Genomic DNA, 41011 nt, shown 5'->3' on the forward strand with positions numbered 1-41011 from the left:
TGAGCACATCGATCACCCGACCCAGGCCCAGGTAGTCACCGTTGAGGGTGATGATGAAGTCTTCCTCGATCCGTTGCCGCGCACGGCTGGTGAGCAGGCGGCTGACCTGTTGCAGGGATTGGCTCAACTCCACGGCCAGGAAGTCATCGCTCATCAAGCGACTGATGGGTTTGCGTGCGAACAGGTCGGTGGCGAACGGCTTGAGCAGCGCATCCGACAGCGAATGCCGATGCACGATGCCGACCGGGTGACCGCGCCCATCCAGCACGGCCAGGGAGTTGAGGTTGGCCTGACGGCGGAAGGATTCGAGCACCAGGGCGGTGGCGGTGTCCTGATCCACCGCCGGTTGTTCGTTGAGCAAGGCGCTGAGGTCGCTGCCTTCTTCGCTGAGGGCGATGTGGGTGTGGTCCTGCTTGGGCAACATCAGGCGCGCTTCCCGGGGCGGTTGCTCCTGGGGGCGGCAAAGCAGGTAGCCCTGGACCAGGTCAACGCCCATTTCCGTCAACACCGCCAACTCCTCCGGTAGCTCGATACCTTCGGCAATCACCTGGGCACGGGATGCCTTGGCGATTTGCAGGATAGAACCGACGAACTCGCGCTTGAGCGCATCCTGATGGATGCCGTCGATAAAGTGCCGGTCGATTTTCACGTAGTCCGGGCGCAGCTCCGACCACAGACGCAGGCTGGAATACCCGGCGCCCAAGTCATCCAGGGCGATGGCAAACCCCATGTCGCGATAATGATGCAGCGCGGTTTGCAGCAGGTCGAAGTCGTCGGTGGGCGTTTGCTCGGTGAGTTCGATCACCACCTGGCTCGGCGGGATGCCAAAGTCGCGCAACAACTGCAAGGTGCGGCCCGGTTGATGCGCCGTCTCCATCAAGGACTCCGGCGAGATATTCAGGAACAGCTTGCCCGGCAGTTTTTGCTCGCTGAAGCGTCGGCAGGCGCTTTCGCGGCAGGCCATTTCCAGTTCGCTGAGGCGCCCGGCATGGCTGGCCACGCTGAACAGGGCGACGGGGGAGTGCAGGGGGCTGTTGGACGGGCCACGGCTGAGCGCTTCGTAGCCCAGGATACGCCGTTCGGACAGGCAAATGATCGGTTGGAACAGGCTGTGTAAACTGCCTTGAGCCAGGATTGAGCCCAATGCATTCAGCTGTTCGGTCATGGTCATGGCGATCTCGATCGAAAAAAAAGGACCGCAGGCTTAACGCCAGCGGTCCCTTCATTTCACGACAGAATGATGTCTATATGATGACACTCTGGGGAGCGTTCACATTAAATTGCCATCATTTACTGCTTGGCCACCTGCTTGCTGATTTTCAGGTAGTCCAGCAGCACCCGACCAGTCTCGGACAGGTAGGCGTCGTCTTCCGGTTTGGTTTTTTCCGGCTCGGCCGGCAGCGCATCTTCATCTTCTTTCTTAAGCTCCTTGAGCGGGTCTTCGCCTTTGGCCTTGCGGCGGGCGTTTTCCAGCACAAGTTGCTGATTTTCGATGCTGGTGTGCTGCGCACGGCGATCGACTTCGTTGAGGCTGACGGTTTTTTCTTCCATCAGCTTCTTGGCCAGCGCAAGCTTGTCGCGGATAAACACAAACTCGGCATCCTTGGCGGAGCGGGTCTCGTGGTCAGCCTTCAACTGCGTCAGGTACGGCTTGAACGGGTCCGAAGCCGGCTTGATCGCAGGGCGGATGGTGTCCCACTGCATTGCCTCAGGCAGCGCGCTTTCGCCGATTTCCTTGGTGTCGATGATCGACGGGAAATCCACGTCCGGCAATACGCCCTGGTGCTGGGTGCTCTGCCCGGAAACCCGGTAGAACTTGGCAATGGTCAGCTTCAGTTCGCCATGGTTGAGCGGCTGAATGGTCTGCACGGTGCCTTTACCGAAGGTCTGGCCGCCGACGATCAGCGCGCGGTGGTAGTCCTGCATGGCGCCGGCGAAAATCTCCGAAGCCGAGGCCGAGAGGCGGTTGACCAGCAACGCCATTGGGCCTTTGTAGAACGCGCCCGGGTTCTCGTCTTCCAGCACGTCGACACGGCCGTCCGCGTTGCGAACCAGCACGGTCGGGCCTTTGTCGATAAACAGGCTGGTCAGCTCGGTGGCTTCCTGCAGGGAACCGCCGCCGTTGTTGCGCAGGTCGATGACCACACCGTCGACTTTCTCTTTCTGCAGTTCGGTGAGGATCTTCTTCACGTCACGGGTGGTGGACTTGTAGTCCGGGTCACCGGCGCGGAACGCTTTGAAGTCCAGGTAGAACGCAGGAATCACCACGACGCCCAGTTTGTAGTCCTTGCCATCCTGCTTGAGGTTGAGGACTTGCTTCTGCACGGCCTGGTCTTCGAGTTTCACCGCTTCACGGGTGATGGACACGATCTTGCTGGTCTGGTCGTTCGGCGCGTTGGTGTGCGGAATCACTTCCAGGCGCACCACGCTGCCTTTCGGCCCACGGATCAGCTTGACCACTTCGTCCAGGCGCCAGCCGACCACGTCGACCATCTCTTTGTCGCCCTGGGCGACGCCGATGATCTTGTCGGCCGGTGCGACCTGCTTGGTCTTGTCGGCCGGACCTGCCGGCACCAGACGCACGATCTTGACCTGGTCATTGTCGCTTTGCAGGACGGCACCGATGCCTTCCAGCGACAGACTCATGTTGATATCAAAATTTTCGGCGTTATCTGGCGACAGATAATTGGTGTGCGGGTCGTAGGACATCGCGAAGGTGTTGATGTAGGCCTGGAAGATATCTTCGGCACGGGTCTGGTCCAGACGTGCCAGCTGATTCTTGTAGCGCTTGGTCAACAGCTCTTGAATGGCCTTGGGCTCTTTGCCGGCGATCTTCAGGCGCAGCACTTCGTCCTTGACGCGTTTGCGCCACAGGTCGTCGAGGGCGGCGGTGCTGGTCAGCCAGGGCGCGTCCTTGCGATCCACCAGAAGGGTTTCCTTCTGGGTGAAGTCGAGCTTGTCGACGCCTTTGTTCAGCTCACCCAAGGCGAAGTCCAGACGCGCTTTGACGCGATCCAGGTAGCGCTTGTAGATGGTGAACGCAGGCTGCAGGTCGCCGCTCTTGAGGAAGTCGTCGAACTGGGTCTTCCACTTGTCGAACTCAGCGATATCGCTGGCCAGGAAGTAGCTGCGCGACGGGTCCAGCAGCTTGAGGTAGCTGTCGTAGATGATCACCGAGCGCGCGTCGTCCAGCGGCGGCTTGCTGTAGTGATGACGCTTGAGCAACTCGACGACGTTAAGGCTGGCAATCACCTCATCGCGATCAGGCTGAAGATTGTCCCAGCTATTGGCTGCGAACGTATTGGTCGACATCGACGCAAAGCCGAGACCAATGAAAAAAGCGAGGGCGGTACTGGGGAACAAATGCTTCATGCTGATTCGACGCGGGGGCAATTGATAACGCATATTAGGCCGTCTTTGAGGGAGCCGGTTCCATATGATCCGGTCGCATAATGCAAAAAGCCCGGCGCTACAGCTACGGGCTCAGTCCAGACTCACTATGGAGGCACTGTGAAAGCATTGCAAGGCGTTGAAGGTCATGTGGAGTGGATGGAAGAACCCAGTCCTACTTGCGATGTAGGCCAAGTTCGCATTCGGGTGGCGGCAGCGGGCCTTAATCGCGCCGATTTATTACAACGTGCGGGGCTCTATCCGCCACCTCCTGGCGCCAGCCAAGTGCTGGGCCTGGAGTGTTCCGGGGTCATCAGCGAAGTGGGCGCGGGGTCTTCCTGGCAAGTCGGCGACCGCGTTTGCGCGCTGCTGGCCGGGGGCGGCATGGCCGAAGAAGTGGTGGTGGATGCCCGTCATGTGCTGCCGGTGCCGGAAGGTTTGTCGTTGACCGAAGCGGCGGCGTTGCCCGAGGTGTACAGCACTGCGTGGCTGAATCTGTTCCAGTTGGCGGGCCTCAAGCCCGGTGAAAAAGTCTTGCTGCATGCCGGCGCCAGCGGCGTGGGTTCGGCGGCGATCCAGCTGTGCAAGGCATTCGGCAGCCCGTGCTGGGTCAGCGTCGGCTCGGCAGAACGCCTGGCTTACTGCGAAGCACTCGGTGCCCAGGGCGGCGTGGTGCGTACCGATGGCCTTGAAGGGCTGCGCGATTTCGGGCCGTTCGACGTGATCCTCGACCCGGTCGGCGGCAATTATGCAGCGATGGATCTGAAGCTGCTGGCCCTCGATGGGCGCTGGGTGTTGATCGGCTTGATGGGCGGCCGTGATGCGCAACTGGACCTGGCGCAGGTGCTGGGCAAGCGTATCCAACTGCTGGGTTCGACCCTGCGCAGCCGCAGCGATCAGTTCAAGGCCGACCTGTTCAGCGACTTGAGCCAGCATGTGTGGCCGCTGTTTGTTGAGGGGCGCTTGAGCCCGCAACTGGCCAAAACCTTCCCGATCAAGGATGCCGAGGCGGCGTTTGCGGAGCTTGCGACCAACCGGATTTCCGGCAAGTTGGTGTTGGTGATAGACGAGACCCTGGCCTGATCTCAAGTTGAAATACAGCCACTGTGGGAGCTGGCTTGCCTGCGATAGCGGTGTATCAATGAAGAATGTTTCATCTGATGCACCGCTATCGCAGGCAAGCCAGCTCCCACAGTGGATTGGGTTTTCAATTCAAACGTTCAAACCCAATGGTGAATCGGCCAGCCAGCCTTTTCAGCATGCTCGCGCAGCACAGGGTCCGGGTTCACCACCTGCGGATGGTCCACTTTCAGCAACAACGGCAAGTCATTGCGCGAATCCGAGTAAAAATACGCGCCTTCAAGGCTTTCACCTTCCTGCTCCAGCCATGCCAGCAACCGCGTGATCTTGCCTTCACGATAAGTCAGTACCCCCACGGTCTTGCCGCTGTACACGCCATGACTGATCTCCAGATCAATCCCCAGCACTTCATCAATTCCGATACGTGCCGCAATGGGCGTGACCAGGTGCGTGCCCGAAGCCGAGATCACCAGGATCCGGTCACCCTTCGCGCGGTGACGGGCGATGGTCTTGGTGGCGTCGCTGTAGATCAGCGGCTCGATAACGTCCTCCACCCACGGTTCGACCAAGTGTTCGATCTCTTCCGGCGTGCGCCCGATCATCGGCTCCAGGCTGAAGTCCATGAAGTCTTCCATGGCCAGCTCGCCGCGGCTGTAGGCGGCCATGAGTTCGTCGTTCTGGCGCATGAACGACTCCGGGTCGACCCAGCCCAGGCGGCCCATCTGTTCGCTCCACAAGGTGGCGCAGTCGCCGTGGATCAAGGTGTCGTCCAGATCAAAAATTACCAATGCCATCGGTCACGCTCTCTCAAATCAATCGTTGTGTCAGGCTACTTCACACAACGCACTGGGGTCGATGGAAAGTGCCAGGCGCTGGCCATCCGGGTGCAGGTCGTCGGCCGAGCGGTTGAGCACGTCCACCACCAATTCCACGCCACGCGCTTCGATGCGATAGCGGATCACGTTGCCCAACAAACTGTGGCTGCGTACCAGCGCGTCGAGCTCACCGCTGCGGCTCAGCTCGATGGCTTCCGGGCGAATCGCGATGCGCCCGCTGATAGGCCGTTGCAGCAACTGGCTGGCCTTGTCGGCGTCGAGCAGGTTGTAGTTGCCGATAAAACCGGCGGCAAATACATCCACGGGCGCAGTGTAAAGGGTCTCGGCATCGCCGCTTTGTACGATCTTGCCCTGGTTCATGAGGAAAATGCGGTCTGACATGGTCAGCGCTTCTTCCTGGTCATGGGTCACGAAAATCGTGGTCAGGCCCAGCTCACGCTGGATCTGGCGGATCTGCTCGCGCAGGTGCTTGCGAATCCGTGCATCCAGCGCCGACAGCGGTTCATCCAGCAACAACAGGCGTGGGCGCGTCACCAGCGAGCGGGCGAGGGCCACACGCTGGCACTGGCCGCCGGACATCTGGTGCGGGTAGCGGCCGGCGAGGTCTTTGAGTTCCACCAGTTGCAGCACTTCCTGCACGCGCTTGTGGCTGTCGTCGGCGTTGACCTTTTGCATGCGCAGGCCGAAGGCGACGTTCTGTTCCACGGTCATGTTGGGGAACAGTGCGTAGCTCTGGAACACCATGCCGATGTGCCGTTTCTGCGGGCTCAAGGGCACGATGTCCTGGCCATCCAGCAGGATTTTGCCGCTGTCCACCGAGGTCAACCCGGCGATGCAACGCAGCAGTGTCGACTTGCCGCAACCCGACGGGCCGAGCAGGGTGACGAATTCACCCTTGGCGATTTCGCAGTTGATATCACTGAATACCGGCGTGCCGGTGTAGGCTTTTTGCAGGTGTTGGACGCTGACGAAGCTCATTGGCTTTTGTCCTTGTTCAAGATATTGGCGGCCCAGGTCAGCACCAGCACAAAGAAGAAATAGGAGATGACGATGGCACTGGTGAAGTGGCCGCTCGTGTTGCGCATGTTGTTCAGGTACACCTGCAGGGTTTCGTAGCGGGTGCCCACCAGGATGTTGGCGAACACGAACTCACCGAACAGGAACGAGAACGACAGCAGCAGCGCCACCATCAGGCCTTTGCGCAGGTTTGGCAGCACGACAAAAATTGCGGCCTGCCAGGTGCTGGCGCCCAGCAGCTGCGAGGCGTCCATCAGGTCGCGCAGGTTGATCGCTTGCAGGTTGTTGGTGATCGCGCGGTACATGAACGGCAAGGCCACGGTGAAGTAGCAGCCGATCAGGATCCACGGCGTGCCCACCATCGCAAATGGCCCGGAGCCGTAGAGTTGCAACAAGCCCACCGATGACACCACCGGCGGCACCGCGAAGGGCAGCAGGATCAGGATATTCATCAGCGCGTCGAGCTTGGGAAAGTGGTAATGCACCACGAACAGCAGCGGCAGAATCAGCACCACCGACAACACCAGCGCACCCACGCACACCAACAGCGACTGACCGAAGGCGGCCAGAAAGCGCGGGTCACTCCACAACTGCACGTACCACTTCAGGGTAAACCCGGCGGGCAGGATTGTGGCCGACCAGCTGCTGGCAATGGAGTAGACAAAGGTGCCCACCAGCGGCAACACCAGGATCGCAAATAACAGGTACACCACTACCCGATGGTAGACGGAGGCCGAGCCGGCTTCAGCGCGAGACATGGTAGCTCCTCTTGAGCAGCAGTTGATGGACGACGGTGACCACCGTCATCAGTGCCACCAGCACCACGGCCAGGGCGCTGGCCATGTTCGGGTCCAGGGAGATGTCGCCGGAAACCATTGCCGCGATACGAATGGGCAGCACGTTGAAGTTGCCGGTGGTCAATGCATACACCGTGGCATAGGCACCGAGGGCGTTGGCCAGCAGGATCACGAAAGTGCCCAGCAGGGCCGGAGTGAGCACCGGCAGGCCGATGTGCCGCCAGAACTGCCAACTGCTGGCGCCGAGCAGCGAGGCCGATTCTCGCCAGTCTTCGCGCAAGGCATCGAAGGCCGGGTAGAGCAGCAGCACGCCCAGTGGAATCTGGAAGTAGGTGTACAGAATGATCAGGCCAGTCTTGGAGTACAGGTTGAAGTCCTGAATGATCCCCGCCTGCTTGAGCATGATCGTGATGCTGCCGTTAAAGCCCAGCAAAATGATGAAGGCGAAGGCCAGGGGCACGCCGGCAAAGTTGCTGGTCATGTTGGCGAAGGCCGTCACGAAGTTACGCAGTGGGCCATCCACGCGGCGCAACGAGTAGCTGCCGAGCACCGAGATGATGATTCCGAACACGCTGGAGTAGAAACTGATCTCCAGGCTGTACTGGATGGCTTGCAGGTAGAACTTCGAACTGAAGATTTTGGTGAAGTTGGCCAGGCCCCAGCCGAACTCCTCCGACTGCAGGCTGTTGATCATCACCCACAGCAGCGGGGCGATTTCAAACACGATAAAGAACAGCGCAAACGGCACCAGGCACAGGATCGCCAGCCATTTGCCACGGGTTATGGCGCTCACTTCAGCAGCTCCCGGCATACAGGTTTGTCGTGGGGCACGCCGAGCAGTTCGCAGACGGTGCCGCACAGGTCGGTTTGCTTCGGGATGGCGCCTGGGTCAAAGGTGAAGGCCGAGCCCATTACGAACAACGGCACTTCGCGTTCTTCCGGCAGCACACCGTTATGGGAACGGTCGTTGTTCATGCCGTGGTCGGCGGTCACCAGCACCTGGTAGCCGGCGTTGAGCCAGCCTTGCAGGTAGTCGGCGAGGATGATATCGGCCGAGCGCGCGCTGTTGCGGTATTGCGCAGTGTCCAGGCCGTGCTTGTGGCCGGCGTCGTCGATGTTCATCGGGTGTACCACCAGAAAGTTCGGCGTGTGCTTGAGCCGCAGGCTTTCGGCATCGGCGAACAGGTGTGAGTCGGGGTAGTGGTCATTCCAGTAGAAATGCCCGTGCTGGATCGCCAGGGCCTGGTCGTCGGTATGACGATCACGCGCGGCTTCAAAGGGCGTGCGGTTATACAACTCGCTGACCCAGTGGTAAGCCGCCGCCGCGGTGGTGAGACCCGCATCGGTGGCGTAATGGAAAATGCTGCGCTGGTTGGACAGACGCGAGACATGGTTGTGGACAATGCCGCTGTCGATCGGGGGCACGCCGGTGAGGATGCATTCATACAACGGCCGGGACAGGGCCGGCAGTTCACATTCCAGTTTGTAAAGCGCTGCGCGTCCTGCGCCGATGTAGGCCTGGAGATGCCCCATGGCATGTCGGGCAACCTCGTAGTTCAGGCCGTCGAGCACCACAAGGATGACGTTGTGCTTCATAGGGGGAGACGCTCCGCGACGATAGGCTTGACTCAATTGCACTTGAGGAACGGGGTCAAAACTGTGGGAGCGGGTTTGTGTGGGAGCTGGCTTGCCTGCGATAGCATCACCTCGGTTCCCATCACAAACCGAGTCGTCTGCATCGCAGGCAAGCCAGCTCCCACACTGACCGCTTTCACAGCTCTGGGTCTAAATAAGACCCGGGAGCCTTACTGCATATTGATGATGACTTCTTCCTGCCACTTCTGCGGCAGTGCCTTGGAGGTTTTCTCCCACGCGTCGGCATCTTTGATCGGCGTGACCTTCTTGTACTGCTCGTTCGGCAGCAGCTTGGCCTGTACATCAGCCGGCAAGGTCAGGTGCTCGGCACGGATCGGACGTGCGTTGCCGCGTGCCAGGTTGGTCTGGCCGGCGTCGCTGAAGATGTATTCGCGGGTCAGCTTGGCGGCGTTCGGGTGCTTGGCGTATTTGTTGATGATGGTGGTGTAGCCGGAAATCACCGAGCCGTCCGACGGGATCAGCACCACGTAGTCATCCGGGTTAGCCATCTTGGCTTTGTAGCTCAGGCCGTTGAAGTCCCAGACCACGCCCACTTCGACTTCGCCTTTTTCCATGGTGGCGATGGTCGGGTTCGCCAGCGACAGGCGACCTTGCTTGGCGATCTCGGCAAACATCAGCAGCGCAGGCTGGATGTTTTTCTCGTCGCCACCGTTGGCCAGGGCGGCAGCCAGCACGCCATTGGCGGCTTGGGCGGCGGTGCTCACATCACCAATAGAGACTTTGTATTTGCCGGTTTTCAGGTCAGCCCAGCTTTTTGGGGCTTCAGAGCCGTGCAGCAGTTTTTTGTTGACGATAAAGGCGATGGTGCCGGTGTAGGCCAGGGCCCAGTTGCCGTCTTTATCTTTGGCCCAATCCGGCACTTGTGCCCAAGTGGTCGGTTTGTACGGCTGTGCCACGCCCTGTTTCACCGCAATCGGGCCGAAGGCGGCGCCGACGTCACCGATATCGGCGCTGGCGTTGTCTTTTTCGGCGGCGAACTTGGCGATTTCCTGGGCCGAGCTCATGTCGGTGTCGATGTGCTTGAGGCCATAGGTCTTGGCCAGGTCGTCCCAGGTGCCTTTCCAGTTGGCCCAGTCGTCGGGCATGCCGACGCTGTTGACCGCGCCTTCCGATTTCGCGGCGGCTTCGAGCGTTTTTAGATCGGTATCAGCAGCCATGGCGGCGGTGCACATGGCAATGGTCGAGCCTAACAGTGATGCCAGGAAAAGCTGTTTCATCCGAAGCTCCTTTGGGCGTTTTCAACGCTGCGTTTTTACGAACGATTGCGATGGTGTTGGTCTAGGTCAGCAATACCTGAGCCAATTTAGGCTCGGCGGATGACAGTTTCATGTCGATGTCGTTTTTAAAGCGTTTATGTCGCTGACTTCAGACTCAGCGTAGACCATGCCCAAGTGCCCGCAGACCCTGGACTTGGCCGATGTATTGCAGGGTGTGGAGTGAAGCGGCGGCAAGCACTGTCATCTGTCGGTCATCTGTAATGCCTAGGCTGGCAGGTAACGGCAGACGCCCGAATGCAGCACGGTTTATGCACCTGAACGGTGCTGGTCTAGTCCAGATAGGTAACGTTGATGCGTGATGAGGCAATCAAGGCGGTGACATCCATCGGCCTGGCACTGCAAGAGCAGATCGCCCACGGGCTGTTGCCGCCTGCGAGTAAATTGCCTGCCGAGCGCAAACTCAGCGAGTTGTTTGGTACCACCCGCATTACGGTGCGGGAAGCCTTGTTACAACTGGAGGCCCAGGGCCAGATCTATCGCGAGGAGCGACGTGGCTGGTTCGTCTCGCCACCGCGCCTGGCTTATAACCTGATGCAGCGCAGCCACTTTCACGCGATGGTCAGTGAACAAGGGCGCGTAGCCTCGACCGAAGTGATTTCGGCGCGGCTGCAACCGGCGTCGGCGGCGGTGTGTGCGTGGTTGCAGTTGCCGGCGTTGTCGAGTGTGATCCAGATTTGCCGGGGCCGGCGAATCGATGGGCGCTTGGTGCTGTATGTGGAGCATTACCTGAACCCGCAGTATTTCCCCGGGATTCTGGCGTGCGACCTGAACCAGTCGATGACCGAGTTGTATGCCCGCAAGTACGACCTGCATTACGGCCGCGTGCGTTTCGAGATTGTGCCAACCTCACTGCCGGTGGAGGCCGCCGCCGCATTGCGTGTGTCGGTGGGCAGCCCCGGCTTGCGGATCGCCCGGGTCAACTATGACCAGCATGAGCGCCTGATCGACTGCGACCTGGAGTTCTGGCGCCATGATGCGATTCATGTGGGTGTGGATGTGGTTTGACTGGCAGATATTCAATAGATGCACCACATTCAGGGCATCAGTGCCTTGATCACCTGATCCACATTGCCTTCCAGCTCCGCCACCGGGTCCGGCCCGTCGACATTCAACACCAACAGTTGCGCACCGCCTGCCGTCACCGCTGCTTTAACGGCCTCACTCGGTTGGCGGTGATGCAGCACCACGGCCACGTCGTTGCTCTTCAAGTCGGCAGTGAGTGTGTGCAAGGCCTCAGGCGTCCACTGCGCATCCGGCCGGGCATCGGTGCTGAGCACTTCCAGGTTCAGGCTGCTGACCAGATACGCAAAGTGATCACTCAAGCTGACCACACTCAGGTTGTCTGCCTTGGCCAGGCGCGCTTCGCTGTCGGCGCTGAGCTTGAGCAGGCGCTGTTTGAGCGCTGCGAGGTTGGCGTCGATCCTGGGTTTGGCCGTGGGCGCCAGGCGGCTCAGGTCGACCGCCATCACATCGGCCATGCGCCCCATGTTGTTGCTCGACTGCCATGGCTGGCTGTTCAGGCCGTCGGCGCTGCCCGGTTGCACGGCGATACCCGGCAAGCCGCCGTCCACCGGGCGCGCGGCGTCCACTTCGACGATTCGGATATTGCTGCGCCGCGCCACCGGGTAGAGCGGGTCATCCGCCCACAGCGAGCGCAGGCCGATGGCGGCGTCGGCGTCCTGGGCCAAACTGCCCAAGGCCGGCGCACCCCGGCTGGTGAAGTAGGACACCTGCCGCGAACCCGGCAGGTTGGCCGGTGCTGCGCGCTCAAGCTGTACATCGGTGCCTTTGAGCAGCACCTCGGCCAGGCCGTAGGTGATGGGCAGCGAGGCCAGCACTTTCACCGGTTTGGCGGCGTGAACCGCAGGTTTTGCAGCTTCAGCGGCCATCAACGGCGCGGTGAATAAACAGGCAATGGCCAAAGCCAGCGGATGAAAAACAGGGCGCATTATCCAAGATTCCCTTTGAGGCTGGGCACGGTGCCGCGCGCGATGGCGGCAAAGGCAAAGGCGATACCGGCCACCAGAATGATCGCGGCACCGGACGGGATGGGCAGGTCGAAGATGATCGGCAGCAGAATACCGCACAGCGTGCTGAGCGTGGCGATCACCACCGAGACCCAGAAAAACCCCTTGAGCGACTGGCTCAACAGGCGCGCTGCCGCCGCCGGAATCACCAGCAGGGCGCCGACCAAAATAGCGCCGATCACCTTGACTGCCGCCACGGTGATCAAGGTCACCAGGATCACGAACAGGTAATCCAGGGTTTTGACGGCCACGCCACGCACAGCGGCCAATTGCGGGTTGAAGCTGGCCAGCATGATGCGGTTGTACAGCGGCAGCGCCAGGGCCATCACCAGTGAGCCGACGACCGCCAACACCAGCAGGTCATTGCCGTTCACCGTCAGCACCGAGCCGAACAATACGTTTTCCAGAATGTGCACGTTGATCTTGCCCGCCAGAATCAACAGCAGGCTCGCGCCCAACGCCAGCGACACCGAGAGGAACACACCGATCAGGGTGTCTGGCGCCAAACCGGTGCGGTTACGCAGGTAATTGAGCAGGATGCCGAACAACAGGCAGTAGCCGAACAGGCTGCCGTAAGGCCCGGTATAGGGTTCGCCGAGCAGGATGCCCACGGCCACGCCGGTCAACGCGGCGTGCCCGACGGCTTCAGAGAAGAACGCAAAGCGCTTGACCACCACCAGCGTGCCCAGGCCGCCCAGCACCGGGCCGATCAGCAAGCCGGCGAGCAAGGCGTTGACCACAAACCCATAGGCCAGCGCTTCCGGCAGGTAGCCGGATGAAGCCCAGCCCTGGACCATCAAACGAAAGGCTTCATAACTCATCACGCCGGGCTCCGAGGGTGAGTGGAAAAGAGGGTCAACAGGCGGTCCGGGGTCAGCGCCTCTTTCGGCGTGGCGTCGAACAGCACGCGGCGGTTCAGGCCGGTAACGCGATCGGCCAGGCGGCCCACGGCCTCCAGGTCATGCTCGATCCACAGCACGGTGATCCCGGCCAGGCGCCAGTCGTTAAGCAGCCGCTCGAACACCTGGATACCGGCCTCATCGAGTGCCGACATCGGCTCATCCAGTACCAGCAGCTGTGGCGCCGGGATCAGCCCTTGGGCCAACAGCACGCGCTGACGCTCACCGCCGGACAACGCGCCCATGCGGCGCTTGCGTTTGTCCTGCATGCCAACCCGTTCCAGCGCTTCGCCAATCGCGGCGGCGTAATGCCGGGACAGGCCCAGAAATGCCGGGCGCCGCTGGCACATGGCGGCCATGAAGTCGTCGACGGTCATCGGCAGGCCCCGATCGAATTCCAGCGCCTGGGGCACATAGCCGACCGTGCCTGGCGTAGTCGGCCAGTGCAGGCGCAACTGGCCCTGGTGCGGAGTCTGCCCCAGCAAGGTCTTGATCAGCGAGCTTTTGCCGCCGCCGTTCGGGCCGACCAGGGCGTGGATGCTGCCTGGTTCGACCTGGAAGCTCACCGCGTCGAGAATCACCGTGCGGCCCAAGGTCAGGGAAACGTTGTCGAACTCAAGGGTCGGGCCAATGCTGGCCACCTTCAATTGCTGCGCTGCCGTCATGTCCCCGACTCCTGAATCGCCCGCACCACGGTGTTGAGGTTGCCGGTCATTTCCACTTCGTATTTCTCTGGCGTGTAGTCGCCGTAGGAAATATGCGACAACGGGTACAGCTTCACCCCGGATTCACGCTGGATGGTCTCGACGTAGGTGGACGGGAAATCCATCTCCGAGAAGATCACCTTCACATCCAGTGCGCGCAGTTCATCGATGGTCTTTTTCAACTGGCTGGGGCTGGGCTCGATGCCATGGGCGGGCTCGACCACGGCGGTGACTTCCAGGCCGAATTCGCGCAGCAGGTAGTCGTAGGCCGCGTGCACGGTAGCGACGCGCAGGTCGGGGTTCGGTGCGCTGGTTAGTTTTGCCAGCGCATCGGCGCGCATCTGGCGCAGGCGCTTGCCGTAGGCGCGGGCGTTTTGGGTGTAGGCCTTGGCATTGTCCGGGTCGAGCTTGCCCAGTTCGCGGGCAATATTATTGACCTGGGCAATCGACGCACTGATCGACAGGAAGGTGTGCGGGTTGACCACCTTGCCCGCACCGCGCGCGGCGTTACCGGTGGCGGCCAGCAGCGGCACGTTGGCGTTGGCTTCGATCACCGGGATGTCCGGGTGCTCGCTGGTGGCGATCATGCGGTCGGCAAAATCATCATGGCCGACGCCATTGAGCACGATCACGTCCAGGGTGCCGATGCGCTTGATGTCTTCGGCGCGCGGTTCGTAGGCGTGGGGGTTGAAGCCGGCCGGAATCAGCGGCACCACCTCGGCCTTGTCGCCGACGATATTGGCCACGTAGCTGTAATACGGGTGCAGGGTGATGCCGATGCGCAGGCGCTTGGCCGCCTCGGCACTGGCGAGCGGGGCGAGCATCAGGCTGAACAGGCCAACCAGCAACAGGCGTAACAGGGGCGATGAGATAGACATGGGCACTCGGTCTTCCGGTTCAGTGACGGTGCTGGCGGGTCACGCCGGCATCGAATTGCGTGACCACCTGGCGCCAGCCGGCGGCGATCAGCGCCGCGTCGGTGAGGTCGGCAGGGGCGGCGAGGTTGGCCTGGCGGTTGAGCCACACATCCGGCTCGGCGCCTTGCACACGCATCAGCACCGAGCCGCTGGTGCTCGGCGCCTGGCTCAAACCCAGGTAGGCCGCAGGCTCAAGCAACTGCCAGCGATGGTCGCCACGGCTGACCGAACTGGCGTCCTGGGCAAACGGTGCGAAGCCTTCTTCGGCCAGTTGCGCGGGCGTCGGCAGGGCGTTCTGCTCCTGCTGCAACAGCTGGATTTCATCCAGGGTTACGCGCAGGTCGGCGTAGATGCCCTGCTCGGCAGCGCTCAGGTCGCGGCGCGCGTCCAACTGGTGGCTGGGCACGGCGGCGACCTCCTGGGTTTCACCGTGCAGCGCCACCACGGTGCCAGCCACCGTGAGGATGATCAGGCACAGCAGCAACACGTAGAGGGTTTCATGGCCGGCCCCGGCGGGGCGTACAACCTGTGTGGTGCTCATTGGGGCTGGATATCCGCTTGGTCGATTTCCACCACGTGGCCGGGGCCTGCATCAAACAGCACATAGAACTCGGCCGAAGGCTTTTTGAAGGTCAGGGTCGAGTCCTGGCCAAGCTTGCCCGGCAGCAGGATGGTTTCGTCATAGCCGATCACATCCAGGGTCACGCCCGGCGCGCCGCTGCCGTCGGAAAAACCGCCGGTGCACTGGATCTGCTCGCCGGGGATTTCCTTGCATTCGCACATCGGGTTGTGGGCCAGGGCGACGCTGCTGAAGCCGGCGCAGAGCAGTAAAACGGCGCGAGTCGTGCGCATTAACGTCATGGTTTAACTCCTTGCTTGTTCAGCCAGGCAATGGTGGCAGGCGAGGCCTGGCTCAGCGGGATGGAACCCTGGTGCATGGAGCCGTCCCAGCCTTCCATGGTCACCCACACTTCGGCATCCACGGGTGTGCGTTCCGGCACCGGCAGCACCGCGCCCATGCGGTACGGCGTGCCGAAGAAAATCACCCCGGCCGCGCGCAGGCTGCGCGGTTTGCCGATACGCAGGTAAGTGGCCTTGACCTGCTCGGCGCAGGTGCCGCACAGGGCGGCGTTGAAAAATTTCATCGGGCCGGCCGGGTCCGGGCGCGGGCCTTCGTTGCGAAATTCTGCCAGGGTCAGGCTCCACGGCCCCACCTGCACTTCGCCGGCCACCCGCTCGCCAATGCCGCTGTCACCGCGAAACAACGCGGCGTCGGCAAAGTATTTGGGCATGAACCCCAGGGGCACCAGCAATAGCAGGACATTGATGTGGAAGCGCCACTTGAGCCAAAAGGCCCGCAGTGGCGAAGGCGGTGTGTTGGTCGCAGCTTTGCTCATCAGTTGGCCTCCGAGGTTTCAGCCTGCCTGGCCGTGGCGGCGGCCGGTGCGCGTTGCGTCTTGGCCTCGCGCTTGAAGGCGTTGAGGGTGGCCAGCGCGGTGCGTTTGGTCCAGATCAGCAGACCGCTCAACACCATCATGCTCATGATCAGGCCGAAGAACGCCCAGATCAGCTTGACCCACAGGCCGCCAAAGTCGCCGGTGTGCAGGGGTCGCATGGATTCGGTGACGAACTCCAGTGTCGAGCGGTCGGACAGCAGGTGCGACACGGCAATTTCACCGTCGTACGGGTTGAGCTGCGCCGTCTGGAACATCAACGGGTACCAGCCGCGCCCGCCGATCTGCAGGTGGCTGTAGGCGTTGCTGGGCAGGAACACAAAACTGGCCTCAAGCCCTGGGATGCGCTGCGTGGCGATCTCGATGGCCCGATCGATCGGGATCATCGGTGCCGGTACGCCCGGTGCCGACACAGGCACTTTCTCCCGGGCGATCACCGGCACGATGGGCTCACTGGAGATGGAAATCTGGTTGTCACCCAGGATTGCCCGGATCAGGAACCAGATGCCGGTGATGGATATCACCGCGATAAACCAGATCGACCAGATACCGCTCAAACGGTGGAAGTCGCCCCAGAAGATCCGCGCGCCATGGCGGATGCGCAGCGTCGGGCGCAGAAACCCCTTCCAGAACCGCTTGTACACCACCAGCCCGGTGACCAGCGATGCCAGCAGCGGTATGCCAAGTGCCGACACCAGGTACCAGCCCCAGCTGTAGCCATTGGTAAACGGCACCAGCCACCAACCGTGCAACGCACGGGTAAATTGCTGGAAGTTGAAGGCCGGGCTGATGCCCTGGATCACACCGGTATACGGGTTGACGTAGACCTCCACCGAGCGCCCGTCGGGGTAACTGAGGTCGACACTCAGCGCGAAGTGCGACTCGTCCGGGCGGACGATCGACTGCACGATCGCCTGGGGTTCGTTGCGCTTGATGGCGCCGATGACCTGGTCGTAACTCAGCCGTTCGGCCTCGTCCGACGGCTTGCTGGCGCGGATGTCCGGGTTGGCCAGCCAGACGATTTCCTGGCTGACCACCGCCAGGGTGCCGGTGACGCAGACGATCAGTACAAAAAACCAGATGGGCAACGCCAGCCAGCTATGAACCAGAAACCAGAGTTTTGAGCGTGACTTCTTTGACATGTGGATGCGGGTCTTGATCGGAGGAGGGCGAAGGAGGCCCGGAAAAGGCCGGTCGTAGCTTTTGCTGACGCGACGGGCTGTATCTAAGTTAAGACGGATGAGAATGAGAAATCCCTAAGCGGGATATGAAAGAAAATGTTTCAGCGTTGCCGGATTGAACACGAAACATGTTCCAAGCCATCACCCAGGTGCCATTGATGGGGCCGGGGGGCTGCGTAGGATGGGGTCATACCGTTGAGCGAGCGCTTATAAAAGTGAGTCCACAAAAAATGACTGCCAGAACCCTCTACGACAAACACATCGACTCCCACACGGTGTGCGCCCTGGATGACCAGGGCCATGTGCTGCTTTATATAGACCGCCAGGTGATCAACGAATACACCAGCCCCCAGGCCTTCAGCGGCCTGCGCGAGGCCAAGCGTGGGGTATGGCGCCCCGGCACCGCGCTGGCGGTGGTCGACCACGTAAACCCCACTACGCCCACGCGCATTGCCGCAATGCCCGACGCAGGCGGCGCGCGGCAAGTCTCGTACCTGGCAGAAAATTGCCAGGATTTCGGCATCGAGCTGCTGGATATCCTCGACAAACGCCAAGGCATCGAGCACGTGATTGCCCCGGAGCAGGGCTTTATCCTGCCGGGCATGGTGATCGCCGCCGGCGACAGCCACACCACCACCTACGGTGCCCTCGGCGCCTTCGGCTTTGGCATCGGCACCTCGGAAATCGAGCACCTGCTGGCCTCGCAGACCCTGGTGTACAAACGCCTGAAAAGCATGCGCGTGACGGTTGACGGCACCCTGGGCAACGGCCTGACTTCCAAGGACGTGATCATGGCGCTGATCGGCAAGATCGGCGCGTCCGGCGCCACCGGTTATGCCATCGAGTTTTGCGGCGCCACCATCGATGCGCTGAGCGTCGAAGCGCGCATGACCATCTGCAATATGGCGGTGGAAGCCGGCGCGCGTGGCGCGTTTATGGCGCCCGACGAAAAAGTCTTCGCCTACCTCAAAGGCAAGCCGCGTGCGCCCAAGGGCGAGCTGTGGGAACAAGCCCTGGTGCAATGGCGCACGTTGCACACCGACGCCGATGCGCTGTTCGACCAGGAAGTGCAGCTGGACGCCAGCACCCTGGAACCCATGGTCACCTGGGGCACCAGCCCCGACCAGGCTGCGCCCATCGGCGCCCGCGTGCCGGACCCGCAAGACGTCAGCGACCTGATCCTGCGCCAGGACATGCGCCGCGCCCTCAACTACATGGGCCTGGAAGCCGGCATGCCACTCAGTGAAATCGTGATCAGCCACGCGTTTATCGGCTCGTGCACCAACGCGCGCATCGAAGACCTGCGCGACGCCGCCAGTGTGGTGCGCGGCAAGCACGTGGCCGAGCATGTGCGGGCGATGATCGTGCCGGGTTCCACCGAGGTGCGTGACCAGGCCGAAGCCGAAGGGCTGGCGGCGATCTTTATCGACGCCGGGTTCGAATGGCGCCAGTCGGGCTGCTCGATGTGCCTGGCGATGAACGATGACGTGCTGGCCCCCGGCGACCGCTGCGCGTCCAGCACCAACCGCAACTTTGAAGGCCGCCAGGGCGCCGGGGCGCGCACCCACTTGATGAGCCCGGCGATGGTCGCCGCTGCGGCCATCACCGGCCGCCTTACCGATATCCGTCACTTTGGAGACCGCCCATGAGCCTGCAACCATTCACCCAGGTCACCGGCCAGGCCGCGCCGATGCTGGCGGCAAATATCGACACTGACGTGATCATGCCCAAGCAGTTTCTTAAAGGCATCGACCGCGCCGGCCTCGACCGTGGGCTGTTCTTCGACTTGCGTTTTTTGCCCAACGGCGCGCCCAACCCCGAATTCGTGTTGAACCAGCCAGCCTGGCAAGGCGCAAGTTTTATGGTGGTGGGGCCCAACTTCGGCTGTGGTTCCAGCCGTGAACACGCGGTGTGGGGCTTGAAGCAGATGGGCATTCGCGCGCTGATCGGCAGCAGCTTTGCCGGGATTTTCTATGACAACTGCCAGCGCAACGGGGTGTTGTTGATTACCTTGGACGAGGCCGTGCTGCACACACTCGGGCAGACGGTCAGCCAGCCTGCGCAGGCGCAGATCAGCGTGGACCTTGAGGCACAGCAGATTCGCTTGGCCGATGGCCAGGTGATCCCGTTCCAGATCGACACTTTGCGCAAGACCGCGTTATTGCTCGGCATGGATGCGATTGGCAGCACCTTGCAGCGCAGTGAGCAGATCAAAGCGTTCGAACGCCAGCATCTGGCGGCCAATCCCTGGCTGGGTTAAACGCCTCAATGGTTTAACTACGTAGTCATATAAGTAGAGCAAACGCCCTCGCATTATTGGAGGGCGTTTATTTTTGGACTATTTACTTTTCAAATAACGCCGGTTGCACCGCGCAACCTCAGTGATTTCAAGGGCGTAGTTGCGGTATCGGGTTAAACCCTTAAAAAATACAAGGGCAGGTTGTTGACACCTTGTAGTCCATCGGCTTAAGTGGTCGCTGACTTGGAAAGTCGCACATTATAAGAAAAGGAAGTTGAAGCCATGACCGATGAATTAGTTAGCTTTCATACCTCTCTGGTGGCGGTGATCAAGTTTATCACTTGATCGAATTCTGCCACCTGTCAATCAGTTGTCATTGTTGCGGTTACCGCTGTTTTTTCCACTGTGAAAAGACACGTAAGCCTATGCCTTAACATCCGTTCAGAACACAGAGAGTTCAAACTCATGTCGATTTTTGATCAAGCAATCCATCGTTCGGTACAGTGGCAGGATTGGCGGTGGCAGCAGAAGAATGCCATCCGCGACGAACCGGCACTGCGGGCTGCCTGCGGTGGCTGGAGCGAGGAAACCAGCGCGCATATCGAACACAACTTGCAAGACCGCAAGCTGCAGATAACCCCTTATTACATTGACCTGATCAAGCGCTCTCTCACCGATGGCGAGGTGATGGACCATCCGCTGTGGCGCCAAGTGGTGCCCTACTGGAGCGAGCAGGTCGCCGGCGATTACGACGGCACCTCGGAGAACTGGGAACTCGGCCACGAGATGAAAACGCCGATTTGCCAGCACAAATACGACAATCGCGTGATCCTGCGCATGACCAACACCTGCAACGCCTATTGCCAGTTCTGCTTCGAAGCGCTGCGCACCTTGCAGGTCGGCACCGAGAAGGCGAATGCCAGCGCCGACTCGTTCAAGGACTCGCTCGAGTACATCCGCAACAATCCGGCCATCGAAGAGGTGATTCTCAGCGGCGGTGACCCGTTGATGCTCGCCGACCGCAAGCTCGAAGAGAACCTCGCCGCCTTGCGTGGCATCCGCGATGACTTGCTGATTCGCCTGCACACACGGGCCTTGAGCTTTAACCCGTTTCGCGTGACCGATGAATTACTGGCGATGCTGGAGAAGTACAAGGTCAATGCGTTTGGCGTGCATGTGTGCCACCCGCTGGAACTGAGTGAAGACTTTGCCGTGGCGGTCAAACGTATCCAAAGTGTGGTGCCGATTGTGTTCTCCAACATGCCGCTGTTGCGCGGCGTGAACGATGATGAAGCCACCTTGCATAAACTGTTTATTGATCTGTATCGGTTGGGTGTAAAGCCGTATTACCTGTATCACTTCATGCCGTTTTCACCCGGGGCTTCGGAATACAAAGCATCGATCAGCCACGCCATCGCTATTATGGATCGTCTCAAGCGGCGCGTGTCCAATATAGCCATGCCGGAATATGTACTGCCCCATGCACAGGGCAAGTTTACCGTGCCACTGCTGGACTTTGAAAAGCCACACGACTTGCCGCACTTTGAAGTGCGCGATGGGCAACGTCATTACCGTTTCCGTAATTGGGAAGGGCAGTGGTGCAGTTGGCAGGATGCCTGAAAGTATTGACGCATGAGGCGGTATGAATAATGAAACAAGATGCCATTCTTTTTATTGATGTGGATGACAGTGCTTCCATTCGCTATAGCTACCGCGAGCCGCACTTCGCGGTGGCCCGTGCCCAAGGCCTGGCCTGCTTGACGGCGGGTGTGGCCGGACGCGAGCACCTGCAGCGGCTGCGGGATGACAGTGATGCAGTGTTCCTGCTCGACGCGTTGAATGAACAGTCGATTCTGGATTTGGTGGGGCGGCTGGATGGGCAGTACCAGATCCGCGCAATCTTCTGTCAGGCCGGCCACCCGTCTGCGCAGGGCGAAGTCGGCTGCATCGTGGCGCAGGCCTGTCGGCGGCTGGGCCTGGTGCATAGCGACCCACTTGCCATTGCTGCGTGTAACAACAAGTTCCTGATGCGCCGCGCGCTGAAAAAACACGGCGTGCGTTCGGTGCCGTTTGCGCTGTGCAACAACGAACAGCAACTGCGCGAAGGTGCCGAGCACGTGGGTTACCCGCTGATCGCCAAGCCACCCTTTGGCGGCGCATCGGCGTTTATCAAGAAATGCTCTGACTGGGCGCAGTTGCGCAGCCACTACGCGCACTTTCTGGCAGATCATGCCAGCGCAGCCTATGCGGATTTCTACGGCTGCGCCCACACGCTGCCGGAAGAGGGCGGGCAGCGACGTGAATACCTGCCAGGACGCAGCCTGCTGCTTGAAGGGTTTATCCCAGGTATTGAGGGCAGCGTGGAGTGTGTGGTGGCGGGCGAGCAGGTGCATGCGCTGCTGATCAATGAAAAACTGATGTTGACCGAGCGCAGTGGCACCGTCCTGGAGAACCTGCTGATTTCGCCGCCCACGTCCTTTACCGACGCCCAGTGTGAGCAGATCCGCCAGTACGCCATGGAGTGCCTGCACGCGGTGGGCCTGACCAATGCCGTGGTGCACTTCGAGTTCCGCATGACCGACGCGGGGCCAGTGGTGATCGAGATCAACCCACGTGTCGGCGGGCTGTACGTCAATGCGGCTTTCCGTGACCTGGCCGGCATCGACCCGTACCAGCTGTACCTGTCGCTGCTGCTGGGCGAGCCGGATGTGAATGCGCGGTTGGACGCCGGCGCACGCCAGGTCGCGCAGGCCTCGCAACACTACTCGATGCTGGCGATCTATCCGGAGCACAGTGGCCACTTCAAGGGTATTGAAGGCCTTGAATGGCTCGCTCAACAGCCGTCGGTGCTGGAATATGCCCAACAGGAATCGGGCCACTTTATTGATGCCGATATCGAAGAGCATTACTTGCTCAAGTGCTGGGCCAAGGTCGACGATGCTGCCCACGCCCATGCGGTGCATGATGCAATCCGGCACAACCTGCGCGTGATCATCGACGATAAGGTTTAGCGATATGGACATCCCACAGATTGGCGCGCACCTGCGCGAGCACCACTATTGTCACCGTCGGGATTTTGGCAAACTGCTCAAGGTTGAGCCCGGCGAGGAGCAAAGCTTTCGCGCCTACTGGGCGAACCTGGTGCGCGACGAGGCGTTCAAGGAATACACGCATCGCGAACGCCGGATTCTGCGCTATCGTTTATCCCCGTCGCGGCAGTTGCAGATCGACCGCACGACCGCGTTCAAGTCACCGGTCACCTATGCGATAAACTATCGTCAGGGCGTGAACCACTTGAGCTACAGCGAGGAGGGCTTTATCGAGCACCCACTGATGCAGAAATTGCTCGCCACCGACCTGGCGGTGATCGAACCGCACCTGGGTCCGCATGCCTACACCATTGATATCCACCAGTTCCGCGTGCGTGCAGAGGGGCCCTTGGCCAGCCCGACCACCTCGGGGATTCACCAGGACGGCCTGGATTGGGTGTTCATGCACTTCATTGGCCAGAGCAACACAGTGCCGGTGGTGTCCGAGGTGTTTACCGCTGAGGCGGAGCACAGCCGCGTGCTGAACCTGGCGATGGAGCAGTTTCTGGAAACCATCGTGATCAACGACCGTGGGCTGTATCACCGCGCTGGCGCTGTACAGCCGCAGACCGCTTCGGCACCGGCCTGGCGCGACGTGCTGCTGGTCAGCCTGCGCGGTGTGACGGCTGATGACGTACGGCTGGAAGACGAGGTACAACCTGCATGAGCGACGTTCAGCCATTGGGCCTGTCGACCCGCAACGCCCGCTTGATCATCTTTGCGCGGGGCGTGTCGGACTTCGGCGCATTCCTCAACATGGTGGCGCTCTCGACCTACGTTTACTGGCTCAGCCAAAGCGTGGTGTTTGTCAGTGTGTTTCTGGCGTGCCGGGTGACGGGCGGGATTGTCGCCAGCCTGTTCGGCATCCCGTTTTTCCGGCGCTTTGCGGGGCGCAGTACCCTGGCCGGGCTGGACCTGGCCCGCGCATTGTTGCTGGTGCCGCTGCTGGTGTTGATACCGGCGCATCAACTCAACGTGCTGCCGTTTATCGCGTTCGGCATCGGCCTGTGCAATTCGCTGTTTGCCATTGGCCTCAATAGCCAGTTGCCAACCTGGGTGGCGCTGGAACAAAGGGTGAGCACCAATGCCTGGATCACCTCGGCGGCGGCGACCGGTGCGGTGTTTGGCAGCTTGCTCTCAGGTTTGCTCATTGCCACGGGCGGATTCGAGGCGGTGTTTGCCGTCAATATCGGCACTTACGTAGTGGCGGCCTGCCTGATCCTGCCGTTGCGCGCCTTGTATTCAGTCGCCGTGGCCGCGCATCGCGGGCTTGCGGCGGAATGGCATGAGCTGACCAAAGGCCTGCGCGGTGCGCCGGTGTTGGCGGCGATGTTGTTGATCAGCATGCTCGACACCCTCGGCAGTGCTGCACATAACGTCGGCTGGCCGGTGTTGTCGCAATACATCTCGCCGGACACCGCGAAAACCGTCATGGGCTACCTGCTGGCGGTGTGGGCCTGCGGCAAGTTCATCGGCGCGCGCCTGGCCAGTGCGTTGCTCAAGGGCCGTGGCACCCAAGGCATGGAGCGCTGGTTCATGGCGGGTGTGGCGCTGATGTCCAGCGGCTTTATCCTCACCTTCCAGCAAACCGAACTGTGGCTGGCGCTGCTGCTGGTGGTGTGGGCCGGGCTGGGCGATGGCATTTCCGAGGTGGCGCTGGTTTCCCGCGCACAAAGCGAACCCGATAGCTTGCGCCTGCCGTTGTTCAGCCTGTTGACGCTGATCCAGATGGCCGGCTTTGGCGTGGGCATGCTGGTGGTGGGGCCGTTCTACCTGACGTGGACGCCGGCCCAGGTGATCGTGCTGTTCCACGGGTTGCCATTGACCGCCCTGGTGATCATGACGGTATGGCTGGGTGTCAGCGCCACGCGGGGCGTCAGATCGACAACCCCTTGAAGTGCTCCTGCAAAAATTCCACGCAGGCGCGCAATTTGCCGGAGTAGGCCAAACGTGTCGGGTACACCGCCCACACGTTGGCGCTTTGGGTGTAGGTGTGCAGCACCTGCACCAGCCTGCCCTGTTCCAGCAGCGGTTTAACGTCCCACATCGAGCGCAGTAACACGCCGCGCCCGTCCAAAGCCCACTGCAACACGATCTCGCCATTGTTCGATGACAGCGGCCCGCGTACACGCACGCTTTCGGGCGCGCCGTCACGCTCCAGGTTCCAGATACCGAACGCATTGTCGCGCTCCTTGAGCACCAGGCAGTCGTGCTGCTCCAGGTCACTCAACTGTTGCGGCGTGCCTTTGCGTTGCAGGTACGCCGGCGCTGCGCACAGCACGCGGCGATTGCTCACCAGCCGCCTGCCGATGTGCTGGCCGGGGATGTCATCGCCGACGCGAATCTCCAGGTCGAACCCTTCACTGACGATATCCACCACGCGGTCGAACAGGTCCAGGCGAATTTCCAGGTCCGGGTACTGCTCGGCCAGCAGCGACAGGGCCGGCGCCACATGGTTGCGGCCGAAGCCGAAGCTGCTGCACAGGTGCAGATGCCCGCGCGGGCTGTCGTGGGCATCGCTGAGTTCATCGGACAGTTGCTGGAAATCTTCGAGGATGCGCACGGCCCAGCGTTGCACCCGCTCGCCGTCTTCGGTCAGGGCGATGCGGCGGCTGGTGCGGTGCAGCAGGCGCGTGGCCAGGGTGGTTTCGAGGATCTGAATGCGCTTGCTCACATACGCAGGCGACAGCCCCAGTTCATCAGCGGCGGCAGCGAAGCCGGCCTTGCGGATCACGGTGAGGAACACCCGCAGGTCTTCGGGTAGGGGCACGGTATCTTTCTTATGAGTCATCAGAAACAGACGTGGCGGCATGAGCCGCCAGAATAGCACCGGATCGGCATGCCTTCCGGCATGCCGATCCGTTACTGCTTACTCGGCGGCGATCTTCGCCTGCGCGGCAGCCCGCGCATGGCGGCCATGCTTGAGGGCGACAGGGGCCATTTTTTCGCGGTCCAGCTCACCCTCCCAGGCGGCTACCACCAATGCCGCGACGGCATTGCCGATGATATTGGTCAGCGAGCGGCATTCAGCCATGAAGCGGTCGACACCCAGGATCAGCACCATCGCCGCCACCGGCACGGTGGGCACCACCGCCAGGCTCGCGGCCAGCGCCACAAAACCTGCACCCACCACCGCACCGGCGCCCTTGGAGGTGAGCATGGCCACCGCCAGCAAGGTCAATTGTTGCTCCAGCGGCAGGTGGATATTGGTGGCTTGCGCCAGGAACAACACCGCCAGGGTCATGTAGATGTTGGTGCCGTCGAGGTTGAAGGTGTAGCCGGTCGGCACCACGATGCCCACCACGCCTTTGGACGCGCCCAGGCTTTCGAGTTTCTGGATCAGTTGTGGCAGCGCCGACTCCGACGAGCTGGTGCCCAGCACAGTCAACAGCTCCGACTTGATATAGCCCATCAACTTGAAAATGCTGAAGCCGGCGTAGCGCGCGATGCTGCCCAGCACCACGGCGACAAAGAAAAACGCGGTGAGGTAGAACGTACCCACCAGCTTCAGCAACGGCAGCAACGAGCCCACGCCGTATTTGCCGATGGTGAAGGCAATCGCCCCAAACGCGCCGATGGGCGCGACGCGGCTGATGATGCCGACGATGCGAAAGAACACTTCGCTGGCCTGGTTGATCACGCCCACCAATGGCCGGCCTTTTTCCCCGACCATCACCAGGCCGACGCCGAACAGTACCGAGACAAACAGGACCGGCAGGATTTCGCCCTTGGAGAAGGCATCAAAAAACGTGGTGGGGATCACGTGCAGCAGGAACCCGGTGATGCCTTCGCCATGTTCGGCCTGGCCGACAAAACCGGCGATGGCCGAGCTGTCGAGGGTTTTCACATCAATGTTGAAACCCACGCCCGGTTGCAGCAGGTGCGCGGCAAGGAGGCCGATCAGCAGGGCGATGGTGGAGACGATCTCGAAGTACAGCAGCGCCTTGCCGCCAACCCGGCCCACCTGTTTCACATCGTGCATGCTGGTGATGCCGGACACCACCGTGCAGAAGATGATCGGGCCGATGATCATCTTGATCAGCTTGATAAACCCGTCGCCCAGCGGCTTGAGGTCGATACCGATTTGCGGCCGGACATGGCCGATCAACACACCCAGCGCGATGGCGATGAGCACCTGGACATACAGGGTTCCCAGCAGTTTTCGGATTGTCATTGTTATTATCTCGGGATGTTTTTTGGGCAAAGCGAACCCGTCGCAGGCCATTGGCAGCCTGCGAGGCTGGTGTTTCAGATCAGGGTGTCAGTGCATTCAGCGCAGGAAGGCCAGGACTTCGCCCAGCAACAACTCAGGGGCTTCTTCGGCAATGTAGTGCCCGGCCGGCAGCGCCTTGCCACGCACGTCGGTGGCGACTTTCTGCCATTCCTTGAGCGGCTCGAAGCAGCGGCCGACAGTACCTTCGGCGCCCCACAGCACCAGCAACGGCAGGCTCAGGTGGTTGCCGGCGTCGATGTCGGCCTGGTCGTGCTCAAGGTCGATGCCGGCGGCGGCACGGTAGTCCTCGCAGATACCGCGAGCGGTGCCGGGCAGTTGCAGGCAGCGCAGGTATTCGGCGAAGGCTTCATCGGTGAACGGCTTGAGCCCGGCGCTGCGGCTGCCCATGACGCTGCGCAGGTACAGCTCGGGGTTGCTCTCGATCAGCGCTTCGGGCAACGGCGCCGGGCGGATCAGGAAGAACCAGTGCCAGTAGGCGCGGGCGAAGGCTTCGTCGGTCTGGACGTACATCGACAGGGTGGGCGCGATGTCCAGCAGCACCATGCGCTGCACGGCGGCGGGGTGGTCCAGCGCCAGGCGATGGGCGACGCGGGCGCCACGGTCGTGGGCCAGTACCGAGAAACTGTCGAAGCCCAGGGCTTGCATCAGCTCGACGCTGTCGCGGGCCATTTCGCGTTTGGAGTAGTTGGTGTGCTGGTCGTTGGCCGGTGGCTTGCCGCTGTCGCCATAGCCGCGCAGGTCGGCGGCGACCACGGTGAAGTGTTCGGCCAACTGTTCGGCGACTTTGTGCCAGATGACGTGGGTTTGCGGGTGCCCGTGCAGCAGGAGCAGACCGGGACCTCTACCGCCTTTGCGGTAGCTGATGCCCACGCCGTTGACGTGGCACTGGTCTTTTTGGAATCCGGCGAACATGGGATGACTCCTCTTTGTAAGTGCTTGCATCGTGGAATCACGCGGGGTTTGGGGCAAGGGGGAAAGCGTGGAGGGGTTGTTCATGAAGTGTGTTGCTGTGGCGGTTTTTCGGTGTGCATATCCGTTATTTGGGTAACGGCGGCCTAGTAGCCGACCTGAGTGGTTGGATCAAAAGTGAAAAGCGGATTTGCATACACCTGGGATCTGCTTTTCTGTGGGAGCTGGCTTGCCTGCGATGGCATCAACTCGGTGTACCTGACACACCGAGGTGTTTGCATCGCAGGCAAGCCAGCTCCCAAATTGGATGTGCAGGGTTATTGAAACTTCAGCCTTGCTTGAACATCGCCATGGCCCGCTCGCGAATCTGCGCTTCAGTCAGATCCTCCTTGCGCGTAGCCAAAAACCACAGGTGACCGAAGGGGTCCTTCACACTCGCCGAGCGGTCGCCGTAAAATTGATCTTTTGGCTCAGACACCGAAAGGGCGCCTGCATCAATGGCCTGTTGGTACTGCGCATCCACATCGTTCACATACAGGTGCAAACCGACGCTGGTGTGTTCACCGGGATTACGCAGGGCCATGTCGGCACACGGCGAGCCGAGCATGATCGCCGAGTCACCGATGCGCAGCTCGGCGTGGCCGACCTTGCCGTCGGGCATGTCCAGGCGCATGACCTGCTTGGCACCGAAGGCTTTCTGGTAAAACTCAATGGCCTCAGCAGCGTTATCGATGCCCATATACGGCGTGACGCTGTGATAACCCTCGGGGATTGGCTTAACGCTCATATCGTTCTCCTTGGGTGGTGGTTGTGGAAGGTCCGGTCTTTTCACTATAGGCCACGCCCGCCGTGGCCTGCAGGTAACCGACGAGGTGTTGGCAAGTCGGTTTGACTGACAGACCGGGTTGTCTGCATCGCAGGCAAGCCAGCTCCCACATTGATCGCATTGCCAACTCAGGCGGGTGTGGTGGGCTCCAGTAACTGGGCGCCCGGGCCATGCTCACCTAACTGATCATCCTGATTACGCAAGGGACACGCCTCCAGCGATAAACACCCGCAACCAATACAACCACTGAGTTTGTCGCGCAGCAGCATCAGCTTGTTGATGCGCTGATCCAGATCCTCACGCCACAGGGCCGACAAGCGTTCCCAGTCCTGTGCAGTGGGCGTGCGCCCGTCCGGCAAGGTCTGCAACGCCTCGCCAATCGTTGCCAATGGAATCCCCAAGCGTTGTGCGATCTTGATCACCACCACCCGCCGCAACACATCCCGTGGGTAGCGCCGCTGGTTACCGGCGTTGCGGTTGCTCTTGATCAACCCCTTGGACTCATAAAAGTGCAGCGCCGTAACCGCCACGCCGCTACGTGCGGCGAGTTGGCCGACGGTGAGTTCCTTGGTAAGCATAAAAACTCCAGATAAGCGCTTGACCTTGACTTAACTAGAGGTTTTACCCTGCGTGGCATCGAATCGCAAGATTCTGCCTACAGAGAGAGGGGAGTGTTCATGCAGGTATCAGAGAAAAATCGCAGCTTCACTCAACTGATCGAATTTCAGATCGAACCTCAGCAGCAATTTGCCCTGGTGGCGGCCTTGTCCACCCAGAGCGAACGCCTGGCCCAGGGCCATGGCGGTTTTATCAATGCCAGTGTGCAAGTCAGCGACGATGGGCGGCGGGTGCTCAATTACCTGCAATGGCGCTCGCGTGAGGACGGCGAGGCGGCGTTCAAGTGCTTTGAGCACGGCGAGGAAGACTTCTGGACGCTGATTCGCGCCCACCAGGCCACGGCGGTGACCTTCGGTTCATTCCAGGTGCTGCGCAGTTTCGAGCGCAGCCATGACAACGCGTTGCACTGCCGCCTAAATGGATAAATGCAGCATGCGCTCGCCCTGCACGTTTTCGCCGGGGCGGCGTTTGTTCACCGCCAACTCGCCGATCTTGATCAGGCGTGTGCGCGTGACGTTGCGGCTCAGGCCCAGCAGGTTGGCGGTGTGCACCTGGTTGTAATGGCTGAAACGGTAGGCGGCGCGCAATAGCGCGTCTTCGACCTTTTCATGCAGGGCGCCGGCCTGTTCTTCGAAGAGCTTTTGAAAGGCGCGGGCCAGCAAGGCGTCGGCGCTGTTGTCGGTGCCGTGCTGGCTGTCGTCCTGGCGCTCGATGCGCATGTTCGACAGGCGCAGATCATCGCGCTCGATCAGGCCATTACGGCAGATCAGCAACGTGTGGTGAATCACGTTTTCCAGCTCGCGGATATTGCCCGGCCAGCTGTAGCTTTTGAGCTTGTGCTCGGCCTCGCGGCTGATGGTGATCGGGCCGTAGCCCAGGCGCTGGCTATAGGCTTCGATAAAATGCCGGGTCAGCGGCAGGATATCGCCGGGGCGCTCGCGCAGTGGGCTGAGTTCGAGGCTGACCACATCGAGGCGGTAGTAGAGGTCTTCGCGAAAGTGCCCCGAGTTGATGGCTTTTTCCAACTGTACGTTGGTGGCGGCCAGTACGCGCACATCAATCGCAATGCTCTTGCGCGAACCCAGGCGCACCACTTCACGTTCCTGTAGAACACGTAGCAGCTTGACCTGGATCGCCATCGGCAAATCGCCGATCTCATCGAGGAACAAGGTGCCGCCGTCGGCCTCTTCGAACCATCCGGCCTTGGCGCTGAGGGCGCCGGTAAACGCGCCTTTTTCATGCCCGAACAACTCGGCTTCCACCAGGGATTCGGAAAACGCGCCGCAGTTAACCGCCACAAACGGCCGGTTGCGCCGCGCACTGAGGTTATGAATATGGCGAGCCACCAGCTCTTTGCCGGTGCCGGTCTCGCCGATGATCAGCACGCTGGCTTCGCTGGGCGCCACTTGCTGGATATGGTCGAGCAACGCCTGGGATTTGGGGTCTTCGAAGACCTGGGCCGTGGCGCGAATCGAGGTCGCGAGGGCGGGCGAGGGCGGTAAGGTTAACAGCTGCATGGGCACCTCTCTCAGGAGTAGAACGTCGGGATCGGCAGGGACTGGTTCAACGCCCAGTCCCCCAGTTCGTGGAGTTTGTAATCCACCGGGTCGTGCAGGGTTTGCGTGCGCAAGTTGCGCCAATGGCGGTCCAGGCGCAGCGAGGCATGGGTCGAGCGCGCGCCGGTGACTTCAAACAGGCGGCTGCACAGGTCCAGGCCCTGGCGGGTGGCGGCGACTTTGGCAGTGGCGATGGCAATGGCCAGTTCGCCGCGTTGCTGTTCGCTCAAGCTGGCACCTTTGGCCCAGGCCTGGTCGAGCAATTCGCCAGCACGTTCGACCAACAGGCGCACACCTTGCAGGGCCACCCAGAATTCGCCGTAGTGGTGCAGCACGTAAGGGTCCTGGCGCACATCGCCAGCCGAAGATTTGTGCCACGCACGGGTTTCGGTGAGGGTGTAGTTGCGCGCTTCTTCAAAGGCGCCTTCGGCAATCCCGAGAAACATATACGTGAACGTCAACTGCGCGATCAGCGGGCGCAGGCAGGCGAAGGGCGTGCTCAACGGGCCGGGATCGAGCAGCAACTCCGACTCTTCGACGCGCACCCGTTCAAAGCTGGCGCTGCCGCTGTCGGTTTGGCGCTGGCCGATGTTGTTCCAGTCGTTGTGCAAGGTAATGCCGCTGCGCCCGCTGGGAATCGCGGCGATCAGCAGCTTGCCGCCGGCGCTTTCGTCCACGGCCGAGGCGATGAGCATTTCCGAATCGCTGGCGCCGGAGCAGAAGCTTTTCTTGCCGGAAAATTCGCGCCAGCCGCCGAAATCCTTGACCAGCGTGCGCGTGTCCAGCGGGTTGAGGGCATTGCCCCAGAACCAGTTTTTGCGTGCGGTCTGTTCGAACCACGGCTGCCATTGGTCCGGGCGCGCAAACAGGCGCACGGTGGCAAGCATCAAGTGGTGAAAGCCGAAGACATGGGCGATGGAGCTGTCGACCTTGGCGAACTCGCGCACGATGCCCAGGGTTTCACTCCAGCGTGCGCCGAGGCCGCCGTATTGCGTGGGGATACTCAGGGCCAGCAGGCCGCTTTGGCGCAGCGCGTCCCGTTCGGCCTTGGGCGTGCCGCCGCGCTCATCGCGTTCAACGGCGGTGAGGGCGAACTCGGCGGCCAGCAGTTTGGCGGTCTGCAACGGTGAAGGCAGGACGCTGTGGGGTTTGGCTGTCACACGGGGTTCCTCAATGTCTGTCTGGCAATCACGTTCAAATGTGGGAGCTGGCTTGCCTGCGATAGCATCGCTGTGGTGCAACTGAAACACCGCGTCGTCTGCATCGCGGGCAAGCCCGGCTCCCACAGGAGAGCAGTGTCCACATGGGGGGGATTTCAGCGCGCTCAGGCTTTGGTGTTCGGCAACACATCATTGGCAATCATTTCGCCAAACGGCCCCGTGAGGTTGGTGATGCCGCGCCCGGCGAGGCTGGCGTAAGGTTCCGGCAACAGCGGGAACACCAGCTCGGCAAAGCGATAGGCTTCTTCCAGGTGCGGGTAGCCGGAGAAGATGAAGCTCTCGATGCCGAGGTCGGCGTATTCCTTGATGCGCTCGGCCACTTGCTGCGGGTTGCCCACCAACGCGGTGCCGGCACCGCCGCGTACCAGGCCGACGCCGGCCCACAGGTTGGGGGCGATTTGCAGGTTGTCGCGGCGCCCGTCGTGCAACGCCGCCATGCGCCGCTGGCCTTCGGAATCAAAGCGCGAGAAGGATTTTTGCGCGGCGGCGATGGTTTCATCGCTGATGTGTTCGATCAGTTTGTCGGCGGCTTTCCAGGCGTCTTCTTCGGTTTCGCGCACGATGACATGCAGGCGAATGCCGAACTTGACGGTGCGCCCATGGCGGGCGGCGCGTTCACGCACGTCGGCAAGTTTTTGCGCAACGGCGGCGGGCGGCTCGCCCCAGGTCAGGTACACGTCGACCTGCTCGGCGGCCAGGTCGTGGGCAGCCTCCGACGAACCGCCGAAGTACAGCGGCGGATAAGGCTTCTGCACCGGTGGGTAAAGCGCTTTGGCGTTCTGCACACGCAGGTGCTTGCCTTCAAAGTCCACCGACTCGCCCTGCAACACACGGCGCCAGATCTGCAGGAATTCGTCGGAGACTTCGTAGCGTTCACTGTGGTCGAGGAAACTGCCGTCGCCACGGTTTTCGTCGGGGTCGCCACCGGTGACCACGTTGATCAGCAATCGGCCGTTGGACAGGCGGTCCAGGGTCGCGGCCATGCGCGCCGACACCGTGGGCGAAATAATCCCCGGGCGAATCGCTACCAGGTAACGCAGACGTTCGGTCAGTGGCACCAGCGCCGAGGCGATTACCCAGGAATCTTCACACGAGCGCCCGGTAGGAATCAGCACGCCGAAGTAACCGAGGCTGTCAGCCGCTTGCGCCACCTGCTTCAGATAATTGAGGGTGACCGGGCGCGCACCTTGGGTGGTGCCGAGGAAATGGCCGTCGCCATGCGTGGGCAGAAACCAGAAAACATCCATGACAAATCCTTAAGCGATTTTCAGCAGAGAAGGGGAGTGCGCGGCAAACAGCGGCGCTGCGCGTTCTGCGGCCAGTTGAATGCGGGCTTTTAATAACTCGCTGGTTATTTGGTAGTCGGTGAAGTCAGCTTCGGTGGCGTACACGCCGATCGGCAGGGTCAAGGCCTGGAAGAAGCTGAACAGCGGGCGCAATTGGTGATCGAGCACCAGCGCATGGCGCTCACTGCCGCCGGTGGCCGCGAGCAACACCGGAGTGTCGATCAAGGCGTTGAGGCCAATCAGGTCAAACAGGTGCTTGAGCAGGCCAGGATAAGAGCCGCGATACACCGGCGCGGCGACGATCAGCAGGTCGGCCTGTTCGATGGCCAACAGTTGCGTTTCGACCTCGGCCGGCAGCTCATCACGTGAGAGTGCGCCGCCCAAGGGCCGGGCAATGTCACCCAACTCGATCAGGGTGGTCTGGATCGGCAGCAACGTCGCCAGTTCGGCCAGCACGGCTTGGGTCAGCACCAGGGTGCGCGACGGGCGCCAGGTTCCGCCGGAGAGGGCAACGACATTCAGAGGACGGGACATGAACAGTTCCTTTTTCAACAGGGGTGGGTAGCAGGTGAGAGGGAACGTGTTGAGCAAGAGCTGTACCAATGCCCACGAGCCTTGATTGACGAGGGCTGCAGGCGTTCTGTTGAAAAAAGTAGCTGTTGCCTGTTTGCGGTTTTGTTGAATGGCTGTTGCCTGGGCAACAGTTGCGTGGCGAACAGTGTTGATTGCGCGCAGAGCCATTTATAGAAGGTTATGGTTATTCCGTAAACGAACGTATTTCCATATTTATAGATCGTAAATGAATATAAGCGGCCCGCTATCAAGCATGCCGGAACGGTTGATAGCGACTATCACGGCGGATGATTTTTCACTGCGCAAGGGCGGGAGTAGCCTGTGTTCATTGACTAAAAACCTCCTTCGCAGGGCCTTCACCATGAACCACTTCCTGGCTGTTTCCTTAATAGTTGTCAGCGCCGTCCTTGCCGGATGTGCGACCCATCCTTCACCTGAATCGCGTCCTTACACCGCCGAAGAAACCAGGCAGTTGGCCCTTGAAGCCTTGAGCCGTCGCGGCCTGTCGTTTGATGAATATCAACAGCAACGCGCCGCGTTGACCGGGCAGCCACACAAGCCGTTTGGCTTCGATCACCAGGGCGAAATGAACGCCGAACGCAGCGTGGTGATGCACGGTCGCCCCAGTTGAGCCGGTGCCAATCGGCAAAAAGCCCGAGGATTCCCTTAAGGAACCTCGGGCTTTTTGTTTGCCATTGGGATACTTCAGCCTGTTAAGCTGAATTTCAGGAGCGTTCCTACGCACATTTACATAAAGTGGTCCTTCTTTTATGGCATCCGACTGGTTAAACCTGACGACCTCTGTCCCGGTCGATGCCCCCCGAGGCGCTGTCCTGGGGAATACGCTCTGCGAGTCTTAACGTCATGAATAAACGTCCGTTGTATTTCGACTACGCCGCCACCACGCCGGTGGATGAGCGGGTCATTCAAGTGATGGTCGAGTGTCTGGGCTTCAATGCCAACTTCGGCAACCCTGCGTCCAGCTCCCATGCGTTCGGCCAGGCGGCCCGGCACACGGTCGAGCAGGCACGACGCCAAGTGGCCGAGCTGGTCGGTGCCCAGCCTGAGCAAATCGTCTGGACCTCCGGTGCCACCGAATCCAACAACCTGGCCATCAAAGGCGTGGCCCAGGCGCGAGGTGTGGCAGGTGGACATATCATCACCAGCCAGATCGAACACAAGGCCACATTGGATACGGCGCGGCAGTTGCAGGAAGCCGGCGTAGCGGTGACCTACCTGGTGCCTGACGCTGACGGCTTGATCAGCGCCGAGGCGGTCAGTGAGGCCCTGCGAGAAGACACCTTTCTGGTGTCGCTGATGCTGGTGAACAACGAGTTGGGCACCCTTAATGACATTCCTGCCATTGGTGCACGCGTACGTGAGCACGGCGCGCTGCTGCATGTGGATGCGGCGCAGGGCGCGGGCAAGGTCGCGATCGACCTGGCTGAATGGCCGGTGGACCTGATGTCGTTTTCGGCGCACAAGCTGTACGGCCCCAAAGGCATTGGCGCGCTGTATGTCGGCCCGCGTGCGCAGCAGAAGGTGCTGGCGCAGATTCACGGCGGCGGCCACGAAGGCGGATTGCGCTCCGGTACCCTGGCGACCCATCAGATTGCCGGCATGGGCACTGCATTCGCCCTGGCGGCGCAGTCCTTTGCTGAAGAAAAAGCCGCAATCGTCGCGTTGCGTCAGCGCCTGCTCGATCAGTTGGAAACGATTGCCGGCGTGCGCCTCAATGGCAGCGCCACCCAGCGCATTCCCCATACACTGAGCCTCACGTTCACAGAGGGCGAGTTCAATTCCGCCGCACTGAGTGCAGGTATCGCGTTTTCGGCCACCTCGGCGTGCAATTCGGCGAGTAATGCGCCGTCCCATGTGCTTCTGGCGTTGGGCCATGACGCACGCAGCGCCGGTAGGACCATTCGCTTGAGCCTGGGCCGGTTTACCACCGAGCAGGATATCGATGCCGCCGTGCAGTTGATCAAAGCCGCGTTGGCCAGTGCGCCGGCGTTCTGGGCGGTCTGATTTTTCAGTCACAACATAACAATTATGAGTGCTTAGCAGGAGACATGATGAGTACGCAGCCTTTGACCCATGGAACGGTTCCCCAGCGCCTGGCGCATACCCGCGAACTGATGCGCCGCGAGGGCATCCATGCCCTGCTGGTGCCGTCGGCCGACCCGCATCTGTCCGAGTACTTGCCGGGTTACTGGCAGGGGCGCCAATGGCTGTCGGGGTTTTATGGCTCGGTAGGCACGTTGATTGTCACCGCGGATTTTGCCGGCGTGTGGGCCGACAGCCGTTACTGGGAGCAGGCGACCAAGGAACTCAAGGGTAGCGGCATCGAACTGGTGAAACTGCAGCCAGGCCAACCCGGCCCGCTGGAATGGCTGGCCGAGCAAACCCCGGAAGGCGGCGTGGTCGCAGTGGACGGCGCAGTAATGGCCGTGGCCTCGGCACGTACCTTGGGCGCCAGGCTGGCCGAGCACGGCGCTCGCCTGCGTACCGATATCGACCTGTTGAATGAAGTCTGGCAAGACCGCCCGGCCTTGCCGAACCAGCCGATCTACCCACACTTGCCGCCGCAGGCGACCGTCAGCCGTGGCGACAAACTCGCGGCCCTGCGTGCCAGCTTGAAAGAGAAGGGCGCCGATTGGCACTTCATCGCGACCCTGGATGACATCGCCTGGCTGTTCAACCTGCGCGGCGGTGATGTGTCGTTCAACCCGGTGTTTGTGTCCTTTGCCTTGATCAATCAACAGCAGGCCACGTTGTTTGTGGCGCTGAGCAAGGTCGATGCCGAGCTGCGCGCGGTACTGGAGCGGGACGGCGTGACCTTGCGTGACTACAGCGAAGTGGCAGATGCGCTGCGTGCAGTTCCGGCGGGTGTCAGCCTGCAAGTCGATCCGGCACGCGTGACCACCGGTTTGCTGGAAAACCTCGATGCCGGCGTCAAGCTGGTCGAGGGCTTGAACCCGACCACGCTGGCCAAGTCGCGCAAAAGCCTGGCGGACGCCGAGCATATCCGCCAAGCCATGGAGCAGGACGGCGCAGCGCTGTGCGAATTCTTCGCCTGGCTGGACAGTGCGTTGGGCCGTGAGCGCATCACCGAGCTGACCATCGACGAGCATTTGACCGCCGCGCGTACCCGTCGCCCCGATTATGTGTCGCTGAGCTTCAATACCATTGCGGCGTTCAACGCCAACGGTGCGATGCCCCATTACCACGCCACCGAAGAAGAGCATGCGTTGATCGAAGGCGATGGCCTGTTGCTGATCGACTCCGGCGGTCAGTACTTGGGCGGCACCACGGACATTACGCGGATGGTGCCGATCGGCACGCCGAGTGATGAGCAGAAGCGCGACTGCACGCGCGTGCTCAAGGGCGTGATTGCCTTGTCGCGTGCGCATTTCCCCAAAGGCATTCTCTCGCCATTGCTGGATGCCATCGCCCGTGCGCCGATCTGGGCCGAAGGCGTGGACTACGGCCACGGTACAGGGCATGGCGTAGGCTATTTCCTGAATGTGCATGAAGGCCCGCAGGTGATCGCCTACCAGGCCGCCGCTGCACCGCAGACTGCAATGCAGCCGGGGATGATTACTTCGATTGAGCCAGGTACCTATCGCCCGGGGCGCTGGGGCGTACGCATCGAAAACCTGGTGTTGAACCGCGAAGCGGGCAAGACCGAGTTTGGTGAGTTCCTCAAGTTTGAAACCTTGACCCTTTGCCCGATCGACACCCGTTGCCTGGAGCCGTCGTTGCTGACGGCCGATGAGCGCGAGTGGTTTAACGCTTACCACGCCGAGGTTCGTGAACGCCTGAGCCCGCTGCTTGGCGGAGCAGCCTTGGAATGGCTGCAGGTGCGTACCGCCGCTATCTGATCGGTCGCAGCTCAAGAGCTTTGGCCTGGGCGTCGGCGAGATAGTCGTCGAACGCCCTGGCCAAGGCTGACTGGCGTCGATTGGGTGCCGACACCGCGTAATTCGCCGATACGCAACGTGACATGGACCCACACCGCTTACGATGTGCTCGCAAGCGGCGCTCAAGGCGCTTGGCGATCAAGTTTTAGCGGAGCGCTTCGCGCACAAACTCCAGACGGTCCTGACCGAAGAACAGGTCATTGCCTACAAACATACTGGGTGCACCAAATACCCCGCGCTGAACAGCCTGTTCGGTTTTGTCCTTCAGGGCGGCCTTGACCTTGTCATCGTTGGCCAGGTTCAGGACTTCCTCTGGGTCGAAACCCGTCTCACTCAACACAGCGGCCACGACGGCGGGGTCGCCCAGATGGCGACCTTCGACCCAAAGGGCGCGAAACAGGCAATCGACGAAGGCCTGGAAGCGCTCGGGCTGGCGCATCTGGATCCCCATGACGGCACGCATCAGCACCAGGGTATTGATCGGGAAGTGCGGGTTGAACTTGAGCACCACGTTGTAGCGTTTGGCGTAGCGCGCCAGGTCACTAAACATGTAACGCCCTTTGGCGGGCACAGTGATGGGGGAGGCGTTGCCGGTAGCTTTCAACACGCCACCCAGCAGCATGGGCTGATACACCAGTTGCGCACCGGTCTCGGCACATAGCGCAGGCAATTGCGTATAGGCCAGGTAAGTGGCGGGGCTGCCGAGGTCGAAAAAAAATTCCAGGGTTTTACTCATGGTCGATTCTCACTGCTTATTGTTGTTCTTGATCAGGGGCGGCGTGTTTACCAGGGTTCATTCCAGGGGCGCAGGTCCAGTTCGAAGGTCCAGGCGTCGCGTGGTTGGCTATGCAGGTACCAATAGTTGTCGGCGATGTGTTCTGGGTTGAGGATGCCGTCCTGGTCTTTCTGCGCATATTTGTGCGGGAAATTGTCGCGAATAAAGTCGGTGTCGATGGCGCCATCGACCACCACGTGGGCCACATGGATGTTCCGCGGGCCCAATTCCCGCGCCATGCTTTGCGCGAGCGCGCGGATGCCGTGTTTGGCGCCGGCGAACGCGGCAAACCCGGCACCGCCACGCAGCCCGGCAGTGGCACCGGTGAACAAGATAGTGCCGCGTTCGCGGGTGACCATGCGCTTGGCGACTTCGCGGGCGTTCAGGAACCCGGAGAAGCAGGCCATCTCCCAGATTTTGAAAAATTTGCGCGCGGTTTCTTCGAGGATGCTGCACGGCACGTTGGCGCCGATATTGAAGACGAAGGCTTCGATGGGCCCCAGTTGGGTTTCAATCTGCTCAACCAGCGCGATCACGTCGTCTTCTTTACGCGCATCACAGGCAAAACCGTGGGCTTCGCCGCCCGCTGCCTGGATGCTGTCGACCAGGGGCTGCAGCTTATCGGCACTGCGACGGGTGACGCAGGCAACATAGCCTTCGCGGGCAAAGCGCCGGGCAATGGCGCCACCGGTTGCATCACCGGCACCGACCACCAATACGATTTTCTTGTTGGGTGTCATGGGAACTCCGTTGCTCGAATGTCGAGCAGGAGTGTAGCCGCAGCAGGGCGTAGGGCATGTAAAGAGGAAGGAGCAGCCGGAAGAGGACTGCTCGGGCGGTCATTTACAGATGACGATCATGCTGCGGCTGGTGTAGCCGGCAGGGTTGATACCGAAAGGATAGTCCCCAGGCTCTTCGGAATTGTCACCGGATTTGGCGACAACCCGGTAGCCCTTGGCGCCGCAGGAGTTGGCTGCGCTGGTGTAGCACTGGTCCCAGGAGGAGGACAGGCCGGAACAATTGATGTGCATGCCTTTTTTGCCCCGTTTCACTTCTGTCTTGGTGGTCGCAGCACAGCCAGCAATACCCACGACCAGTAACAGTATCAAAATTCGTTTCATTACTATCCTTATAGCCGCGTCGCAAAAAGGCTCGATGCAGGCTTCACTCGCTCTCGATTGTAGCGTTCAGCAGTCCCTGTCGAAATTCTCCATGAAAGACATTCGTTTACGGCCTAAACATGGCCTAAATGAGCGGCAAATACCAGAGCTACCTGCGATGAGAATCAATCGGCGGGCACCAATGGTTTGGATTCATTGCGCATCGTCAGTGTGGCACCGACGGAGGCGAAGATAATGCAGGTGATTGCCAGCCATTGCGCGAGGGACAAGTGCTCCTGCAGGAAGAACAGGCCGGAGAGCGCACCGAATGCGGGCTCAATGCTCATCAAGGTGCCGAAGGTACGAGCGGGCAGGCGAGTGAGCGCGACCATTTCCAGGGTATAGGGCAAAGCGGTGGAGAGGATGGCCACACCGATAGCAACGGGAATCAGCGAGGGCGTCAGCAGGGCGGCGCCGGCATGGACGATGCCGATCGGCGCCACGAACAAAGCGGCGATCATCACGCCCAGGGCGGCAGTTTGCACACCGTTGTCGTTGCCGGCTTTTTGGCCAAACAGAATGTAGAGCGCCCAGCAAACGCCGGCACCCAGTGCATAGGCGGCGCCAATCAAGTCGATGCCGCTGCTGGTTTCGCCGGTGGGGATCAATAACAGCAGGCCCGCGATCGCGAGGCCGATCCATACAAAGTCAATCGCTCGGCGCGAGGCATAGATAGCCACGGCGAGCGGGCCGGTGAATTCCAGCGCTACTGCGATGCCCAGGGGCACTGTGCGCAAGGACATATAGAAGAGAAAGTTCATGCCACCCAACGCCATGCCGTAGACGACGACCGTGCGCAGGGACTTGGCCGTGAGTTTGGCGCGCCATGGGCGTAATAGCAGCAGCATGATCACACTGGCGAAAATCAGCCGCAGAGTCGTAGTGCCCTGGGCGCCGACGATGGGGAACATGCTCTTGGCCAGCGAGGCGCCGGACTGGATGGAGGCCATGGCGATCAACAGCAGGCCGACCGGGAACAATGTCGAGGCCAGGCTGCGAGGTGGTGTGGTCATTGGGGCGGGTGTCCGAAGTCATGGTAAAGAAGCAGAGCGCCTATGATGCTTAACTGTCTGGCTTTGAGCAATATATTGCTCAGTTCGGGTTGCTGTGCTTTTTATATAGAAGGGATAGGGCATTTGGGGCTATTTGATAGAAAACCTAAGTTAAGTGTTGACGGTGTTTCATATCTGTCTATAATTCGCCCCACTTCCGGCGCAGTCGAAACGTAAAACTCCTTGGTAAACAAAGAGTTACGAAGTTTTCGGCAGCAGGTTGCTTCAGTTCATCGAAGCCAAAAGGAAGTTGAAAAAGAGGTGTTGACAGCAGCGTGTAACGCTGTAGAATTCGCCTCCCGCTAACGAGAGATCGTAA

Annotated in this window: 41 protein-coding genes (1 of these 41 running past the window's edge); 12 read left to right on the forward strand and 29 right to left on the reverse strand. The window is 60.9% G+C overall.

Annotation, left to right across the window (positions count from 1 at the left end; all coding sequences use genetic code 11):
- Nucleotides 1–1171: the 5' portion of a bifunctional diguanylate cyclase/phosphodiesterase gene (locus ASE80_RS15320; RefSeq protein ID WP_056859660.1), read on the reverse strand. Its footprint begins 593 nt before the window's first position; only the first 1171 of its 1764 coding nucleotides appear in the window; the start codon lies at nt 1169–1171; its stop codon lies off the left edge, out of view.
- Between the two features lie 119 nt (nt 1172–1290).
- The gene (locus ASE80_RS15325; protein ID WP_442962909.1) at nt 1291–3372 is read right to left on the reverse strand and encodes a carboxy terminal-processing peptidase; all 2082 of its coding nucleotides are present in this window, start codon (nt 3370–3372) and stop codon (nt 1291–1293) included.
- A gap of 138 nt (nt 3373–3510) precedes the next feature.
- Here ASE80_RS15325 and ASE80_RS15330 point away from each other — a divergent pair, with 138 nt between their 5' ends.
- The gene (locus ASE80_RS15330; protein ID WP_056859662.1) at nt 3511–4473 is read left to right on the forward strand and encodes a zinc-binding dehydrogenase; all 963 of its coding nucleotides are present in this window, start codon (nt 3511–3513) and stop codon (nt 4471–4473) included.
- A 137-nt stretch (nt 4474–4610) separates the two neighbouring features.
- Here ASE80_RS15330 and ASE80_RS15335 read toward each other — a convergent pair whose 3' ends face one another.
- The 6 genes from ASE80_RS15335 to ASE80_RS15360 all read right to left on the reverse strand — a co-directional run bounded on the left by ASE80_RS15335 (nt 4611) and on the right by ASE80_RS15360 (nt 9993).
- Nucleotides 4611–5264 carry an HAD family hydrolase gene (locus tag ASE80_RS15335; protein ID WP_056859663.1) on the reverse strand — a complete coding sequence of 218 codons (654 nt, stop codon included), beginning with the start codon at nt 5262–5264 and terminating at the stop codon, nt 4611–4613.
- 30 nt (nt 5265–5294) lie between these two features.
- Complete coding sequence (locus ASE80_RS15340) at nt 5295–6284, reverse strand: ABC transporter ATP-binding protein (protein WP_056859664.1); 990 nt, start codon at nt 6282–6284, stop codon at nt 5295–5297.
- A complete protein-coding gene (locus ASE80_RS15345; RefSeq protein ID WP_056859665.1) occupies nt 6281–7081 on the reverse strand; it encodes an ABC transporter permease in 801 nt (266 codons plus the stop codon). Before ASE80_RS15345 ends, ASE80_RS15340 begins: the two co-directional genes overlap by 4 nt.
- The gene (locus ASE80_RS15350; RefSeq protein WP_371920516.1) at nt 7068–7931 is read right to left on the reverse strand and encodes an ABC transporter permease; all 864 of its coding nucleotides are present in this window, start codon (nt 7929–7931) and stop codon (nt 7068–7070) included. The genes ASE80_RS15345 and ASE80_RS15350 overlap by 14 nt, the downstream gene beginning before the upstream one ends.
- Nucleotides 7910–8716, reverse strand: a complete 807-nt coding sequence (locus ASE80_RS15355; RefSeq protein WP_056859667.1) for an alkaline phosphatase family protein — start codon at nt 8714–8716, stop codon at nt 7910–7912. The genes ASE80_RS15350 and ASE80_RS15355 overlap by 22 nt, the downstream gene beginning before the upstream one ends.
- A gap of 209 nt (nt 8717–8925) precedes the next feature.
- Nucleotides 8926–9993, reverse strand: a complete 1068-nt coding sequence (locus ASE80_RS15360) for an ABC transporter substrate-binding protein (protein ID WP_056859668.1) — start codon at nt 9991–9993, stop codon at nt 8926–8928.
- Between the two features lie 351 nt (nt 9994–10344).
- Here ASE80_RS15360 and ASE80_RS15365 point away from each other — a divergent pair, with 351 nt between their 5' ends.
- The gene (locus tag ASE80_RS15365) at nt 10345–11058 is read left to right on the forward strand and encodes a UTRA domain-containing protein (protein ID WP_056859669.1); all 714 of its coding nucleotides are present in this window, start codon (nt 10345–10347) and stop codon (nt 11056–11058) included.
- 29 nt (nt 11059–11087) lie between these two features.
- Here the strand turns inward: ASE80_RS15365 and ASE80_RS15370 are convergent, their stop codons facing one another.
- From ASE80_RS15370 to ASE80_RS15405, 8 genes are read right to left on the reverse strand one after another with little or no spacing between them, the layout of a single operon-like run.
- Nucleotides 11088–12002 carry a metal ABC transporter solute-binding protein, Zn/Mn family gene (locus ASE80_RS15370; protein ID WP_056859670.1) on the reverse strand — a complete coding sequence of 305 codons (915 nt, stop codon included), beginning with the start codon at nt 12000–12002 and terminating at the stop codon, nt 11088–11090.
- The gene (locus ASE80_RS15375; protein ID WP_056859671.1) at nt 12002–12901 is read right to left on the reverse strand and encodes a metal ABC transporter permease; all 900 of its coding nucleotides are present in this window, start codon (nt 12899–12901) and stop codon (nt 12002–12004) included. Before ASE80_RS15375 ends, ASE80_RS15370 begins: the two co-directional genes overlap by 1 nt.
- Nucleotides 12901–13644 (reverse strand): metal ABC transporter ATP-binding protein, encoded by a 744-nt coding sequence (locus tag ASE80_RS15380; RefSeq protein ID WP_056859672.1) that lies wholly within the window; start codon nt 13642–13644, stop codon nt 12901–12903. Before ASE80_RS15380 ends, ASE80_RS15375 begins: the two co-directional genes overlap by 1 nt.
- A complete protein-coding gene (locus ASE80_RS15385; protein ID WP_056859673.1) occupies nt 13641–14561 on the reverse strand; it encodes a metal ABC transporter substrate-binding protein in 921 nt (306 codons plus the stop codon). The genes ASE80_RS15380 and ASE80_RS15385 overlap by 4 nt, the downstream gene beginning before the upstream one ends.
- 19 nt (nt 14562–14580) lie before the next feature.
- Entirely contained in the window at nt 14581–15141 is a 561-nt protein-coding gene (locus tag ASE80_RS15390; RefSeq protein ID WP_056859674.1) for a DUF6162 family protein, read from the reverse strand.
- Complete coding sequence (locus ASE80_RS15395; RefSeq protein WP_056859675.1) at nt 15138–15461, reverse strand: hypothetical protein; 324 nt, start codon at nt 15459–15461, stop codon at nt 15138–15140. Before ASE80_RS15395 ends, ASE80_RS15390 begins: the two co-directional genes overlap by 4 nt.
- Nucleotides 15458–15997, reverse strand: a complete 540-nt coding sequence (locus ASE80_RS15400; protein WP_056859676.1) for a hypothetical protein — start codon at nt 15995–15997, stop codon at nt 15458–15460. Before ASE80_RS15400 ends, ASE80_RS15395 begins: the two co-directional genes overlap by 4 nt.
- Nucleotides 15997–17196, reverse strand: a complete 1200-nt coding sequence (locus ASE80_RS15405) for a PepSY-associated TM helix domain-containing protein (protein WP_056859677.1) — start codon at nt 17194–17196, stop codon at nt 15997–15999. The genes ASE80_RS15400 and ASE80_RS15405 overlap by 1 nt, the downstream gene beginning before the upstream one ends.
- Before the next feature lie 269 nt (nt 17197–17465).
- Between ASE80_RS15405 and leuC the strand changes: the two genes are divergently transcribed.
- The 6 genes from leuC (at nt 17466) to ASE80_RS15435 (ending at nt 24459) form a co-directional block, all read left to right on the forward strand.
- Nucleotides 17466–18884 carry a 3-isopropylmalate dehydratase large subunit gene (gene leuC, locus ASE80_RS15410; RefSeq protein WP_056859678.1) on the forward strand — a complete coding sequence of 473 codons (1419 nt, stop codon included), beginning with the start codon at nt 17466–17468 and terminating at the stop codon, nt 18882–18884.
- Nucleotides 18881–19495, forward strand: coding sequence for a 3-isopropylmalate dehydratase small subunit (gene leuD / locus ASE80_RS15415; RefSeq protein WP_056859679.1), 615 nt, complete (start codon nt 18881–18883; stop codon nt 19493–19495). Before leuC ends, leuD begins: the two co-directional genes overlap by 4 nt.
- Before the next feature lie 444 nt (nt 19496–19939).
- On the forward strand, nt 19940–21094 hold the full coding sequence (locus tag ASE80_RS15420; RefSeq protein WP_056859680.1) for a KamA family radical SAM protein: 1155 nt from the start codon (nt 19940–19942) through the stop codon (nt 21092–21094).
- 29 nt (nt 21095–21123) lie between these two features.
- The gene (locus ASE80_RS15425; protein ID WP_056859681.1) at nt 21124–22485 is read left to right on the forward strand and encodes an ATP-grasp domain-containing protein; all 1362 of its coding nucleotides are present in this window, start codon (nt 21124–21126) and stop codon (nt 22483–22485) included.
- A 4-nt stretch (nt 22486–22489) separates the two neighbouring features.
- Nucleotides 22490–23230, forward strand: a complete 741-nt coding sequence (locus ASE80_RS15430) for a 2OG-Fe dioxygenase family protein (RefSeq protein WP_056859682.1) — start codon at nt 22490–22492, stop codon at nt 23228–23230.
- Nucleotides 23227–24459 (forward strand): MFS transporter, encoded by a 1233-nt coding sequence (locus tag ASE80_RS15435; protein ID WP_056859683.1) that lies wholly within the window; start codon nt 23227–23229, stop codon nt 24457–24459. The genes ASE80_RS15430 and ASE80_RS15435 overlap by 4 nt, the downstream gene beginning before the upstream one ends.
- Here ASE80_RS15435 and ASE80_RS15440 read toward each other — a convergent pair.
- The 5 genes from ASE80_RS15440 to soxR all read right to left on the reverse strand — a co-directional run bounded on the left by ASE80_RS15440 (nt 24440) and on the right by soxR (nt 29110).
- Nucleotides 24440–25354, reverse strand: coding sequence for a LysR substrate-binding domain-containing protein (locus ASE80_RS15440; protein WP_167365900.1), 915 nt, complete (start codon nt 25352–25354; stop codon nt 24440–24442). The two genes, ASE80_RS15435 and ASE80_RS15440, sit on opposite strands and share 20 nt — an antisense overlap.
- A gap of 78 nt (nt 25355–25432) precedes the next feature.
- Nucleotides 25433–26737 carry a dicarboxylate/amino acid:cation symporter gene (locus tag ASE80_RS15445; protein ID WP_056859685.1) on the reverse strand — a complete coding sequence of 435 codons (1305 nt, stop codon included), beginning with the start codon at nt 26735–26737 and terminating at the stop codon, nt 25433–25435.
- 96 nt (nt 26738–26833) lie between these two features.
- Nucleotides 26834–27709 carry an alpha/beta fold hydrolase gene (locus ASE80_RS15450; protein WP_056859686.1) on the reverse strand — a complete coding sequence of 292 codons (876 nt, stop codon included), beginning with the start codon at nt 27707–27709 and terminating at the stop codon, nt 26834–26836.
- A 325-nt stretch (nt 27710–28034) separates the two neighbouring features.
- Entirely contained in the window at nt 28035–28493 is a 459-nt protein-coding gene (locus tag ASE80_RS15455; RefSeq protein WP_056859687.1) for a VOC family protein, read from the reverse strand.
- Between the two features lie 167 nt (nt 28494–28660).
- Entirely contained in the window at nt 28661–29110 is a 450-nt protein-coding gene (gene soxR / locus ASE80_RS15460) for a redox-sensitive transcriptional activator SoxR (RefSeq protein WP_056859688.1), read from the reverse strand.
- A gap of 99 nt (nt 29111–29209) precedes the next feature.
- Here soxR and ASE80_RS15465 point away from each other — a divergent pair, with 99 nt between their 5' ends.
- Entirely contained in the window at nt 29210–29575 is a 366-nt protein-coding gene (locus tag ASE80_RS15465) for an antibiotic biosynthesis monooxygenase (protein WP_056859702.1), read from the forward strand.
- On the opposite strand, the gene ASE80_RS15470 is transcribed toward ASE80_RS15465, so the two are convergent.
- The 4 genes from ASE80_RS15470 to msuE form a co-directional block, all read right to left on the reverse strand.
- Nucleotides 29564–30667: a sigma-54 interaction domain-containing protein gene (locus ASE80_RS15470; RefSeq protein WP_056859689.1), complete on the reverse strand. Its 1104-nt coding sequence runs from the start codon at nt 30665–30667 to the stop codon at nt 29564–29566. The two genes, ASE80_RS15465 and ASE80_RS15470, sit on opposite strands and share 12 nt — an antisense overlap.
- An 11-nt stretch (nt 30668–30678) precedes the next feature.
- On the reverse strand, nt 30679–31866 hold the full coding sequence (locus ASE80_RS15475; protein WP_056859690.1) for an acyl-CoA dehydrogenase family protein: 1188 nt from the start codon (nt 31864–31866) through the stop codon (nt 30679–30681).
- A gap of 164 nt (nt 31867–32030) precedes the next feature.
- Entirely contained in the window at nt 32031–33173 is a 1143-nt protein-coding gene (ssuD, locus tag ASE80_RS15480) for an FMNH2-dependent alkanesulfonate monooxygenase (RefSeq protein WP_056859691.1), read from the reverse strand.
- Nucleotides 33174–33182: 9 nt separating this feature from the next.
- Nucleotides 33183–33746 carry an FMN reductase gene (gene msuE, locus ASE80_RS15485; protein ID WP_056859692.1) on the reverse strand — a complete coding sequence of 188 codons (564 nt, stop codon included), beginning with the start codon at nt 33744–33746 and terminating at the stop codon, nt 33183–33185.
- 400 nt (nt 33747–34146) lie between these two features.
- Between msuE and ASE80_RS15490 the strand changes: the two genes are divergently transcribed.
- The 3 genes from ASE80_RS15490 to ASE80_RS15500 all read left to right on the forward strand — a co-directional run bounded on the left by ASE80_RS15490 (nt 34147) and on the right by ASE80_RS15500 (nt 37666).
- A complete protein-coding gene (locus ASE80_RS15490; protein ID WP_056859693.1) occupies nt 34147–34416 on the forward strand; it encodes a hypothetical protein in 270 nt (89 codons plus the stop codon).
- Between the two features lie 233 nt (nt 34417–34649).
- Nucleotides 34650–35810 (forward strand): cysteine desulfurase family protein, encoded by a 1161-nt coding sequence (locus tag ASE80_RS15495; RefSeq protein WP_056859694.1) that lies wholly within the window; start codon nt 34650–34652, stop codon nt 35808–35810.
- A gap of 47 nt (nt 35811–35857) precedes the next feature.
- Nucleotides 35858–37666, forward strand: coding sequence for an aminopeptidase P family protein (locus ASE80_RS15500; RefSeq protein ID WP_056859695.1), 1809 nt, complete (start codon nt 35858–35860; stop codon nt 37664–37666).
- Nucleotides 37667–37850: 184 nt separating this feature from the next.
- Here ASE80_RS15500 and ASE80_RS15505 read toward each other — a convergent pair whose 3' ends face one another.
- The 4 genes from ASE80_RS15505 to rhtA all read right to left on the reverse strand — a co-directional run bounded on the left by ASE80_RS15505 (nt 37851) and on the right by rhtA (nt 40653).
- Nucleotides 37851–38441: a 2-hydroxychromene-2-carboxylate isomerase gene (locus ASE80_RS15505; RefSeq protein ID WP_056859696.1), complete on the reverse strand. Its 591-nt coding sequence runs from the start codon at nt 38439–38441 to the stop codon at nt 37851–37853.
- A 47-nt stretch (nt 38442–38488) separates the two neighbouring features.
- Nucleotides 38489–39220 carry an SDR family oxidoreductase gene (locus tag ASE80_RS15510; RefSeq protein ID WP_056859697.1) on the reverse strand — a complete coding sequence of 244 codons (732 nt, stop codon included), beginning with the start codon at nt 39218–39220 and terminating at the stop codon, nt 38489–38491.
- Between the two features lie 99 nt (nt 39221–39319).
- Complete coding sequence (locus ASE80_RS15515; RefSeq protein ID WP_056859698.1) at nt 39320–39601, reverse strand: hypothetical protein; 282 nt, start codon at nt 39599–39601, stop codon at nt 39320–39322.
- Between the two features lie 164 nt (nt 39602–39765).
- Nucleotides 39766–40653, reverse strand: coding sequence for a threonine/homoserine exporter RhtA (rhtA, locus tag ASE80_RS15520; protein WP_056859699.1), 888 nt, complete (start codon nt 40651–40653; stop codon nt 39766–39768).
- Nucleotides 40654–41011: the final 358 nt, after the last annotated feature.

It is taken from the genome of Pseudomonas sp. Leaf15 (genome assembly GCF_001421425.1).
GTDB lineage: Bacteria > Pseudomonadota > Gammaproteobacteria > Pseudomonadales > Pseudomonadaceae > Aquipseudomonas > Aquipseudomonas salomonii.

What these genes read in the sequence shown, in the direction of transcription:
- ASE80_RS15340 (WP_056859664.1), bottom strand. Translation starts at nt 6,284, where the DNA reads ATGAGCTTCGTCAGCGTCCAACACCTGCAAAAAGCCTACACCGGCACG.
- ASE80_RS15380 (WP_056859672.1), bottom strand. Translation starts at nt 13,644, where the DNA reads ATGACGGCAGCGCAGCAATTGAAGGTGGCCAGCATTGGCCCGACCCTT.
- ASE80_RS15325 (WP_442962909.1), bottom strand. Translation starts at nt 3,372, where the DNA reads ATGAAGCATTTGTTCCCCAGTACCGCCCTCGCTTTTTTCATTGGTCTC.
- ASE80_RS15445 (WP_056859685.1), bottom strand. Translation starts at nt 26,737, where the DNA reads ATGACAATCCGAAAACTGCTGGGAACCCTGTATGTCCAGGTGCTCATC.
- ssuD (WP_056859691.1), bottom strand. Translation starts at nt 33,173, where the DNA reads ATGGATGTTTTCTGGTTTCTGCCCACGCATGGCGACGGCCATTTCCTC.
- ASE80_RS15375 (WP_056859671.1), bottom strand. Translation starts at nt 12,901, where the DNA reads ATGAGTTATGAAGCCTTTCGTTTGATGGTCCAGGGCTGGGCTTCATCC.
- ASE80_RS15390 (WP_056859674.1), bottom strand. Translation starts at nt 15,141, where the DNA reads ATGAGCACCACACAGGTTGTACGCCCCGCCGGGGCCGGCCATGAAACC.
- ASE80_RS15335 (WP_056859663.1), bottom strand. Translation starts at nt 5,264, where the DNA reads ATGGCATTGGTAATTTTTGATCTGGACGACACCTTGATCCACGGCGAC.
- soxR (WP_056859688.1), bottom strand. Translation starts at nt 29,110, where the DNA reads ATGCTTACCAAGGAACTCACCGTCGGCCAACTCGCCGCACGTAGCGGC.
- ASE80_RS15450 (WP_056859686.1), bottom strand. Translation starts at nt 27,709, where the DNA reads ATGTTCGCCGGATTCCAAAAAGACCAGTGCCACGTCAACGGCGTGGGC.
- ASE80_RS15430 (WP_056859682.1), top strand. Translation starts at nt 22,490, where the DNA reads ATGGACATCCCACAGATTGGCGCGCACCTGCGCGAGCACCACTATTGT.
- ASE80_RS15515 (WP_056859698.1), bottom strand. Translation starts at nt 39,601, where the DNA reads ATGAAACGAATTTTGATACTGTTACTGGTCGTGGGTATTGCTGGCTGT.
- ASE80_RS15440 (WP_167365900.1), bottom strand. Translation starts at nt 25,354, where the DNA reads ATGACTCATAAGAAAGATACCGTGCCCCTACCCGAAGACCTGCGGGTG.
- ASE80_RS15500 (WP_056859695.1), top strand. Translation starts at nt 35,858, where the DNA reads ATGAGTACGCAGCCTTTGACCCATGGAACGGTTCCCCAGCGCCTGGCG.
- ASE80_RS15505 (WP_056859696.1), bottom strand. Translation starts at nt 38,441, where the DNA reads ATGAGTAAAACCCTGGAATTTTTTTTCGACCTCGGCAGCCCCGCCACT.
- leuD (WP_056859679.1), top strand. Translation starts at nt 18,881, where the DNA reads ATGAGCCTGCAACCATTCACCCAGGTCACCGGCCAGGCCGCGCCGATG.
- ASE80_RS15365 (WP_056859669.1), top strand. Translation starts at nt 10,345, where the DNA reads ATGCGTGATGAGGCAATCAAGGCGGTGACATCCATCGGCCTGGCACTG.
- ASE80_RS15435 (WP_056859683.1), top strand. Translation starts at nt 23,227, where the DNA reads ATGAGCGACGTTCAGCCATTGGGCCTGTCGACCCGCAACGCCCGCTTG.
- ASE80_RS15405 (WP_056859677.1), bottom strand. Translation starts at nt 17,196, where the DNA reads ATGTCAAAGAAGTCACGCTCAAAACTCTGGTTTCTGGTTCATAGCTGG.
- ASE80_RS15350 (WP_371920516.1), bottom strand. Translation starts at nt 7,931, where the DNA reads ATGCCGGGAGCTGCTGAAGTGAGCGCCATAACCCGTGGCAAATGGCTG.
- msuE (WP_056859692.1), bottom strand. Translation starts at nt 33,746, where the DNA reads ATGTCCCGTCCTCTGAATGTCGTTGCCCTCTCCGGCGGAACCTGGCGC.
- ASE80_RS15455 (WP_056859687.1), bottom strand. Translation starts at nt 28,493, where the DNA reads ATGAGCGTTAAGCCAATCCCCGAGGGTTATCACAGCGTCACGCCGTAT.
- ASE80_RS15425 (WP_056859681.1), top strand. Translation starts at nt 21,124, where the DNA reads ATGAAACAAGATGCCATTCTTTTTATTGATGTGGATGACAGTGCTTCC.
- ASE80_RS15470 (WP_056859689.1), bottom strand. Translation starts at nt 30,667, where the DNA reads ATGCAGCTGTTAACCTTACCGCCCTCGCCCGCCCTCGCGACCTCGATT.
- leuC (WP_056859678.1), top strand. Translation starts at nt 17,466, where the DNA reads ATGACTGCCAGAACCCTCTACGACAAACACATCGACTCCCACACGGTG.
- ASE80_RS15385 (WP_056859673.1), bottom strand. Translation starts at nt 14,561, where the DNA reads ATGTCTATCTCATCGCCCCTGTTACGCCTGTTGCTGGTTGGCCTGTTC.
- ASE80_RS15355 (WP_056859667.1), bottom strand. Translation starts at nt 8,716, where the DNA reads ATGAAGCACAACGTCATCCTTGTGGTGCTCGACGGCCTGAACTACGAG.
- ASE80_RS15420 (WP_056859680.1), top strand. Translation starts at nt 19,940, where the DNA reads ATGTCGATTTTTGATCAAGCAATCCATCGTTCGGTACAGTGGCAGGAT.
- ASE80_RS15395 (WP_056859675.1), bottom strand. Translation starts at nt 15,461, where the DNA reads ATGACGTTAATGCGCACGACTCGCGCCGTTTTACTGCTCTGCGCCGGC.
- ASE80_RS15360 (WP_056859668.1), bottom strand. Translation starts at nt 9,993, where the DNA reads ATGAAACAGCTTTTCCTGGCATCACTGTTAGGCTCGACCATTGCCATG.
- ASE80_RS15370 (WP_056859670.1), bottom strand. Translation starts at nt 12,002, where the DNA reads ATGCGCCCTGTTTTTCATCCGCTGGCTTTGGCCATTGCCTGTTTATTC.
- ASE80_RS15400 (WP_056859676.1), bottom strand. Translation starts at nt 15,997, where the DNA reads ATGAGCAAAGCTGCGACCAACACACCGCCTTCGCCACTGCGGGCCTTT.
- ASE80_RS15465 (WP_056859702.1), top strand. Translation starts at nt 29,210, where the DNA reads ATGCAGGTATCAGAGAAAAATCGCAGCTTCACTCAACTGATCGAATTT.
- ASE80_RS15345 (WP_056859665.1), bottom strand. Translation starts at nt 7,081, where the DNA reads ATGTCTCGCGCTGAAGCCGGCTCGGCCTCCGTCTACCATCGGGTAGTG.
- ASE80_RS15495 (WP_056859694.1), top strand. Translation starts at nt 34,650, where the DNA reads ATGAATAAACGTCCGTTGTATTTCGACTACGCCGCCACCACGCCGGTG.
- ASE80_RS15490 (WP_056859693.1), top strand. Translation starts at nt 34,147, where the DNA reads ATGAACCACTTCCTGGCTGTTTCCTTAATAGTTGTCAGCGCCGTCCTT.
- ASE80_RS15510 (WP_056859697.1), bottom strand. Translation starts at nt 39,220, where the DNA reads ATGACACCCAACAAGAAAATCGTATTGGTGGTCGGTGCCGGTGATGCA.
- rhtA (WP_056859699.1), bottom strand. Translation starts at nt 40,653, where the DNA reads ATGACCACACCACCTCGCAGCCTGGCCTCGACATTGTTCCCGGTCGGC.